General features: G+C 42.5%; 45 protein-coding genes (2 of these 45 only partly in view). 10 read left to right on the forward strand and 35 right to left on the reverse strand.

All coding sequences use genetic code 11. From position 1 onward, the window contains the following. The 24 genes from C2869_RS21420 to pilM all read right to left on the reverse strand — a co-directional run. Positions 1-183, reverse strand: the start of a protein-coding gene (locus C2869_RS21420) for a carbon-nitrogen hydrolase family protein (protein ID WP_108604853.1). 660 nt of this gene lie to the left of the window's left edge; only the first 183 of its 843 coding nucleotides appear in the window; the start codon lies at positions 181-183; its stop codon lies off the left edge, out of view. Beyond that, complete coding sequence (locus C2869_RS21425; protein ID WP_108604854.1) at positions 183-4211, reverse strand: YhdP family protein; 4029 nt, start codon at positions 4209-4211, stop codon at positions 183-185. The genes C2869_RS21420 and C2869_RS21425 overlap by 1 nt, the downstream gene beginning before the upstream one ends. 6 nt (positions 4212-4217) lie before the next feature. Beyond that, complete coding sequence (rng, locus tag C2869_RS21430) at positions 4218-5687, reverse strand: ribonuclease G (protein ID WP_108604855.1); 1470 nt, start codon at positions 5685-5687, stop codon at positions 4218-4220. Positions 5688-5740: 53 nt separating this feature from the next. Further along, positions 5741-6319 carry a Maf family protein gene (locus C2869_RS21435; protein ID WP_108604856.1) on the reverse strand — a complete coding sequence of 193 codons (579 nt, stop codon included), beginning with the start codon at positions 6317-6319 and terminating at the stop codon, positions 5741-5743. Next, entirely contained in the window at positions 6316-6792 is a 477-nt protein-coding gene (gene mreD, locus C2869_RS21440) for a rod shape-determining protein MreD (RefSeq protein ID WP_108604857.1), read from the reverse strand. The genes C2869_RS21435 and mreD overlap by 4 nt, the downstream gene beginning before the upstream one ends. Further along, positions 6792-7676 carry a rod shape-determining protein MreC gene (gene mreC / locus C2869_RS21445; RefSeq protein ID WP_108604858.1) on the reverse strand — a complete coding sequence of 295 codons (885 nt, stop codon included), beginning with the start codon at positions 7674-7676 and terminating at the stop codon, positions 6792-6794. The genes mreD and mreC overlap by 1 nt, the downstream gene beginning before the upstream one ends. Before the next feature lie 134 nt (positions 7677-7810). Then, the gene (locus tag C2869_RS21450) at positions 7811-8854 is read right to left on the reverse strand and encodes a rod shape-determining protein (protein WP_108604859.1); all 1044 of its coding nucleotides are present in this window, start codon (positions 8852-8854) and stop codon (positions 7811-7813) included. Positions 8855-9093: 239 nt separating this feature from the next. Continuing rightward, positions 9094-12555: a DUF6701 domain-containing protein gene (locus tag C2869_RS21455; protein WP_108604860.1), complete on the reverse strand. Its 3462-nt coding sequence runs from the start codon at positions 12553-12555 to the stop codon at positions 9094-9096. After that, positions 12548-13042 carry a hypothetical protein gene (locus C2869_RS21460; RefSeq protein WP_108604861.1) on the reverse strand — a complete coding sequence of 165 codons (495 nt, stop codon included), beginning with the start codon at positions 13040-13042 and terminating at the stop codon, positions 12548-12550. The genes C2869_RS21455 and C2869_RS21460 overlap by 8 nt, the downstream gene beginning before the upstream one ends. Next, the gene (locus C2869_RS21465) at positions 13032-13853 is read right to left on the reverse strand and encodes a PilW family protein (protein ID WP_108604862.1); all 822 of its coding nucleotides are present in this window, start codon (positions 13851-13853) and stop codon (positions 13032-13034) included. The genes C2869_RS21460 and C2869_RS21465 overlap by 11 nt, the downstream gene beginning before the upstream one ends. Beyond that, a complete protein-coding gene (locus C2869_RS21470) occupies positions 13853-14422 on the reverse strand; it encodes a type IV pilus modification PilV family protein (protein WP_108604863.1) in 570 nt (189 codons plus the stop codon). Before C2869_RS21470 ends, C2869_RS21465 begins: the two co-directional genes overlap by 1 nt. Next, entirely contained in the window at positions 14422-14970 is a 549-nt protein-coding gene (locus C2869_RS21475) for a type II secretion system protein (protein WP_159084271.1), read from the reverse strand. Before C2869_RS21475 ends, C2869_RS21470 begins: the two co-directional genes overlap by 1 nt. 59 nt (positions 14971-15029) lie before the next feature. Further along, a complete protein-coding gene (locus C2869_RS21480) occupies positions 15030-15590 on the reverse strand; it encodes a prepilin-type N-terminal cleavage/methylation domain-containing protein (protein ID WP_108604865.1) in 561 nt (186 codons plus the stop codon). A 50-nt stretch (positions 15591-15640) separates the two neighbouring features. Next, on the reverse strand, positions 15641-16225 hold the full coding sequence (locus tag C2869_RS21485) for a prepilin-type N-terminal cleavage/methylation domain-containing protein (protein WP_228710722.1): 585 nt from the start codon (positions 16223-16225) through the stop codon (positions 15641-15643). Between the two features lie 113 nt (positions 16226-16338). Beyond that, positions 16339-16836: a hypothetical protein gene (locus C2869_RS21490; protein WP_159084272.1), complete on the reverse strand. Its 498-nt coding sequence runs from the start codon at positions 16834-16836 to the stop codon at positions 16339-16341. Between the two features lie 7 nt (positions 16837-16843). Continuing rightward, the gene (locus tag C2869_RS21495; RefSeq protein ID WP_108604868.1) at positions 16844-18076 is read right to left on the reverse strand and encodes a type II secretion system F family protein; all 1233 of its coding nucleotides are present in this window, start codon (positions 18074-18076) and stop codon (positions 16844-16846) included. A 6-nt stretch (positions 18077-18082) separates the two neighbouring features. Beyond that, complete coding sequence (locus C2869_RS21500; protein ID WP_108604869.1) at positions 18083-19837, reverse strand: GspE/PulE family protein; 1755 nt, start codon at positions 19835-19837, stop codon at positions 18083-18085. Between the two features lie 350 nt (positions 19838-20187). Further along, entirely contained in the window at positions 20188-21339 is a 1152-nt protein-coding gene (locus tag C2869_RS21505) for a tetratricopeptide repeat protein (protein ID WP_108604870.1), read from the reverse strand. Beyond that, positions 21336-22241 carry an ExeA family protein gene (locus C2869_RS21510; protein ID WP_108604871.1) on the reverse strand — a complete coding sequence of 302 codons (906 nt, stop codon included), beginning with the start codon at positions 22239-22241 and terminating at the stop codon, positions 21336-21338. Before C2869_RS21510 ends, C2869_RS21505 begins: the two co-directional genes overlap by 4 nt. A 2-nt stretch (positions 22242-22243) precedes the next feature. Continuing rightward, positions 22244-23974, reverse strand: coding sequence for a pilus (MSHA type) biogenesis protein MshL (mshL, locus tag C2869_RS21515; RefSeq protein WP_228710723.1), 1731 nt, complete (start codon positions 23972-23974; stop codon positions 22244-22246). Next, on the reverse strand, positions 23943-24290 hold the full coding sequence (locus C2869_RS21520; RefSeq protein ID WP_108604872.1) for a hypothetical protein: 348 nt from the start codon (positions 24288-24290) through the stop codon (positions 23943-23945). Before C2869_RS21520 ends, mshL begins: the two co-directional genes overlap by 32 nt. Then, on the reverse strand, positions 24287-24937 hold the full coding sequence (gene gspM, locus C2869_RS21525; RefSeq protein WP_108604873.1) for a type II secretion system protein GspM: 651 nt from the start codon (positions 24935-24937) through the stop codon (positions 24287-24289). Before gspM ends, C2869_RS21520 begins: the two co-directional genes overlap by 4 nt. Before the next feature lie 8 nt (positions 24938-24945). Then, on the reverse strand, positions 24946-25587 hold the full coding sequence (locus C2869_RS21530; RefSeq protein ID WP_108604874.1) for a PilN domain-containing protein: 642 nt from the start codon (positions 25585-25587) through the stop codon (positions 24946-24948). Continuing rightward, positions 25571-26527: a type IV pilus biogenesis protein PilM gene (pilM, locus tag C2869_RS21535; RefSeq protein ID WP_108604875.1), complete on the reverse strand. Its 957-nt coding sequence runs from the start codon at positions 26525-26527 to the stop codon at positions 25571-25573. Before pilM ends, C2869_RS21530 begins: the two co-directional genes overlap by 17 nt. A gap of 173 nt (positions 26528-26700) precedes the next feature. On the opposite strand from pilM, the gene C2869_RS21540 reads away from it, so the two are divergent. Continuing rightward, positions 26701-27618, forward strand: coding sequence for a 1-aminocyclopropane-1-carboxylate deaminase/D-cysteine desulfhydrase (locus tag C2869_RS21540; RefSeq protein ID WP_108604876.1), 918 nt, complete (start codon positions 26701-26703; stop codon positions 27616-27618). A 19-nt stretch (positions 27619-27637) separates the two neighbouring features. Here the strand turns inward: C2869_RS21540 and C2869_RS21545 are convergent, their stop codons facing one another. From C2869_RS21545 to ilvG, 6 genes are all read right to left on the reverse strand, one after another. Then, a complete protein-coding gene (locus C2869_RS21545) occupies positions 27638-29578 on the reverse strand; it encodes an EAL domain-containing protein (protein ID WP_108604877.1) in 1941 nt (646 codons plus the stop codon). A 193-nt stretch (positions 29579-29771) separates the two neighbouring features. Further along, entirely contained in the window at positions 29772-31313 is a 1542-nt protein-coding gene (gene ilvA, locus C2869_RS21550) for a threonine ammonia-lyase, biosynthetic (protein WP_108604878.1), read from the reverse strand. 122 nt (positions 31314-31435) lie between these two features. Beyond that, positions 31436-33277 carry a dihydroxy-acid dehydratase gene (ilvD, locus tag C2869_RS21555; RefSeq protein WP_108604879.1) on the reverse strand — a complete coding sequence of 614 codons (1842 nt, stop codon included), beginning with the start codon at positions 33275-33277 and terminating at the stop codon, positions 31436-31438. Between the two features lie 200 nt (positions 33278-33477). Next, positions 33478-34404, reverse strand: coding sequence for a branched-chain amino acid transaminase (locus C2869_RS21560; protein ID WP_108604880.1), 927 nt, complete (start codon positions 34402-34404; stop codon positions 33478-33480). A gap of 14 nt (positions 34405-34418) precedes the next feature. Next, positions 34419-34682, reverse strand: coding sequence for an acetolactate synthase 2 small subunit (gene ilvM, locus C2869_RS21565; protein WP_108604881.1), 264 nt, complete (start codon positions 34680-34682; stop codon positions 34419-34421). Positions 34683-34686: 4 nt separating this feature from the next. After that, positions 34687-36327 (reverse strand): acetolactate synthase 2 catalytic subunit, encoded by a 1641-nt coding sequence (gene ilvG, locus C2869_RS21570; RefSeq protein WP_108604882.1) that lies wholly within the window; start codon positions 36325-36327, stop codon positions 34687-34689. A 631-nt stretch (positions 36328-36958) separates the two neighbouring features. Here ilvG and C2869_RS21575 point away from each other — a divergent pair. Then, a complete protein-coding gene (locus C2869_RS21575; protein ID WP_159084273.1) occupies positions 36959-37897 on the forward strand; it encodes an ABC transporter substrate-binding protein in 939 nt (312 codons plus the stop codon). Between the two features lie 7 nt (positions 37898-37904). Continuing rightward, the gene (locus C2869_RS21580; protein ID WP_108604884.1) at positions 37905-40640 is read left to right on the forward strand and encodes a hybrid sensor histidine kinase/response regulator; all 2736 of its coding nucleotides are present in this window, start codon (positions 37905-37907) and stop codon (positions 40638-40640) included. Positions 40641-40932: 292 nt separating this feature from the next. Here C2869_RS21580 and rho read toward each other — a convergent pair whose 3' ends face one another. Both rho and trxA read right to left on the reverse strand, forming a co-directional pair. Continuing rightward, the gene (gene rho / locus C2869_RS21585) at positions 40933-42201 is read right to left on the reverse strand and encodes a transcription termination factor Rho (RefSeq protein WP_108604885.1); all 1269 of its coding nucleotides are present in this window, start codon (positions 42199-42201) and stop codon (positions 40933-40935) included. A gap of 216 nt (positions 42202-42417) precedes the next feature. Further along, positions 42418-42744, reverse strand: a complete 327-nt coding sequence (gene trxA / locus C2869_RS21590) for a thioredoxin TrxA (RefSeq protein ID WP_108604886.1) — start codon at positions 42742-42744, stop codon at positions 42418-42420. 110 nt (positions 42745-42854) lie between these two features. On the opposite strand from trxA, the gene rhlB reads away from it, so the two are divergent. The 7 genes from rhlB (at position 42855) to C2869_RS21625 (ending at position 55317) form a co-directional block, all read left to right on the forward strand. Next, positions 42855-44135, forward strand: coding sequence for an ATP-dependent RNA helicase RhlB (gene rhlB, locus C2869_RS21595; RefSeq protein WP_108604887.1), 1281 nt, complete (start codon positions 42855-42857; stop codon positions 44133-44135). A 2-nt stretch (positions 44136-44137) separates the two neighbouring features. Next, entirely contained in the window at positions 44138-45628 is a 1491-nt protein-coding gene (gppA, locus tag C2869_RS21600) for a guanosine-5'-triphosphate,3'-diphosphate diphosphatase (RefSeq protein ID WP_108604888.1), read from the forward strand. A 217-nt stretch (positions 45629-45845) separates the two neighbouring features. Then, the gene (locus tag C2869_RS21605; protein WP_108604889.1) at positions 45846-48308 is read left to right on the forward strand and encodes a response regulator; all 2463 of its coding nucleotides are present in this window, start codon (positions 45846-45848) and stop codon (positions 48306-48308) included. Then, a complete protein-coding gene (locus C2869_RS21610; RefSeq protein WP_108604890.1) occupies positions 48305-50599 on the forward strand; it encodes an EAL domain-containing protein in 2295 nt (764 codons plus the stop codon). Before C2869_RS21605 ends, C2869_RS21610 begins: the two co-directional genes overlap by 4 nt. Positions 50600-50648: 49 nt before the next feature. Continuing rightward, the gene (locus C2869_RS21615) at positions 50649-53141 is read left to right on the forward strand and encodes an EAL domain-containing protein (protein WP_108604891.1); all 2493 of its coding nucleotides are present in this window, start codon (positions 50649-50651) and stop codon (positions 53139-53141) included. Between the two features lie 66 nt (positions 53142-53207). Continuing rightward, on the forward strand, positions 53208-54869 hold the full coding sequence (locus C2869_RS21620) for a hybrid sensor histidine kinase/response regulator (protein ID WP_108604892.1): 1662 nt from the start codon (positions 53208-53210) through the stop codon (positions 54867-54869). After that, positions 54817-55317: an Hpt domain-containing protein gene (locus tag C2869_RS21625; protein ID WP_159084274.1), complete on the forward strand. Its 501-nt coding sequence runs from the start codon at positions 54817-54819 to the stop codon at positions 55315-55317. The genes C2869_RS21620 and C2869_RS21625 overlap by 53 nt, the downstream gene beginning before the upstream one ends. Positions 55318-55493: 176 nt before the next feature. Here C2869_RS21625 and C2869_RS21630 read toward each other — a convergent pair whose 3' ends face one another. From C2869_RS21630 to hslV, 3 genes are all read right to left on the reverse strand, one after another. Then, entirely contained in the window at positions 55494-56003 is a 510-nt protein-coding gene (locus tag C2869_RS21630; protein ID WP_108602404.1) for a GNAT family N-acetyltransferase, read from the reverse strand. A 112-nt stretch (positions 56004-56115) separates the two neighbouring features. Next, the gene (gene hslU / locus C2869_RS21635) at positions 56116-57444 is read right to left on the reverse strand and encodes an HslU--HslV peptidase ATPase subunit (protein WP_108602405.1); all 1329 of its coding nucleotides are present in this window, start codon (positions 57442-57444) and stop codon (positions 56116-56118) included. Positions 57445-57503: 59 nt separating this feature from the next. After that, on the reverse strand, positions 57504-57671 hold the 3' end of the coding sequence (gene hslV / locus C2869_RS21640; RefSeq protein WP_108602406.1) for an ATP-dependent protease subunit HslV. Its footprint extends 351 nt past the window's final position; only the last 168 of its 519 coding nucleotides appear in the window; its start codon lies beyond the right edge, outside the window — the gene reads right to left on this strand; its stop codon occupies positions 57504-57506.

The raw sequence follows: 57671 nt of genomic DNA on the forward strand, positions 1-57671 counted from the left end.
GATCTCTGCGGTTTGCAACTGCAATTGTTCGTTACCACCAAAACACGCCCAACACTCGGGCAATACCACCAAGGTTGGCGTATCGCATAAAGTTAACTGACTTAGCAAAAACTCAACCTGCTGAATATTTTGTTCAACATCGGGACCCGATGTCATTTGCAAAGCAACTAAACGTAATTTCATTAGGCGGCCTCAGGGGTGAACTGGCTTGATTGGGCATCTTGCTTAGGTGTTGGCAAGTTTGGCTGATCTTCCGGTAACGGTACTTGCGGAGCGGATTCCATAACCGGCGCCTGCGGCTTAATATCGAGTGGGATATCAGATTCTGGCGCTGGTGCTTTACGTTTGTTATCGGGCTTCGCTTTCGGATTTTTACTTAAGCGGACTTCCCGACTACTGCGGCTAACTTCTTCCACTTTCGGCTTATCAAATGTACCTGTTACATTAAATTCAATATTCGATACGACTTGAGCGCTTTCCAATACCTGATCTAATGCCAATGCCGCAACACCGGTTACTGGGTTTACCATCCAAGCGACCAAAATAGGTAAGCTTGATGTCACCTTAGGCGTAAAAGTAATGCGATAATCCAAAGTATTGTCGGTTAAATCCGACGTGCCGACAATCAGCATATTACCTGGTACACCATCCATACGCGTGTCATTGGTAGAGCTTATACCATTGACCACGCTGACAGTACCCGACATTTTGTTAAAGAATAAGCCCTTGTTAAACACGTCCCGAAAGTCCAAGCGTAACTTGCGTACTAGCGAGTCCATACTCAATAACGAAAATAAGCGTGCGCCACCGTCAGATACTTCAGTAAAATAGCCTTCACCTAAATTCCAGTTTAGCTTACCGTTTAAACTTTTAGTGTCGTATAAATAAGGTGCATTATTCCAAGCTAACGAAAACTCAATCCCGGCACTGCTATCTCGCACCGGCGCGGCATAGTCGAAGTCACGCAGTAACAAGCCAACATTTTTTGAAGCCAATGAGCCAATAACATAAGTTTGATGCACGCCATTGGCAACATGCCAGTAACCAGATGCGTTAAATTGGTCACGTCCGCGGTTTATTTTAAGCTCATCTATTTTGATTTGCTGACCCACTCGACTTAAGCGTAAATCGACCGCCCCGAGTAAATCACCATTCCATTCACAGCGGCGACAATTAGCGACAATAGGGGGTAAGTTGTTAAAAACATCCGTCGCTTGTTCAAGCTCGTTTTGTTTCAGCCAAGCTAAAGCGTCTTCTGTCAGCTCCAATTCTGTCTGTTGCGACTGTTTGTCGATATTAAAATTGAAATATTCCGCGTCTATCTTAACGCCTTTACCATCCCAATCTTCTGAAATCGTAATGTCGCCTCTAAACTCACGCGCATTCAAGTTGGCAAGCCATAATTGCTGGGTAGATTCAATATCAAAGTAAGTGTCGTGCCATGTTTGATTAGCGACAATTAATTGCGCCACATCACCGCGGATCCGCTCAGGTTTACTTAATATGCCAGGGCCTTGTGAATCTTGCCGAGCAAGATCAGCCACTAAGCCATTCACAAAGCCAACATATTGCTGTAAGTCTATGCTGGGTAAATGGACTGCAATATTAAAACCTTGGCCTGGCACACCAAGTTGCTCTTCCCCCAAAACTAAATAAGCACGACTAAATTGACTGGTTTCATGCGGCAATACCCCTTCAAAACTCAGTAATTCATCAATATTGGCTTTGATGATACTGCTATCCTCATCACCCTCGGCAGATACCGCTAACAAACGCGCTTGCTCTGCCGTTTTGTAATAAGGCTCGGGTAATTCCAAGGCTAACTTGGTTAAATCAGCTGTTGCATCAAATTGATAAGAAAAACCTTGTTTGGGAAAATTAAGGCTTAATAAGCCTTGCCAATCAAAGCTTCCTTGATTCAAGGACGCTAAATAAGGGTAATTTAATTTATTAAATAATTGGCGCGGTTGCCACTCACCCGCCATTTCAAGGTTAACCGAATAACCTTCCTCAGCATCAGCACTCGTCAGATTGACGATATAAGGCGCATGACCCATTTCAAATTTTAGGCCTTGAGCTGATAAGTTTTCCATATCAAACTCTAAAACCCCGTTAACCTTGCTTAATTCAAAGCCTGTCGGTGTAACTAATACAATATTGTTATTTAATGTCACAGCGCCTTGCGCATGGGTACTATTGACATCATCTAACGGTACCTCAAGCTCAAAATGCGTATTGACGTTACCGGTTAGGTATAAAACATCCAGCACTTTACCAACAGATTGCGCTAAAGAGCTTTGTTGTAAAACTTGAGTTGCAGCCTGACCATCACCAGCTACATCAGCCGCTAAAGTAAACTTAGCCCCTTTTTGATAAACATTGTTAATTGCCGCATTTAAGTCAATCAACTTAACATCTAATAATCGCCCTTGCTGGCTTTTAAATAACAGGTCTTGATTCAAAAAGCTTAAGGTTAAATCAATAGCGCTAGCAGCGGGCCAATCTGGCTGAAACAAAAACTCAGCTTGGCGTATAGCTAAATCGGCATGAAAGATTCCCTGTTGTTGACGATAAGGGAAATCCTGAAAACTACCATGCCAAATAGCATGACCATATTCCGTATAGCCATCACGCACACCACGCGTTACAAAGTCATAGGCAAAGTCGCCCATTGCGTGTTTCGGTAAAAATGTCGGAATATCTTGCGACTCAACTCGGCCTAACTCCATAAACATTTGCATTTCAGGCTGTCCGCTAGCATCTGGCTGGAGCAGAATTTCACCTTGCAATGCGGCTTGCGGTAAAGTTAACTGAATATCATCTAAGCGCACTTGCCAACTTTGTTGCCAATTAGCATCTATGTTGATTGCGGCTTGCTCAAACTGCAATGGCGCTTCAAATAGCGTTGGCAACGTCACTTGACTTTGTTGGCCAGATAATACGCCACGCATTTTGTTTGCTTCTAAGGCTACGGCTAAATGCCAATTTTCTAAGCCAGGTAAAGCGCCATTCGCCTGCCAACTAATATTGTCCACACTCAGCATAGCTTGCCAATTAGCACCTATTGGCTGGTGAAAAAATGCCGACTCAATAACACTAGTTGCACTTAAACTTTGACTTAATGAGCGCAGTTGGTTGTCGGCACTAAATAACCGAGCAATTGACATTAACGGCTTAACTAATAAATCGTCAGTTTGTAAGCGCAATCCTTTAGGTCCATTGCGCGCCATTAAATTCAACTCACCTTGAATATTATCGCCTTCGCCAATCAACAAGTTATTGAGCTGCCACGTACTGCCAACAGGGTCAAACTTAGCGGTTAATTCACCTTGAGATAGGGTAATGCTTTGTTCTTGCTCCCCCTCCAACCAAGTAATTTGACTCGGATGCAGTTTAGCTACCATGTCAGTCGCTATACCAGAATCAATATTTAACCAAGCCTCAAAAGGCATTTGACTATTTAATTGACTAATATCGTCACGTAATTGCTCTTTGAAAAACTGCGCTAAATTCAAGCCTTGAGAATTAACGTAAAACTGCCCCGAAAGCCCTTGATCTTTATCATCGTATAAATCAATCACAAACTTAATGCCGCCACTTTCAAACGCAGCAATAGACAACTCACCGACACCTTGGTGGCGCGTATCTCGGTTGTTCCAAGTCAATTGCTCAATATTAACGTAGCGAATACTTTGGTTTTGCTTAACAATAGCCAGTTGGCTATTTTGTACATCAAAGCGCTTTAAGTGATTTAAAAAGATAGGTTGTAGGGTGTCGAGCAAGTTAGTTTGCTCTGTATCTTGTGCATCCTGTTTAGGTAATTTTGCCAAGTTTAGTTCGGCATAGATCCCTTCTAGCACAAAGTTGCTGGCAACAAACTCGCGTTTAACTATCGAGCGCCAAAAATCAACCTCAACGTGAATAGCATCAATACTTAGATCCAATGGCCCTTGTTGCTCTTGCTGAGCAAACTTAACATCAACTAACGTTAAACTAGGTCCGCTACCTTGCCAGCCAGCAGAAATATAGCCGAGCTTAACCGGTGCATTGAGCTCTTGGCTGACCGCAACCGCAATTTGATCTCGAAAATCATTAAGATAAGGCAGGGTTAATCTAAGCGTACTCAGTAAAACTGCGCACAGCACAATAGTGCTGGCCAATAACAACCAAAGCTTGCGAATAATTTTGCTTAACCAAGCACTGACATTCATTATTTTCTACATCATGACTACATCAAACTGCTCTTGGCCATACATGGCCTCAGCTTGAATTTTTACGTGTTTTCCAATAAACAACTCGAGTTCTGCCAAAGCATGCGATTCTTCAGACAGAATATATTCAGCAACCTGTTCAGCAGCGTACACCACAAATTTATCGGCATCATAGGCACGATTAACACGGACAATTTCACGCAGGATTTCATAACAAACGGTTTCAACCGTTTTAAGTGTGCCTCGGCCATGACAACTTGGACAATTAGAACAAAGAATATGTTCCAAACTTTCACGCGTGCGCTTACGGGTCATCTCGACCAAACCTAATGCCGAAAAGCCATTGATATTGTATTTGGCGTTATCTCTCGCTAATGCGGCTTCTAAACTATGTAAAACTCGGCGCTTGTGATCCTCGTCCACCATGTCGATAAAATCAATAATAATGATCCCGCCAAGGTTACGCAGGCGCAACTGCCTTGCTAACGCTTGAGTGGCCTCAATATTGGTATTGAAAATGGTTTCTTCTAAATTACGATGACCAACAAATGCCCCAGTATTGATATCAATTGTGGTCATGGCTTCGGTTTGATCAATGATCAAATAGCCGCCAGACTTTAATTCAACTTTACGCTCTAGCGCTTTTTGAATATCGTTTTCCACATTGAAAATATCAAATATGGGGCGCTCACCTGGGTAATACTCAAGCTTATTTAACAATTCAGGAATAAACTCTTGAGTAAATTCAGTTAGTTGATCAAAGGTCAGTCGCGAATCCACTCGAATGCGCTCAATTTCAGTACCCACCAAGTCTCGAAGTACACGGCAGGCAATATTCAAGTCTTGATATAAACAACTGTGTTTTTTACCGCGATTTTTGCGCTCTGAAACTTTACTCCACACGCGGCGCAAAAATTTAGCATCGTGACGTAACTCGTTTTCTTCGGCACCTTCTGCCGCGGTACGCACAATAAAGCTCGCGTCTTCGTCACAATATTCTGCCGTTATGCTTTTTAAACGCTCTCGCTCTTCTTGCCCATCAATGCGTTGTGATACCCCGACATGATTCGCCCCAGGCATAAAAACTAAATAGCGAGACGGAATGGTAATATCCGTGGTTAACCGAGCGCCCTTAGTGCCTAATGGATCTTTCACCACCTGCACCATGATTTTTTGGCCTTCTTTAACCAACTCGGTAATATCACGCACAGGTTTGGGTGCTAAATCAGATTCATCTTGAACTTCTTGGCTTACCGTAATATCCGATGCATGTAAAAACGCGGCTTTATCTAAACCTATATCGATGAATGCGGCCTGCATACCCGGCAAAACACGGCTAACCATGCCTAGGTAGATATTACCCACTAAGCCTTTTTTAGCTTGGCGTTCTATATGCACCTCTTGCAAGCTACCATTTTCAACAATAGCAACTCGGGTTTCACTAGGGGTGACATTAATTAATATTTCTGCACTCACGAGATATAAATTCCTTGCTAATCCGCTTGGTCTATCACTTTAAGATGGGGTTATCAGTTAACACTATCAATAGCTAGGTCCAGTAATTGTCGGGTCTCATATAAGGGTAGTCCGACAACCGCAGAATAACTACCTTGTAAATGATTAACATACTGACCAGCAAAACCTTGAATACCGTATGCGCCCGCTTTATCGTGCGGTTCACCCGTTTGCCAATAGGCAGCGATCATGTCCGCAGATAAATGGCAAAAGCTGACTTTGGTGATCACATTCTGACTCCAAACTTGCTGACGGGTCACCACTGCCAATGCTGTCATCACACTATGGGTGTTATTTGATAAGGCATTTAGCATGCGTTGGGCATCCGCAAAGTTTTGCGGTTTGCCAAAGATTTCCCCTTGCGGAGAAACAACTATGGTGTCTGAACCAATCACAACAGCTGACTCGTCTGATACTTGAGCCAAGCCTGCACGAGCTTTTTCCGTCGCTAAACGCACCACTAATTGTTCCGGTGACTCACCATTAAATGGCGTTTCATCAATACTGGCGTTGATAATATCGAATGTCACACCAATTTGTTGCAATAGCTCACGGCGGCGCGGTGATTGAGAAGCCAGATAAATCTGGGTCATGAGATCTTAAATCCTCGACGAATTTTACGTAACAACAAGAAAGCCCAAGGCCACATGACGGCGGTTGTCACCGTTGGCCACATTAAACTAGGGAAGAAATAGCTATCGGTTAATATAAATACCAACCAGTACTCGGTTAGATGATAAAACGCACTTAACATGCCGACGATAATAGCTTGCTGCCACACAGAAAAATTGCGAATACGCTTAAAATTAGAAGCAGCCACATAAGCAATAATGGTAAAAATCAGACCATTTACCCCCAAGACTGAACCCAATAATAAATCAAGCATCAGTCCGGTTATCCAAGCCGTTAATACGTTAACGCGATGAGGCAAGGCTATAGACCAATAGACAATAGCCATTAATGCCCAGTCCGGCCGATAAGGCGCCAAAACATCAGGCATGGGTGATATGGTTAGGATCAAAGCGAAAATAATAGTTAAATAAATCAACGACAAGCTACGCGTCATTACAGTAGCTCCTCGGCTTGTTCAACAATTTGCTCAATAGCTTCAAAAATGGGTTTCTGCTCAACATTAGGCGGCCAAAGTAACAACAAATAACGAATACGCTCTAATTTAGCCACAGGCTCAGCCACCACTTTGGCAAAGGGTAAACTCGGATTAGAATCAACTTGGCTGACTTTAGCCACTGGATAACCTTCAGGAAAACGCCCACCTAAACCTGAGGTCACCAAAAGATCGCCCATTTTAATGTCAGCACTATGCGGCACATGATTAAGCTCCATACGCTGCAAATAGCCTGCACCTGAAGCAATCGACCGCACAGAGTTACGAGCCACACGGATGGGAATGGAATGAGTAATATCTGAGATCAACAATACACGACTTGTCGTGGAGCCCACACTGATAACTTGCCCGACAATACCCTGATCATCTAATACAGGTTGGCCAAGGTAAACGCCATGCAACGAACCACGGTTGATCACCACTTGCTGCGAAGAGCGGTTGCTTTCAACCGACATCACCTCGGTAACCATTTTATCAACAACTTCACGCGCGGGTGATTTAAGTAAAGCGCGCAATCTTTGATTTTCTCGTTCGATAAAGGCCATGCGCTGCAAACGCTCGCTTAATATCAGGTGTTGCTCAGTTAAACGATCGTTTTCTTCTATTAATTGGCTACGAAAAGCGAGTGAAGTGGTGGTTAAATCCAGTAAGTTTTGTGGAATGTTAGCCGCATATTGCAACGGACTGACTAGCGAGTTAAGAAATACCCGCACTTGTTTAAAACCGTCGTGTTTATGGTCAACAAAAATCAGGACAATGGACAGGATAACTGCCAAGGTCATTCTGGTTTGTATGGATGGCCCTCTGCCAAATAAAGGGTTCATTTTTTCTCTGCTAACCGCTATTTAGTGTGTGATTACCGGTGAAAAATGGCAATCTAAGAATACGACAAAGCCGGGCTGGTCCCGGCTTAGTTAACTTCTTTGGTTTTTTACTGCACTGGCGTCATGTTATCTTCTTAGTCGTAAGAGAATAAATCGCCACCATGCATATCAATCATTTCAATCGCTTCGCCACCACCGCGTGCAACACAGGTCAATGGATCATCCGCGATAACCACGGGAATTCCGGTTTCTTCCATTAATAAACGGTCAAGGTCTTGCAGTAATGCGCCACCACCGGTTAATACCATACCGCGCTCACTAATATCAGATGCTAACTCAGGTGGACATTTTTCTAACGCCACCATAACCGCACTCACAATACCTTGTAATGGCTCTTGCAGCGCTTCTAGGATTTCATTGCTGTTGAGCGTGAAGCTACGAGGTACACCTTCAGCTACATTACGGCCGCGCACTTCAATTTCTTTCACTTCATCACCCGGATAAGCTGAGCCAATCTCATGTTTAATTCGCTCTGCGGTCGCTTCACCTATCGAGCTACCAAAATTACGACGAATATAAGAGATAATCGCTTCGTCGAATTTGTCACCACCGATACGTACTGATGACGAGTAAACCACACCGTTTAACGAGATAACCGCAACTTCGGTCGTACCACCACCGATATCGATTACCATTGAACCTGTCGCTTCAGATACTGGCATACCCGCACCAATTGCTGCCGCCATAGGCTCTTCAATCAAATAGACTTCACGCGCACCTGCGCCCATGGCCGATTCACGAATGGCACGTTTTTCCACTTGCGTTGCTCCGCAAGGTACACAAATCAAAACCCGTGGGCTCGGACGTAAAATGTTATTGTTGTGCACTTGCTTAATGAAGTGTTGTAACATTTTTTCAGTGACATAGAAGTCGGCAATAACACCGTCTTTCATTGGGCGTATGGCTTTAATGTTGCCTGGTGTACGACCTAACATTTGTTTTGCCGCTGTGCCCACTGCGGCAACTGACTTTTGTCCGCCAGCACGCTCTTGACGAATAGCGACAACCGAAGGTTCATTCAGGACAATACCCTGATCTTTGACATAGATAAGTGTGTTCGCCGTACCTAAATCGATGGATAGGTCGTTAGAAAACAAGCCGCGCAATTTCTTAAGCATGGAGGGGGCTTCCCGAGTACAGAATTAGAGGAAAATTTTTTGCGCTAACTTTACCAACCATGCCTAATTTCAGCAAGACTTGAGCTAAGGAAGTTTAATAATTAACGAGCTTTTTTGCACTCAGTAGCCAAAACAGGATAAATATAGGCAAAGGTGTAGATAAAGAGAGTACGCTTAAGCCGCAAGTTTCATGTTTGGTATGATACATGCCGAGTATTTATGCTTGTAACCCCATAACGCTAATTACTTTCACGCCAAGAAATAATACGTTCATTACCACGGCGATTACCAAATGCCACACGGGTCGCAGGTGGAACGGACAAACTATTACCATCCCAAGCAAAAAATAACCAACTCGGTAAAGAGCTTGCATCCCACTGTAAAATTAAACTACCACTACTTAGCGCAGTATCAGCGTGATCAAATTCAATATTAAATTGCCCAACACTAACCGGATCTGAATTACCGAAACGCCCTGTCGCAGTTACCAAACTGGTGTCACCATTGCTCGCGGTGACCGTAACAGTAAATGGGTCGCTATCAGCACTTTTTGCTGGCGTGGCATCAAAAGCATCCAGCGGCAAGATACTGGCATCGTCATCCGTGGTGGTTTGCCATTGAGTGCCGTTCCAATGCTGAATTTGCGCACGAATATCAGCTGCACCGCCAATGGTATCGGCCGCATCTTGCGCATAAAAACGCGCGTATCTTTGCTCTATATTCGTTGCATTTAGCGTGTAAGACGACTGATTAGAGCGCCCGTCGCTATCCGTAAAATCCCCAGCGGCAAATGTCATCTGAATATTCGACGTGGTTGGCGTCATTAGCGTAGTCGTTTTTGTATAACTAAAATTATCTGTGTTATTTAACGTATATAGATAACTACCGGCAACCGGTGAGCCACCGCTAGTTTCTTGAGCTAAAGAGCCGCCGGAAGTACTACCACTAAAACCCGATATAGCAGAGTCAGCTAAGGTCAATGTCGCTGTGTTAATGGATGTGGGCGCATAATTACTCATTAAACCATCATCCGCGTTATACGCGGTAACTCTAACTTGTGGGGCTACAGCGCTAGAGAAATCGTTATTCTCGGCATCTGCGCCTGAATAACCAAATTGCTTGCCAATATAATTAAAGGTCAAATCGTGGTATTCAAACGCAACGTTATCTAACCCTGTTTGATTTAAGGTTAAATAAGACGCGATAAAAGTCCCCAAGGTTACCGCACTTGACACATTTATCGCGGAACCATAATAGTTGCTATCACTTAGTGCCAAGCTAAAAGAACCGTATTCATCGTATTCAGCAACCGTAAAGCTAGTTGAGGTTAAACCCAATAAGTGCAAGGTTGAGCTACTCGTGACCGCAATAGAGGTGCCATTAGCAACCTTAAAGTTGGCATTTTCACTGCCAGTAACTAACGCAACAGTAAAGTCGAGTGAACCCGGTTGATAGTTAGGTGTGGCCGTGCCACCACTACAGAATCCGCCAATATTAATAGTAAAAGGTTCAGCGGCAATAAAATTACCGTCGCCGTCATTGTCAGTGACCGAGGTTACCGCCACATAACTGGGTACAGCCGTCATAGTGGTGGTTGCCGACGAAATACTCGAATTGGGATCACTCGCAACAACTGATAGCTGCCCCGCATCAGCATAAGTTAGGCGTACATTGTTGTCTGTACCCAAGTTAATACTTAATCGGGTGGTCCCTGCGGTATTAATGGTCGCACTACTGCTACCATTGCCCAAGGTTAATTGGCTTGCGCTGGTATTAGTGTTAGGCGCTGCATAACTAAAACTAAAGTCGACATTGGTATCGCCCGTGATCTCATTACAACTGTTATTGCCCGAGTCATAAACAAAAGCTTCAAGCGTTGCAGAAGTCTCGGTACAGGAAGTTGTCGTTATATTTTGCCAACTAAAAGCAGAAGTCCCAGTAAACTCTATTTGGCAATTAGCCAGTACATTGTTGGATGCATCTTTACAGGTGACTGTTGCAGTGGGCGATACCCCGTCAAGCCCATACAACACTGTACTAATTGCAGTCTCATTGACTGTAACCGACTTCGAACCAGTAAAATCATTGCTATCTAGGTTAGTTCGCACTGAATCGACTGTTTTATACAATGTACCCGAAACAGCCGCATCAGTATAAAAAGTAGAGCAGTCGGCATTTTCACAGGCTCTCGCCGTTACGGTTTGATTACTACAAACCGAAGAAGAAGTCGTGGATAAAATAATTTCGTAATGGTCTAGACTACTACTAGCACCATCGTTAGTTGAACCCGGTGTATCACCACAGTCTTGATCCCAAGTACTGGTATTAGAACTACCATCGGGGCGAGTGCAAACCCCTGAATTACCGCCGCCAGGCGGGTCTGTGATAGTCACATTATTCGGGTTTTCATCTTCGCATGATTGCCAAGTTGCACTATAACTGCCATTTTCATAACGTAGGTAGTGCACCATGTCGCCACTATTATCAAACAAAATCACTTCTTGGGTATTGTTGTGTAACGCCAAATCAGCATCAATAAACAAGTTTTGACCTTGCACTAAAACCGGCGAAGATCCTTGCGTAGCAGACAAAATACTACCGGAAAGCGATTTGGCAATAACAATAAAATCGCCTGTATTATAGGTTTGATTAGCGCAACCATCACTGCTTAAACAGGTGTAATCAACATCGGTACTTGAACCATTGCCGTCGCCATCTAACTCCCAATTGGCTAGACTTAAATTACTGCCATTAGTGACATATAGCTCAATCCAATCTTCATCTTTATTGATTTCATTAATAATGACATCGCCGACATCACTACTAACTGGACATTGTGGAGCCGTTGAAGGGGTGCAAACGTCCGTAATACTCGCACTGGTTAAATCACCGTTAACATCAATGTAAGCGTTACTCGTTAGTGTTAAATCTTTTGTCGATACATAACCTTTAATGTAAGCATCGTTATGTACAGTAATAGCTCCAGCACTAAACACAACCCCCGTTAAGTTTGCACTAGTAGACAACGCCATTGTACTGGAAGAGCCGCTTGCATAGATAACAAGATCACTGCTAGTGCCACCATTATTGATCGAGGCAGAGTTATAAATTGACAGGTTACCACTGACATGAATACGAACACTGCCTGTGCCCGAAGATGTATCAACCGTTGCAGTTGCATTGCTGGATAGTGTTAAAGAACCAAAATAATAATCACCGGGTTTAAATGCGATAGTTGCATCATTACTTAAACTTAAAGACTGAAAACGATAAGCCGAGTTAGCTTTTTTAAATGTAAAGGAGGCATTGGAATAACCAGAGGCATAATTAAAATCATTACTTTTCCAACCATTAGTTTGACCAATAACTACATTGCCACCTGTGCTAGGACTACTGCCACCACTACTCGCGGTAAAGGTAGGAAAAGTAATTGATGAAGCGCTACTACCGGTAATATTACAAGCTTGCGAAACACAACTCGTCGCACTAGTTGCTGTGCCACTAGCAAACGCGACATTTGGGTTATTAGTCAAATTACGCAGTTGAGCTGAGTTCTGCATATTTAAATAACCAGAAACAGATGAACTTGCCACCCCTCCCGAAAATACATCATCACAACTGGGGGTTGCGGCTTGCAATGGCAACACCAAGCTAAGAAGCAGCCCATAAAAGATAAGTGAAATTAAGCGGAGTTTATTCATAATTAAGCGCTTTCGCTTCAACCTGCACGGTACGCGAGGCTGACCAATCCGTCGCGTCGCAAGTTCCCGTACTAACAAATCGATAGTAGCGCACATTCTCGGCAGGCGCTGCATCCGCAACATCAATCACTCGATCTTGGCAAGTGACACTGAATGAACACCCCGCCAAGCCTAACGTGCTGCTTGTGGGTAGAGTCACATTAAGCGTGGTCGCCGATAAGTCACTACAGGCGTTTGAGGCAATAGCCCCAGTGTCAGTCGCGCTGGCATCGGTTGGGAAAATCAAAGACGACATATACTCAACTCCAGTTGTCGCCGCTTGTAATGCTCTAGCGCCATAAACTTCAACCGCGACTGACTCATTGGACGAGCTCAGCATTTTAATCAAGGCGCTAGCTAACAACGCCATTACAACAATAATAAAAACAGCAAGCGTTAATGCACTGCCTTGATGCTTTACCAAACCTGTGTATTGACTAGGCATCATTTTTAACTCTAACTTGATGATAATAGTTTAACGGCTCGTTGCCGCTATCACGGGCAAACAATAAAAATATTTGCACTGTGGTTTGCTCACTATCAGTAAAATCAAATACCCGCTCGCTACTGCTATTAACCAAACGTTCAGCCATAACCACACCGCTACTTAATGCTGATTCTGCTTGCTGACTGCCATAAACGGTAGAATATTCGTACCTTGTCAGCCTGTCTAAGCTTAAATTGGCACAAAAGCTCACTTGATTATTCACCATGTAGTAGCGATTAGCCTGATCCACCGCAAATTCATCAACTGTGGCATAAGTCACATTATTATCTAGTGTAATTACCGCCGTTATAATTTCTTCAGTTGTGGTTTCAAGCTCATAGTCTAGAGTATTTTCTCGCACCGTATTACCAACTGAATACAGACTGGCTGTGGTGCTCGCGGCAATAATTACATCGTCATTTTCACTGTAGTCTGCTGCATAATCATTGTCGGCGATAACTTCAATCTCGTTAGTCGCACTGCCAGCATTCAAGTCATAATAGCTGCCTGAACCTTGAATGGGGATAAACTCAATACATAACCCATCACTCGATATTCGTACACTATTGGGTACGGCATCGCGCAATTCTCGGGTTAGTCTTTCAAGGGCAAAGCGACTTTCCTCCATGACTCTTTGCCGCTCAGCACCGTCGACAAAAGCCAAGGTGCCCCACGAGATAAAACTCGTCGCGCCCAATAAAGTAATGCTTAGCAATAAAATAACCGCAATTAGCTCAATTAAAGTAAAACCTTTATTTTTGGCCGCTAGCATTAGTAATTAAACCTGTAGCTTGAAAAAGCAAATGTTTGTTGGTTTGGTGCCGTCACTGTCACCGTAACAAGTTTGGCATTTTCTGGCGAAGATGCAGTGGTGCCATCCATCCCTTGATCATACCCCACCAGCACAGCAACTTGAAAACCTTGATAAATAGATAACGGATCGCCGTCACCAGCCAAGATATTACTGCCTGATTGAGATAAGCAGTGGTAATCGTCAACATCATCATAATCTTCACGGTCAGTTTCTTCTGTTGCTGCTGTGGCTGTGCCAGGGGTTGTACAGCTAGGTATAGTGGTACAAGCCGCCGCACCTAACCCAGTTTCACCACAGCGGGCACTCCCCAACACCTTAGTACTTTGCTCATCAAATGATTTAGCAGAAATTTCTTCCAGTAAACCTTGCGCCAATTCAGTGGCGCGCACTTGCACTAAAGGATCAACACTACGTGTGGTTAACGGAGATAACACCGAAGTGACAATTGTGATAGCGATACTAAACACCACTATACCAATGACAATTTCAATTAAGGTAAAACCCAAAGTGGCTCGCGAATCAGTCATTAATAGCAAGCTCCTTCGTGTATATAGCCTTGACTTTCAATACACAGGGAATAAGTTTCTAAATCGCTAATAGTTACCAATACATCGCTTGTTGAACAACTGGCACCTGCGCTGCTGACAGGGCAACCAGAAGAATTAAAATAAATAGCATTAGTAAAACCCGCAGATAAACTAATACTGGCACTAGAATTACTAACATCACTGGCTGACAAACCATAATGGCTAACATTATACCCAGCACTCACTTGCGAATAATCATTCGGTAGTGACGTCTCTGTACAGTCTTCATTACCACTGCCATTAAATGTCACCCCAAAACGCGAACTGGTAAAAAACACCCGATGGCAATTGTGATCGGTTTGCTGCATCGCCTTAGTTTGCTGCAAACGTAATAAGCTGATGAGTTGTTGTTGAAATACCCGACCATCTACCCCTGAATTATCAAACGATTTAGGTAAAACAGTCGCCGCCAAAACGCCTAACACTAGTATGACAATCATTAACTCAAGAAGGGTAAACCCCACTTTAAAATTTAAAGGTTTCAACATTTCAAACTTTACAAACAAAAAAGCCCTCATAAGAGGGCTTTATAGTTATTAATTGAATATTAACAACCTGACGTTACTGACCCAATGAAAGGTTCATTTCCTGTAACAGTTTGGTCATAAATATAGTAAGCGTAACAATCGCTTGTATTAGTTGTGCCACTTGGATAAATAATTAGAGCGATAGTATTTGCATTGTTAGTACCTAACCCGCTTAGAGCAACACCATTATCATTAGTATCACCTGAAATATCTTCCGACTCATCTACACAAAACTCATTTGTGCAAGCGTTACCATTGGTTAATTCAGAAACACTAGCGTCAATTAATTCATCCCAAGAATCAGCCCAATCATGCTCTGGGTAACCGAAAGCTACGTCCACGTCTTGACCGTTATCTAAATCGATATCAGTTGAAGCCGTATTTTGCACACCTTCAATAAGCGCTTTAGCACGGATCATATCTGATGCTGTTTTCATAGAACCAGCTACAGCCTGAACTGTACTAGCCTGTGCATCACCTTGAATATCTAAAAACTTAGGTGCTGCTGTTACTGCCAAAATACCTAAAATTACAATTACGATAACCAATTCAATTAACGTAAAACCTTGTTGCTTTTTCATAAAAACCTCTAATGTGAAGTAGTCTTAAAATTGATAAAAATTATTCTTAACTAGTTGTTACTAAAAACCGATACTTGGCCAGACTCCGGTATATATTCAAATCCATTACCTTGGCTTGTAGTCGATGGTGCCGACGTTAAATTTTTCACTGTTTGTACTAAATAATATAAACAGCTATCGGGTGTACCTGTATTGGCAACCGTATAGTAATCATTCTCTTCAAAATTACTGGCGGTAAAGTCCGTCGTAATTTGCGGCGAGCTTTGTAATATCCGTATAAACACCTGCTGACAATCGGTTGATGTTAATGCTTCCGCGCCAGAATCACTATCCGCGTCATTACCACCATCATCATCACCTGCGCCTGTTGGGTATCCGGTATTTTCATCAACACCAACCGCTATAGTATCCATGCTAATGGTAACAACTGTACCCGTTGGCCGACCATCAATTTCCCACTGAGCTCGGACTAAACCGACACCTGTAGCAAAACCACCAGCAACCCCTTCGACCGTCGCATCCTCAGCATTTTCGGTATAACTAACTAATCGAGGTAACGCAGTCGCGGCCAGTAATCCAACAATGATGATAACAATGACCATCTCGACTAAGGTAAAGCCTTGAGTTTTTCTCATAACATTTGCTGTTTGCAAGTTATTACCCTGTATTTTCATTATATGCTCCACTTAAGAGAAGAGTATAGGGGATCTTTACGATAAATATCAATTTTGAGTATTAGCTAACAAATTTACTCATTTGAATATTTAACTTCCCCCGTGTTAATAAAATAACTAAACCCTGTTTTGTTTGGCATAGCAAAACGACAAACAGCTAGATGACTCTCATTATCACTAATATACCTAACCGAAATCGCTTGGTTAATTGACTTTGGCTCTGTTAATAAAATATCTAACCATAACTGTAAACAGCCTTGCTGGTTAAATGCTTGTGGCTGTGGCCAACCTTTACTATTGATAGCTACTTTCGCTTGCTTAATCCCTTCAACTCGACCTCGCATATTGGTCAGTGTCAAAAAATTAGGTCGTCCTGCCAATTGCCATTCCACGTGCAATTGTTGTACCGTTTCATTGAAGCGAAATGCTAATGCTTCAAAACCAACATCAGCGGCTACTTTCTCTGCATCTTGTGCAGAGCGCAAAAACATACCTATCAGCACAAAAATAATACATAAACTGAGTGCTAACATATAAATACCGCGCTCATTCCTTGATTCAAGTATTGCCATGTTATTACTACTTATATGCGTTCATCATATCCCACATAGGGGTAAATATACCTAGGGCTAACACGAGTACCATACCTGCCACAATGCTAATTAAAATCGGCTCTATTTTTGCAGTTAATGACTTCAAATCAAAATCAACTTCGCGCTCATAATACTCTGCGACTTCGGTTAGCATTTCGTCAATTTGCCCTGTTTCCTCTCCCACAGCCACCATCTGCAATACTAGCGGCGTAAACAACTGGCTGGCATTCGAAGTACGTAACAAACTGTCGCCTCGTTCAATTCCACGGCGCATTTCTAGGATTTTTTTAGCCATGTACGCGTTATCAACCGCTTCTGACACCAAACCTAAACCTTGAGTGATAGGCACACCTGATTTGAGCATCAAGCCAAATGAACGAGAATAGCGAGACAGAGTAGAGCGCTCAATAATGCTACCAACCGCGGGAATACGCATTTTTGCCCAGTCCCAATTCACTTTGCCGTTTGGCGTTGCAACATAGGAAGTAAACCCAACAATTGAACCAATCAACCCGGCTAACAACAACCACCAATAGTTGATAAAAAAGTTGGATGAGGCAATCAAGATTTTGGTCATGGTGGGTAGATCAGCACCCAGTTTTTTAAACATGCCGGCAAATGTCGGAACAACCACCATGTTCATAATGACAATGGCGACCATGATGGCCGCTAAAACAAAAATAGGATAACGCATAGCTGATGAAATGCTTTTGCGTGTTTCTTGCTCGCGCTCGTAATATAGCGCCAATTGCATAAAGGTCGCTTCTAATTGACCAGTATTTTCACCGACGTTAACTAATGAAATAAATAAACGTGAAAATATTTTAGGATGCTTGCTCAGCGCAGAAGATAAGGTGCGGCCTTTTTCTAATTCACTAACTATGTCCAACAAGGCAACACGTAATCGAGGTGAAGTAGTTGTTTCCGCCAGCCCAGTTATCGCGCGCATAATTGGAATACCGGCTTTTGTTAGCGCGTACATTTGCCGAGCAAACATAACTAAGTCATCCAACGTCACCTTAGGGGTAAATAGGTTTATACTTACGCTTTGCGTTTTACCCTTTGCCCCCTTAACTTTACTTTTTTTCGCCTCGGCAATTTTAATTGGCACTATTTGACGGCGCATTAAAGCTTCTGCGGCCAAGGCTTCAGAGCCAGCTTCTAATGTACCGCTGACTTCGCCGCCCGCTCCTTTACCTTTGTAGCTATAAAGTGCCATTTATCGTTAATGCTCCGCCAGTTGCAGCTTTTGTGCGGCTGTATCAAGATCGGCAATGTTTTCAACCAACTTCAATACTTCTTCAACCGAAGTTAACCCTTGTAACGCATAGTCCAGCGCGGCGGCGGCCAAGGGCTTATAATGTGGGCTGGCTTTGGCGTGCTCAGCAAAAGCCTCAGTATCATCGCGTTTTAATGCATTCATCATGGGCTCATCTAATTCCAGTAACTCAAATACCCCGATACGACCTTTATAACCGACATAATTACAACTCTGGCAGCCTTTGCCGACTTTAAATTCAGCATGGCTTAATTCAGTGCCGGCTAACCCAGATAACCATAAACGCTCATGCGGTTCCGGCTCATGGGTTTGTTTACAATTAGCACACAACTTGCGGATCAAACGCTGAGCAATAATGGCTCGCAACGAACTTGCCACCAAATAACCCGGTGCATTCATATCGATTAAACGGATCGCGCTGCTAATCGAGTCATTAGTATGCAAAGTTGATAACACTAAGTGACCGGTTAATGCGCCACGTAAGCCAATTTCGACCGTTTCTTGGTCACGCATCTCACCCACCATAATAATGTCTGGATCTTGACGTAATGCGGTTCTTAATACGCTGGAAAAAGTTAAATCGATTTTGGCGTTAATTTGCACCTGATTAATACGCGGTAAACGATATTCAACCGGATCTTCACAGGTGATAATTTTTTTAGACGACTGGTTCATTTCACTTAACGCGCCATACAAGGTGGTGGTTTTACCTGAGCCTGTAGGCCCTGTAACCAAAATCATGCCATGTGGACGTTTAATTATATTACGGAAGCGCTCTAATAGTTGGGCTGGCATACCGGTTTTATCCAAGCCCAGCACACCGCCACTTTGATCCAGTAAACGCATAACAACCGACTCACCATTTTGGATCGGCATGGTCGAGATACGCACATCTATACTTTTACCACGAACTTTGACATTACATCGGCCATCTTGTGGTAAACGTTTTTCTGAAATGTCCAAACCTGACATCAATTTTAGGCGTAAAACTAATGCCGCAGCAATGCGAGATTCATTGAGAATATTTTCTTGCAGTACGCCATCAACCCGCATTCTAATACGTAACTGGCGCTCATCGGGTTCAATGTGAATATCCGAAGCACGAGCTTGAACGGCATCTTCAAAAATCGTATTAAGTAACTTAGCAACGGTTGCTTCTTCTTCATCCGCACCACCAAAATCAATACCGCCAACATCAAAATCAGCCGTTGTGTCGTATTCTTCTTCCAATTGCGACGCAAAGGATTCTATATCAGCGGTACGACGATACATGGTATCGAATGCTTCAAGGATCTGACTTTCACGCACAGCAACCAGCTTAATTTCGCGTGGGGTTAATAGCGGGTATAAAGCATCTAACGCATTAATGTCAGCAGGATCACTCATGCCAACCGTAGCAGTATCGAGATCGGCCTCTATGACTAGCGCGCGAAAGCGCCGTGCTTGCACTTCGGGTAATAACTTGATGACTTCAGGATCAAGGCGCTTTTGGCTAATATCAACAAAAGGCACATTAAGCTGTTGCGCTAAAAACGTCAGTAGCTGTTGCTCAGTTATGCTGCCACTTTCGATAAGCGTGGCGCCTAACTTACGCCCTGTTTGTTTTTGCGCAGCTAAAGCGTCCATTAGTTGGCTTTCGCTAATAATTCTCTCGTCAACGAGCAAATCACCAAGGCGTTTTTTAAGCTTAGGACGGATCATGATTACCTGCCTTTATCCTTTGTTCTTGGTATTTATTCAGCTATTAAGCCGCGAAGCCTAACCAATTATAACTGCGTAGCATTTAGTCGCAGTGAATTGTGCGTAAAAGCTTGCAAGCATAAATGCTCGCCTACAATATATACCCATCGTCATTATTCTTCTGGGCTCTGCTGAGATAACACAGCTCTACTTTTGCTGGGCTTAGATGCGTGCAAGCATAAATGCTCGCATACAATATATACCCATCGTCATTATTCTTCTGGGCTCTGCTGAGATAACACAGCTCTACTTTTGCTGGGCTTAGATGCTTGCAAGCATAAATGCTCGCCTACAATATATAGCCATCGTCATTATTCTTCTGGGCTCTGCTGTGATAACACAGCCAGCTTTTGCTGAATATAAATTAAGCTAGCGTTACTTAAACCACCCACTTGCAAGGCTTGCTTATAATGTTTTTCAGCTTCGTTAAGCTTGTTTTGCTTTTCAAAAGCGATAGCAGCACCTAACAACCATTTACCCCGCGGGCGATTACTTAACAACAAGATTTGCCAATGCTCTAAAGCCAATTGCCATTGCTGATTTTGTTGAGCCAGCGCCGCGGTTAATTGATGATATTCGTTAACATTACTCAATGGCGAATGTCCCGTTAGGGAATGTAATGCTGCTGCCGATTGCCCGAGCTCTTGATAAATCCGCGCCAGTAACAAGCGATAACCTGTATGTTCAGGGTAGTTATCTATCGCTTGCTGTAACACACGAATAGCCTGCTGCTGATCAGCTTCACCATAGAGCAAGCTTACCCATTTAGCACGCGCATCATGTAAGTCAGGTTGTAGCTTTAAGGCTTTTTTGTACTCTGATTCGGCTTGAATAAATCGCCCTCGGCTTTGTGCCTCATCGCCACGCTGCAAGGCTTTAGCCGCTAAATCATAGTTAGATTTTTCAGTTGGTTTAATCACAAAACGTTGCTGACGAACGGGCGCAGTTTGAGGTTTTACTGGCGTTTCTGCTGAAACAACATCTTCTACTAACAGTTGCTTAGGTTTTGCTGGCGTCGTTGCCGCCAATTTCATCGCTACAGGTTTTGCGGGTTCAACCATCTTAATTGGCTTTTCAACCTGAGATTGTTCAACGCCAGCCTTCATCGCATCAGAAGCAGAGGTTTGGCTAGTAGCGGTTTCATCTTCTGCATTATCTATTTGCGTTGCTGACTCAGCTTGCTCCTCAAGCACGTTTGATTTAGGCTCAGCCTCTACAGAAAACGCTTTAACAAATGATTTTTGTGGTGCTGGTGAGCTTGTTTGAAAATAAGTTAAATATCCCCAAACACTCGCACCTAATACAAGCAAAACGAGTAAAGAAATAATAAAGCTTTTTGATAGTTTTGCTGGCGCGGGGGCAGGTATATCGATTTTTTGATAAGACAGCTCAGCTTCATCTTGCTGAGTAATATTGGTCTTTTGCTGGTCGATATCTTGTAATACTTTATTTATCACGCTCATAGCAAGTTAGCTCCAACAGCCACACCTAATAAACCAAGCAATACAACACCACTTGCCGCTAGCAGCATTTTCTTTTGTTGCCATATTGGTAGTTGCACATACTCGGTATCTGCGACGGCTTGTTTAACATGATTAACAGATACGCTTTGCTGGTTTTGCCCGTAACACAGCATTAAACATTTATGAGCTAGGGTATTAATAATTCTCGGTATTCCACCAGAGGCACTAAAAATACGTTTACTGGCTTTTTCATCAAATACTGGCATACCTGAATAACCAGCAATCGCCAGCCTATGGTTAATATAGGGCTGAACTTCGTTTTGATGTAACACGCGCAATTGATACGAAAAGGTAATTCGCTGTTTAACTTGACGTAAACTAGGTTTAGCTAAACGCTCATCAAGTTCAGGTTGGCCAAATAACACCACTTGCAGCAGTTTGCGACTTTCTGTTTCTAAATTAGTAAATAAGCGTAATGCTTCAATACTATCTTCCGGTAATGCCTGAGATTCATCCAGCAACAACACAACGGCTTTGCCTTGCTGGCTATACGCCATCACTTTGTCTTGAATAAGCTGGGTGATTTTTTGCTGGCTAATGCCCTCGCCTAACTCAACACCTAGCTCTTCAGCTACTGCTATGGTTAACTCTTGCGGTTGTAAATTAGGGTTGGGAATATAAGCGGTAACAAATCCGTCAGGCAACTCAGCCATTAACTTGCGACATAACAAGGTTTTGCCGGTTCCGACTTCTCCCGTCACCTTAATAAAACCTTCTCCAGTCTTTAAGGCAGTCAATAACACCTGTAATGCTTCATGATGCGAGGGTAATCCCAAAAAGAACTGAGTGTTGGGCGTTAAGGTAAAAGGTAGTTCTTTTAAGCCAAAGTGGTACAGATACATTGTTATTCCCCGTACCACGTTTGCAACAAGTCGCTAGAACGACGCAATTGCTCTTGCCAAGTTCCATCGCCGACTACCGTTGGCTTTATCATAATAACCAATTCTTTTTTACTGATTTTTTCGGCGCGCGAAGTAAAGGCCTCGCCCAACCAAGGAATATCACCCAACAAAGGCACTTTAGACTCAACATCGCGACTTTGCGTTTGCATCAAACCACCAATCACAACAATTTCCCCTGAGCGAGCGCGGATCACAGTGTCAGACTCTCGTACTGTGCTTTGCGCTAAAGGCAATTCAAAGCCTTGTTCATTTAAAGTGATAACTTTAGTTTGTTCCTGAGTTTCTATAACCGATGGGTGAACATGCAAGATAACACCGCCTTCCGCGTCAATTTGTGGCGTCACATCTAACGCTATACCCGAGAAAAACGGTTCAAGTTCAATACTAGGTGAAGAGGTAGTCGCTGATCCTGTCACTGTTGTTGTTGACACATCAGTGACAAAGTATTCATCAGTGCCTACTTTAATCACAGCCTTTTGGTTATTAGCCGCAGTTAGGCGCGGACTAGACAAGACTTGCACATCACCCTGAGTTTCCAGCAAGTTAATAACCCCACTAAAATCTTTGTTAGCAAAAGTTAAACTAGCCGCCCCACCGACTGTACTATTGATAATGTTGTTAAATGTGCCTCTTGACGTATTAAAAGTGAAGTCAGTACTACCGGTATGGCCCAACACAGACTGCCAGTTAATACCTTGTTGATACTCATCTTCCAGACTCACCTCAACTAATTTGGCTTCCAAAATAACTTGGCGTTGCAAGTGTTGCTCGGTTTGTTGCAAAAACTCTTTAACGTTGCGTAATTCGTCAGGATAAGCTCTTACGGTGACAAGGCCGGCATGAGGGTTAATGATAATAGTGCGATCACGGCTTGTACCAATTAAGCTTTTTAACGCATCCTCTAAGTCACTCCAAAAGTCATTTTCACTCTGGGTGATAATGGTTGTGCCTTTGCCTGCACCGCCTAGGCTACTCATACCACCACCGGCGCCAGGTTGACCTTGACCGCCAGCAGCTCCCGCGCCACCTAAACCTTGACTAGAGCGACCCATGCCACCGCCAACACCAGACGAACCACCACTAGCCCCAGAAGAACCACCGCCACCGGAACCGCCCGATTGACTACCATCACTCACCCCACCCGAGGTAATCGAGGTCATCGACACGCCCATACGCTGCATTGAAAGGTAATCGACGGCAAACGTTTCAGTGCGTACACCCGCAGGGTAAACTTGCAACATGCGGCCTTTGATCTTTATCTCGTAACCAAACATGTTACGCACCACATCTAAGGCTTCGATAAGGGTAACGCCCTTCAAGTTCAGGCTAATACTGCCCTCCACTTTTGGGTGAATAGCGGCACTTAACGGTGTGTTGGTCACAAGGCTTTTGAAAAAACTCGCAGCGGGGACGTCTTGCGCATCGATATCGAAACGATTGTCGGCAATAAACTCTCGATCTTTTTGGATCGGCGTAAACTGCGGCATTAATTCAAGGGTGATCTCATCTGGCACTTTGGCTTCATTCGCTGCCGTGCGCATATTTTTCTGCTCATATGCATTAGCAACGTCTTTGTTTAAGCCGTTAAGCGAGCTACATGAAGCTAGCCAGTTTGTCAGCAGTAGTAACAAGAATAGGCGACTAGGAACCTGCTGGTTTTTTAATATCTGCATTGTCTAAACTCAAAATTGTTCGACGACCGTTTTGGCGAATAACCACACGTCCGACTTCTATTCGTTCGACTACCGTTGTCTGACTAATTCGTTGTCCTTCTTGCACGACTTCACCATTAATTATGGCGTTACGCTGAAACTCTGAAAGGGTTATCGCTTGTAATTGCCAAGTTATATTGGCTGATTGACGATCTACCCCTTTTGCTGTTTTAACATCTGTCACCTTAGGCTGTGTTGGATCGGATTTGAGCGGTTTAATATTGGCACTAGCCCACGCACAAACTAACAACATCCCAAGGAGAACAATTAACTTCATAAGCCGATAAACCCTTGCTCTAAACTCATAGCATATACTTTAATCGTTAATTCTAGGTTAGGATGTTCTTTTACGACCAACTGAAAGTCTTCCCAACGAAACTGCCATTCCAATACCTCTGTTTTAGCTAAAAAAGTATAGAGATCGCGATAACTGCCTCGTAACGACAAAGCTACGCCGTGTTTGTATAAATTAAGATCTTTTAAGCCTGCGTCTGGTGACAGCATGGCTGTTGGTTCAAGAGTTTCAAATTTAACAACCTGAATACCATTCATTTGACTTAACATGTCACGAACAACGCGCGCCATGTTTTTCGCTTTCAATAAGCGCCCCGTACTCGTGGTTAATTCAGTATTAACCGCTTGTAGTTGGTTATTTAATTGTTCAATTTTTTGCGCTAACGAAATATTGGGGTCAGTTTGTAAATGACTTTCAAACTGCGCATTAACCGCCAATAAGCTATTTAATTCGCGCTCGTTACTTTTAACCGTTTGCGCAATTTTGTCTGACTTCAACCAGATAGGTTCAATAATATTAAAAAAGCCAACAAATAAAACCAATACTACGCCAGACGCCAGTGTCATGACTTTTTCACGCGTGCTCAGTTGCTGATATTTACCTTGAATTTGTTGCCACTGTTCAGTCATAGCCGACACTAGTTTTTCTCCGCTAGTTTTTGTTCTATGAGGCCAGTAGCGTCAATGGTTAATGCTCGGTCATTCGCCACTTCAAAAATACTATATTGGCCGTCTGCCTGACTGGATAATTCAACCTTGTTTAATGTTCGCCCGCGAAAGTGAGTTGACTGGCTAATATGGTCGATCCACAACGGCAAGGTTGCTGGCTTTTTTGTCGCTCCGCGAATTACCACATCTTGACGATTATAGGCGATGGCAGTGATCCATAAACTTTGATCACGAAAATCGGCTAAATCATACATTAAACCAGAAAAGCCCGATTGCCTTTCATCCAAGGTATCGCCTTTAATCGCTCTAATTAAACTGCGCTTATTTTTTATTTCACTTTCAAGCGTTTCAACCTTCTTGACCAACACTGGATCAAATCCATGAGCCGTGGCTTTTTGCTTGAGTGATTCGTTTTCTTGCTTTGTGCGGTTTAACGACTGGGAAAGTTCTTGCTGCTTGGCTAACAGACTCGTGTGCTGGTGATCAGCACAACCATACATTAAAGCCATACACAGTAATGCAGTTAGCCAACAATACAGTACGACTTTAAGGCTAAGTGGATCAGGCTTGGGTTTAAACTCTTCAAGGTAAAAGTTAACGCTTGTTTTCATTAACAACCTCAGTGTTTTGCATCTGCCTAACTGCCACTGCGCTGGCGACTAAAAAGCCATAGTGCTGAGTGTCACCGTTTAAATATTGCGCTAGCCAGTTTTTCAATGGTAATACGGGGATCGGAAAGTTAGCTCCCACCTTTTCAATAAGCATAGCTTCGTTAGCATTAGGTACAGCTAAATAAACTTTTTTAACTGGCGCTTGACGCAACTGACTTTCAAAGTAGTCTAGCGAGCGTTGGATCTCTAAACTTAAATTATCTGCCGCGCCATGGCTAATTTCTAGCTCGGCAAACTGATGCAGTTTATTGTAACCGCGAATGCGCCGGTAAAAATAAAGCTGGCCTTGTTTGACAATCTGTAACAGTAATTCTTCATTTTCCTGTTGGGTTATCAACATAACTGCATCATCAGATTGCCCAAAAGCCTCGCTATAAGCCAGCTCTTCAATGCCGATCTGATTGAGTATTATTTTTCGCTCTAAAACTAACTTGATCAAACTTTCAACTAATGGCCGCTTAGCGGCCACCAAATTAACTTTACTTTGTCCAAAAGGCTGAGCCGCTACATCAAAATAGTCGACTAGCATGTCTTCCAAGTTACCGGGAATATAATCTTTGGCTGAATATTTTAATGCCGACGCCAAATCCTCTTCAGCAACATCAGGCTTGTCGACCGCAATAACATTGTATTGATGACCACCTAAGACAATATCCAAAGACGTGGTTTCGAGCTTATGACGCGATAATAACTCTTTAACGCTGGATTCGATTTGTTGAGCATCCGCAATTTCGATCCAATCCGCTAAAAATACATCGTCTTGCTGCCAAGCGTAACTAACTAAAAAAGCGGCTTGGCTAGATATAAACAAAGCACCAGCATATTCAGGCTGAACCTGTTTATTGAATTTTGCAATAATACGCTCAATTAATGGATGCATGGATGTCTATTCTACTTATTTTTGCAAACCGAAATGAAAATAACACAAAGCAATAAGAAACTCGGATTGCGATGCGTTGCTAATCGAACAACCGACAAGATCTAGCAACTTTGAGTGTTTTATAGCATTATTGACCAAATCCGCTATTTTTCCAAGCCTTTCCTAGTCTTAGCATGTTTAATTTGCCTAGTCCGTTACAACAAATTAATAGCCCATTACTCAAGCAATCCGCTGTTAATTTGTGGTTAAAACGAGATGATTTAATCCACTCTCAAATCTCTGGTAATAAACTCCGTAAATTAACCGGCTATTTGCAGCAAAAGCCACAACACATTATTAGTTTTGGTGGGGCATTTAGTAATCACTTACATGCGTTAGCCGCTGCATGTCAAAACCAACAAATAAAATTAACCGCAATCGTACGTGGTGAAGCAAGCCAGCAACACAACGCCACTTTAACCGCGCTGCATAATATCGGCGCAAACCTACACTTTGTCGACCGGCAAACCTACAAATTGCGCAATAATGCGGATTATTTGGCACAACTACAGGCAAATAACCCCAAGGCGACAATAATTCCCGAAGGCGGTTACGGTCACTTAGGGTTGCATGGCTTAGCCACATTATTAAATGAAGTGCGCCAACAATTAAAGGCTGACTATTTTGTCTGCCCAGTCGGATCTGGCACCACGTTGGCTGGATTGTGTAAGCATAAAAAACACCATGAAAAACTACTTGGTATCTGCGCGATTAAAGGCGGTGAATATTTGGCACAAGAAGTAGCGCAGCTAGCACAACGTGCAACGGATGACTTTAGCCTGAACTGCGATTTTCATTTTGGCGGTTTTGCCAAAATTAAGCCTGAACTCATCGATTTTTGTATTGAATTTTATCAGCAACACAATGTGCTGCTTGATCCTGTATATACCAGTAAAGCTATGTACGCAGTCTATCAGCTGATTGCCCAAGGGCATTTTACCAAGCAGAGCAACATAGTTTTTATTCATACTGGCGGCTTACAAGGTTGGCAAGGCATGATTGAGCGACAGCTGCTCAGTAACTTGCAAATAAACGCTTTAGGATTAAATTAATCCTAAATTTAGGGCGCAATTAAATAAACTCGTTCAGCGCTTGATTAAAATAACTACCTTGTCCGCCGTGTATATTTAGCGCTTTTAACTGTGACCATTCTTCTTCACTTTCAATACCATAGCCAAACACCCGTACTCCGCCAGCACAGTTAGCCAATAAGCTGCGAATAAACAATTGGTTTTCGGGGTGCTGATCTATGTTACGAATAATACTGGAGTGCAGTTTTATGTAAGCGATAGGATGTTGTTTAACATAACTCGAATTGATTACATATTGCCCGACTTGCTCGACAAGTAAACGTATACCCTTGTCACATAATTGCTGCAACACGTCGGTTAGTTTGTCACTATGTTGATACAAATTGTATTCAGTTAAACTAATGATCAGGCGATCATTGGCCGTTTCATGCTCTTGTAAAAATGCGAACAGCCATTGACAAAATTCAGCATCGAGCAATGAATCGACACTGATATTGATACAACTACTTTGCGTACTTGAAGCATCTTGGTTAAATAAATCAAATAATTTACGCAGGGCTAGCTTTTCAATCTCACTCTGTAATCCACATTTATGCGCCATCGGCATAAACACCCCAGCTTGCAACATTTTGCCTTCACTATCGCGAACTTTAAGCGTGGCCTCTTGATGATGGATAGCTTGATCACGCACCGACAATATTGGCTGGAAATACAACACAAAACTTTCTTGCTGCAAAGCACGTTCTATAAAAGTACGCCACTTTAATGAGCCCATCGCAATTTCACGTGGTTTATCTTCATCTTCATACATAAACCAGCCGACATGGCCTTCTAACTGTGCGCGACGCAAGGCCATATCAGCCTCAGATAGAATTTTAAATGCCTTATCTTGATTGGTGAATCGTGCGATACCAATGTGGAAAAAACAATCTGGGTTAACTGAATTAGGCAAGTCTAAACGCTGTAATCGACGCACCAAGTTATCAGCATGCTTCATAAGATCTCGCTCTGCAATACCCAGCATAAGTACGGCTATTTCAGCGTAGGCACGGCGGGCAAGTAAAGGTTCTGGCGATAATCTAAATGTTTGATTAAGTATACTAACGGTACTGCTTAGTATTTGGTGGGCTTGTTCAACCCCGTATTCGTTTTCTATGCGGTCGAGTTCCTGCAAATGCAGCAACAGCACAGCTCCGCCTAAACTATTAGAATCATCGGCGAGAGCGGCATCGAACCTATGATCAAAAAACAAACGGTTACCTATGCCAAGTTCAGGATCAAGAAAAGTTTGACTGCGGATAAATTTATCAACTCGATTTTGCTCTTTGCGCGTCCAAGCTAGCTCATCTAGCAAAGAATCAACCAAGCGAATGACAGAGCGATATTTAATCTGTTCCGAGCGTCGTTTAGCGATACCCAATTTACGCGCTTTACGCTCTAATTTACGAAACTTACCTTCAACCACATCTGCCAGTAAATAAACTATGCTGGCCAGTAATAAAATTAATATAAAGCCACAAGCAATACTGGTTAGCAAGAAACGCGTTGAAATTAACGTATAAACAAATTCGAGCTTAGCATCAGCGGTTTGAATAGTGTGTGACGCCTGCCAACTTAAAACCTGTTCTTTGTGGAACCTGAATACACGAGGTATTGACTGTTTGTTTAAATCAAGCTGTTTTGGTTCAAGCTCTTTTGATTCCAGCTCTTTTGACTCAAGAACGCGGGGAAAAACATGAATAGCATCAAATTGTTGTGACCAAGCCAAGGATGTTAATTGGCTATATGTAATGGTTTGCCAACTGACTTGCTCAACCGGTAAGTCGGCAAATTTAGCTTGGTAGTGCTGACTATTCTCAGCACTATGAATTAAATTAAAAACCACACAGATCAATATCAACACTTGCGCGAGTGCAGCAATAATATAATTACGCCATAATCTGACCGCCCTAACGGACGTTTTTAACGGCAGTTTATTCATCCCTAATTAGCCTGTCTTTGTATATACAGCTTAAAGTTAGTTGAATTTCGACAACGCAGCAACCATTAAACTCGATATTTATCCCAAGCAAATTCAACTAAGGTAATTCAGTAATGGATGTTATGAAGGCTGCCGTTAATTGCAGAGGAACAATAAAGAGTGGAAGGCGCACCTTCCACATAAGAAGTAATACTTAGGCTTTTAAAAAATATTGATAAGCTGGGTTCTCTGTCTCATCCGAGAAGTTATAACCTAAGGTAGATAAATGATTTTGTAAATCATTGACTTCATTTTCAGGCACATCAAAACCAACCAGCACCATAGCCTCTGCCGCATCATGATTACGATAGTGAAATAAGGTAATATTCCACAATCCACCTAATGTGTGTAAGAAGCTAGGTAACGCACCTGGTAGTTGTGGAAACACGAAACTATACAAGCGCTCATTTGGTAAGTTTTCAACTCGGCCACCTATCATATAACGCACATGCAACTTGGCGACTTCATTATCACTTAAATCAACCCAGTCTATACCTTCATTGGTTAAATCAGCCAACACTTCTTTAAGCTCATCTTCACCACGACGTAAACGCACCCCGACAAATACATTGGCCGACTGGTCTGGCGTATATCGATAGTTAAACTCGGTAATTGTGCGACTACCTAATACATCACAAAATTCACGGAAGGCGCCTTTAACCTCAGGAATAGTTGCGGCAATTACGGCTTCACGCCCTTCACCTAGTTCACAACGCTCAGACACATAACGCAAAGTATGGAAGTTAATATTAGAACCACACAAAATAGCTGCAAATTGTTGCTTGTTGTCCAGATCTTTATCAACTAACCATTTCTTAATGCCAGCAACTGACAAAGCGCCCGCCGGTTCGGCGATCACTCGGGTATCATCAAAAATATCTTTGATCGCAGCGCAGATCTCATCCGTTGATACAGTAATCACTTCGTCTATATACTGTCGACATAACCGAAACGTTTCCGCACCGATAGTACGCACAGCAACACCGTCAGCAAAAATACCAACAGTGTCTAACGTTGTTTGCTTGCCCTGCTCTAATGCATCTTTTAAACAAGCCGATTCTTGCGCTTCAACTGCAACAATACGAATTTTAGGGTTAAGCTGCTTAAGGTAAACGGCAATACCAGCGGCTAAACCACCGCCACCAACTGCAATAAAAATAGTATCGATATCGCGTTTTGCATCAAATAATTCTTTAGCAATAGTGCCTTGCCCCGCGATCACATCAGGATCGTCAAACGGGTGGATCATAGTTAAACCATGATGCTGAGATAAGCGTAAGGCTTCTGCGCTGGCTGCATCGAAGTTTTTACCATGTAAAACGACATTAACCCAATCGCCACCAAAACTGCGCACCGCGCTAACTTTGATCTCTGGCGTGGTTTCCGGCATAACGATAGTCGCTTTGGTTTGCATACGGTTAGCTGAGTAAGCTAATCCTTGCGCATGATTACCGGCTGAGGCAGCAATAACACCACGATCGCGCTGATCGTCGCTTAACGAAGCTAGCTTATTGTAAGCGCCACGTAACTTGAACGATTTAACCGGTTGTTGATCTTCACGTTTGAGCCAAATATCGTGACCCAATCGCTCAGATAATTTACTCATGAAATTGAGATCGGTATTTTTTGCCACATCATAAACCGGCGCTAATAAGATCTTACGTAAATATTCTTCAGGGCTGATAGGGTCAGACATCTTTTTAAAATCCGTTACTTGAATGGAACAATTGTTTTTAAACAACAAAGCCGCTGCAAGAGCGACTTTGGTAGTATTTCGAGATTAACTTATCTTACAAGCTTTTTGGCATAAACCAAAAATCACTTGAACATTGATTTATCGCGCACCGCACCTTTATCGGCGGAAGTGGCAAACATACCAAACGTCTTAAGTGCAAATGACACTTTACGTGGGCGCTCTTTCTCTGGCTGCCAACCTAACTGGTCACGTTCAACACGACGCTCGGCAAGCTCTTCTTCCGATAAACGCAGTGAGATTGAACGCTTAGGAATGTCGATATCAATTATATCGCCATTCTTAACTAACCCGATTGCGCCACCACTTGCTGCTTCTGGTGAAATATGACCGATAGATAAACCCGATGTACCGCCAGAGAATCGACCATCAGTGATCAATGCACACGCTTTACCTAAACCTTTTGATTTAAGGAAAGTCGTAGGATAAAGCATCTCCTGCATACCCGGACCACCTTTCGGGCCTTCATAGCGGATAACAACCACTTCACCGGCTTTAACTTCGTCACCTAAAATGCCTTTAACCGCATCGTCTTGGCTTTCATATACAATCGCAGGGCCAGAGAAAGTTAAGCATTCTTCATCAACACCCGCGGTTTTTACGATACAACCATCAACCGCGATATTACCGTCTAATACGGCTAAGCCACCTTCCTGTGAATAAGCGTGTTCAACACTGCGAATACAACCATTTTCACGGTCGTCATCTAAGGTCGGGTAGCGACAGTTTTGTGAAAACGCTTGAGTAGTACGAATACCAGCTGGACCGGCTTTGTAGAACTCCTTAACCGCTTCATCTTCCGTAGTGATCACATCCCACTTAGCTAATACCTCTTTTAATGTACCGCCTGCAACATGGGTCACATCAGTATTTAACAAACCACCACGATCAAGTTCAGCTAATAATCCCAGAACACCACCCGCTCTATGCACGTCTTCCATATGGTACTTATTACCCGCTGGCGCAACACGACTTAAGTGCGGAATGCGACGCGACATCGCATCGATATCCGTCATAGTGAAATCAACTTCACCTTCTTGTGCAGCCGCCAATAAGTGCAAGATAGTATTGGTTGAGCCGCCCATGGAAATATCCAATGCCATGGCATTTTCAAACGCTTTACGGTTAGCAATACTGCGAGGCAATACTGACTCATCGTCATTCTTATAATATTGCTCGCACAGCTCTACGATGCGGCTACCGGCTTGTTTAAATAAACCTTCACGATCAGCGTGAGTGGCTAATAATGAACCGTTACCCGGTAAAGATAAGCCAAGCGCTTCGGTTAAACAGTTCATTGAGTTGGCGGTAAACATACCTGAACAAGAACCACAGGTTGGGCAAGCTGAGCGTTCAATCTTATCACTCTCTTCATCAGACACATCAGGGTTAGCACCGGCGATCATGGCGTCAACTAAGTCTAAGTGAATGATTTGGTCAGAAAGCTTGGTTTTACCGGCTTCCATTGGCCCACCTGATACAAAGATCACTGGAATATTTAAACGCATAGAAGCGTTTAACATGCCCGGTGTGATTTTGTCACAGTTAGAAATACAAACGATGGCATCGGCACAATGTGCATTAACCATGTATTCCACAGAATCAGCAATCAAATCACGCGAAGGTAAGCTGTAAAGCATACCGTCATGTCCCATGGCGATACCATCATCAACGGCTATGGTGTTAAATTCTTTGGCCACACCACCCGCAGCTTCAATGCTACGCGCAACTAATTGCCCCATATCTTTTAAATGCACATGGCCTGGTACAAACTGAGTGAAAGAGTTAGCGACAGCAATAATCGGCTTACCGAAATCACCATCATTCATACCTGTTGCACGCCATAATGCACGTGCACCTGCCATATTACGGCCTTGAGTCGAGGTTGCAGATCTTAACTTTGGCATAACTTGTCCTGCCTTTTTTTGAACTGTTTATTTGCTAAAAAAGTCGGCGTAGTTCCGACTTTTATCATAATTTGAGTATGCGTAAGTGCGTTACACATATAATTGTAGGCGAGCATTTATGCTTGCGATTTTGGCAGTAAACCAAAGAAGTAAGACTACCAAAAGTAAGGGCTTATAAGCCAAGGCCCACCTACACAAGATTAGTCAATATAGGTTAACCAGCCATGCTTATCTTCAGTCACACCTTTTACAGTATCGAAGTAAGCTTTCTGTAACTTTTCAGTGATTGGGCCGCGCTTGCCGTCACCTACAGTGATCTGGTCAACGCTGCGCACAGGTACCACTTCAGCGGCACTACCACACATAAAGACTTCATCCGCTAAATATAGAGCTTCACGTGGCAATGCTTGCTCACGAATTTCATAACCCATTTCTTCAGCTAGGGTAATGATAGTGCTACGTGTAATACCTGGTAAAATGCCTGCAGTTAAAGGAGGTGTGCTGATCACGCCATCTCGAATAACAAACAAGTTTTCACCTGCACCTTCAGAAACCGTACCATTGTGATCTAAGCCAATACCTTCTACATAACCATGACGCTTAGCTTCAGTGGTAATTAAAATTGAAGATAAGTAGTTACCACCAGCTTTGGCACCGGTTGGCATGGTATTAGGCGCTAAGCGATTCCAAGAAGTGATCGCAGCATCAACTCCATTTTCTAAGCTTTCTTCACCCAGGTATGAACCCCACTCTAACGCGATAACAGATACGTCTAGCGGAACTTTAGGTGGGTTAAGACCTAAGCCATGGGCGCCCATAAAACCAAACGGACGAAGGTAAGCATCTTTAAAGCCATTAGCCTTAATAATATCGATACAAGCTTGGTTTATCTCTTCTTGGCTATAGCCCATATCGAAACGATAAATTTTAGCGGAGTCAAATAAGCGGCGCGTATGTTCCTTCAAACGGAAAATCGCAGGGCCTTTAGGTGTGTTATAACAACGTACACCTTCAAAAACCGATGAGCCATAGTGAATTGCGTGACAAACCACGTGAACTTGGGCTTCTTGCCAAGGTTTAACTTCACCGTTGAACCAAATTAGCTCTGGAAAATTAGTATTACTCATGGATCTGTTCCTAATTAAGCGCGAATACCCGCGCTTTGCGCGTCAGCATTAGCTGGGATTAACTCTAAATGGGCGATATCATACAGTTTATCTAACTGTGTTTGTAAGGTCGCAATTGGACGTTCGCCAGTAACGGTTAATTCTATTGCAACTTGCTCGCTATCGGAAGCCGAAACGTTAAAAGTTTGCAATGCAAAGCCTCGATGACGGACGACTCGAAGGACGCGCTCTAACGTTGCAGGTTTATGATTGGCTACAATATTAAAACTGTGTTTCATAGGATTATCCTTCTATCATTTCATGGTTGGCTTTGCCTGGCGCAACTAGCGGCCAAACATTGGCTTTTTCGTCAATAACAACATGTAGTAAAAATGGCCCATCAGTATTGATCATTTGATCAATCGCATCGGACACTTCAAAACGACTGTGGATCGTTTTTGCTTTTAGCCCAAACGCCCTTGCCAATGCAACAAAGTCTGGGTTATCACTTAAATCAGTTTCGGAATAACGTTCTTCAAAAAATAGCTCTTGCCACTGCTTAACCATACCTAAACGCTGGTTATCAAGTAGAACTATTTTAAGCGGTAATTGAAAACGCTTGATGGTACCAAGTTCTTGTACATTCATCATAAATGAACCGTCACCTGTCACCACAACCGACATAGTATCTGGTCGCGCTATTTGTGCGCCTACCGCTGATGGCAAACCAAAGCCCATAGTGCCAGCGCCACCGCTTGATAAATGATTTGTCGGCGATGTAAATTGCATATGTTGTGCAACCCACATCTGGTGCTGACCAACATCACAGCTCACCACATGATCGTGAGGTAATTTTTGGCTTAGCTCATTCAATAACGCAGGAGCATAAATCCCCTCACCTGGCGCATCATAACGCCACGCATGTTCGGCTTTTAAATCACTGACTTGTTGTTGCCATTCACCAATATCAACCACAGTTTTCATTTGTGGAATAAGCTTTTTAAAATCACCGCGGATCGCAACATCAGGTTTGCGTAATTTACCAAATTCGGCTTTATCTATATCAAGGTGGATCACTTTTGCTTTCTGGGCAAAGGTGTCTAGTTTACCGGTAACACGGTCATCAAAACGCGCACCAATACAAATAAGCAAATCACATTCTTGCACCGCTAAATTAGACGCCTTAGTGCCATGCATACCAATCATCCCTAGGTAGTAGGGGTATGTTGGGTCAACTGCGCCCAAACCTTTCAGTGTCGCAACCGCTGGTATTTTAGTGGTCGTTAAAAAGTCATTTAACTCATCAACCGCATCTGCCATACCAACACCACCACCAACATAAGCAACAGGGTGCTTGGCATGCGAAATTAAGCTACGCGCCGCTTCAACCTGCTCAAGGCTAAATTCAGGTAATTCAGGTTTAGGGATAGGATAAGGTTCAAAATCAACCTGCCCTATTTGAATATCCTTTGGTATATCAACTAATACCGGTCCCGGTCGACCCGACTGAGCTAACTCAAAAGCATCATGCAATACACGCGCGAGATCATTAATATCTTCAACAATAAAGCTATGTTTAGTCACAGCTAAACTCATGCCTAAAACGTCAACCTCTTGGAAAGCATCGGTTCCCATCAAAGAACTAAAAACTTGTCCAGTAATCGCTACCACAGGAATTGAATCTAGCAAAGCATCGGCTAAACCAGTGACTAAGTTAGTCGCACCTGGCCCTGACGTTGCCATGCAAACACCCACTTGGTTAGTCGAACGAGCATAGCCTATGGCTGAAAACACTGCGCCTTGTTCATGGCGGCATAAAAAGTGGTCTAACTCTGAATCATAAAAAGCATCATATATTGGCATAATGGCACCGCCAGGGTAGCCAAATACGTGCTTAACGCCATGCTGTTGTAGTACTTTTAGCACCAGCTGTGCGCCTGTCATTCTGTCACCTTTCTCGCTGCTCACGAATTAAAATCCCTAAGCATAAATTTTTTGAAACAATAATAAAAAGCCCCCCGAACCTTCCGGTGCGGGGGGCTGTCATTCGAAGCGTTTTTCTTTAGTTCGAACCAATCCCCCGCGATGGCACAATAATGACCACCACGCTGATAAGGATTACGACTAAAGAAAGTAATTTCATAAAACCCAAAGAATACTTGTTAAAAATTGAACATCTTGGTTTAGTGCCGCTATAGATACCACAATACCTGATTTAGATCAAAATCTTTCTTAGACCAAAAAAATTACCTTCAACACTTTTACATAAAAATAAACTATGCTGCTTAGGGGCATTCTTAGCAAACGCTATTTCGTTTACTGAGTTATACGGCTATAATTTAACCACTAGCCTATTCATTTTGCCAAGCAGTTTTCAAATATAGTCAAAGCGATCAGGTTTTAGGGGCAGGTTTCTGGTTCCAGACGAAACCTAAGTACCTACATCCATGTAGGCAAAGCCGTCAAGCTTCGAGGTCCCATGAGCATATGCTCTATTATGTGATTGGGGCGAGTAAGCGCAGACAATGAACCATAAGGCCTGAGCGAGAAGACTATAAACTTAAGGATGGTTACTTTGAATCTTACACGCTCTGCAATTGCACTATTCATTATTTTATTGAGCATGTTATTGAGCGCCTGCTCTCAAGCCCCGCAATCCATACGTATAGCCATCAACCCTTGGCCAGGTTATGAATTTATCTACCTCGCCGAACAGCAAGGCTATTTTAAGCAGCAAGGACTGAACATAGAATTAGTGCAGATCGCCTCGCTGGCTGATGGATTACGCGCATTTAAAGCCGGGCAAGTTGACGGCATGGCCAGCACTACGGTTGAGGTTGTTCATGCGGCAGCGTCTTCTCACCGGCAAATCACACCAATTTTAGTCGCGGACGCTTCATTTGGTGGCGACATAATAGTGGCGCAATCCGACATAAAACACGTACGCGAGTTAACGGGGAAACGAGTCGGCCTCGAGCTGAACTCGCTTGGCGTGCTAGTTTTGTCTTTAGCGTTAGCGCAACACGATTTAAGTTTACATGATGTACAATTAATCAATATAGAACAACTTGATGGCGAACAAGCGTTAGATAACAAACACATAGATGCATTTGTAACTTACCCACCTATCGCCACTCGCTTAACGTCTAAATACAATACTATTTTCACCAGCAAGCAAACGCCCAATCAAATATTGGATGTTGTCACTGTCGACGCCAGCAAAATACCTAACCTAGCTGAGTTTACACAAAAGTTTCACGCGGCTTGGCAACTCGCCCTAGACTTTACTTTGGCGAATAAAAACGTGGCGTATCAAATTATGGCGCAGCGCCAAAACATCAGTATCGCTGATTTTCAACAAACGGTAGAAAACGACTTAACCATTTACAATCAAAGCCAGCAGGCTAACGCATTAGCTCTGGTCAAAGAAAACATAAACTTTGTTTGCCTGAGCCTAGCTGAGAGTCAACAAGTTAACCTACCTTGCTCGCAAGTAATCAATAACATTAAGTGATGTTGCTATGCCATTAAACAGATTGTCGATCAAACTCGTCTTACCTATCTGTATTATTTTATTGATGTTTGCCGTTGCTATGGGGTTTAGTTCTTACAGAGCGACTCAAAGCCAAGTAGAACTCTATTTAGAACAACGCCAACAAAATATATTTGATACCGCTAATTTTGCGCTCGACTCCAATCAGTCCTTGGCACAACAACACAAAGTATTAAATTTATTGGCCGCGGCGCGAGACGTAAAATATATATTTTTAATTGAGCCGGAAACACAATTAATAACCGTTGCTAATGTTTATCAACTCATTGGTAAACCTGTCACGCAAATTGACAACATGCCTTTACTTGAAAAGCGCCCTAGTTTTCAATCACTACAGCTCAACCCGCATCAATCTCAGCTTGCTGACAACTATCAACATTATTCATGGCATGCCTTACCTTTACTCAACGCCAAAGGCAATGCTTACCAAACCTATTTATTAGCCATACATCTGGACGCAAAACAAAGTGCGTCAAGTGTCACACAGGGATTGGTTGATTTATCTATCTTATTTTTAGCCAGTATCGTATTAGTAGCTATTGTTAGTGTGTTATTGCTCTATCAATTTGTATTAACTCCGTTGCGCATTCTTGGCGAATCCATTCAAAAAAATCAAACCGCAGCAACACCTCAGTTATTACAAGAAGATTTTGCCGATGATTTTAACTTTCTAGCTAAGGCTTATAACAAGCTGCTACTGACTAAAAACCAGCAAAATGCCGAGTTAATAAAATCTGCACGCGCAGCCGACCGCGCTAATGCCGCGAAAAGTCAATTTCTAGCAACGATGAGCCATGAAATACGCACCCCAATCAATGGCATTATGGGGATGTTAAATTTGTGCTTAGAGACGCAGTTAAATGACAAGCAACAACACTTTGTTAAAGGCGCATTGCAATCATCTGAGTCATTACTGCATATCATTAACGATATTTTAGATTACTCAAAAGTGGAATCAGGCCGCTTAGAGTTAGAAAAAATTGAATTTGGCCTGGACGACATTATTGAACGCTTAAAAATACAAGTCATCAATCAAGCTCGACAAAAATCAATCGACTTATATTTTGCTATTCCGCCTGAAATAGCAGAGATGACTTATCGCGGCGACCCACACCGTATTGGCCAAGTGTTACTCAACTTAACCAGTAATGCCATCAAATTTACCAAACAAGGCTCAGTCACTGTCAGGGCTGTATGCAGTGCGAATGGGCTTTTATTATCCGTACAGGATACTGGCATAGGTTTAACACCAGAACAAAAAGAAAACTTATTTACACCTTTCACCCAAGCGGATAGCTCAACCACTCGAGAATATGGCGGAACCGGTTTAGGTTTAGCGATTTGCAAAAATATTGTCGAGCAAATGTGTGGCGGCATAGAAATCCACTCTCGCTATAAATTGGGCAGTACATTTAATGTGTTTTTACCCTTAATGCCAGAGAAACCCATTACCAAGCCACAAGGTATTGCTACTGGCCGAGCACTATTGTTTGAACCGAACGAACAGTTAAAAAACGCGTTGCGCGACCAACTAAACTATTTAGATTTAGATGTTGTCGATACCGAATCGCCCTTAGTACTCAATACCTTGCTAAGTGAAAAAATCAGTTACCAACTGCTATTCATCAACTTAGCATGTATCGAACAATGTCGAGAGGCCTTGCTAAACTACCAACAACAGCAGAACAGCCGGCTGATTTTCATACACAATCAAGCGACGACCCAACTTAGTGAACAAGAGTGGCCAGAAGAACATTCACTATTAGATTTACCTTGTTCGTTAAGCCAGGTAAAACAACTATTACATCAGACAACGGAAACGCATACTCAAGCAAAAGTCAGCTTCGCCAATAAAAACATTCTCTTAGTTGAAGATAATGCTATCAACGCTGAGATCGCCAAACAGATTTTACTCAATATGGGCTTTAGTGTTGATTGGGCGGAAAATGGCTTAGTCGCTTGTCAAAAAATCAATTCACAACACGATCTCGTGCTTATGGATATTCAAATGCCAATCATGGATGGTTTAGAAGCCACAGCGGAAATTCGCAAAAAAGGCTATAGCGCGCTCCCCATTTTAGCAATGACCGCCAATGCCATGCAGGGCGATCGTCAAAAATGCATTGATGCTGGTATGGATGATTACCTAACGAAACCCATTGATATGGCTAAGTTACGTATGATGCTTCAGCAATGGCTGAAAGTGGAGCAAATCAATGAACAAGCCACTAAGCATACTCGTTCTACCTTGGATAAAACACCAACGCAAAACAGCTTAACGCACACAGCTTCTACACAAACGCATTCAGCACAGGTGAATCCACCACAAGCTAATTCAACACAAAGCTTGATCTTTGATTGTGCAACGGCGTTAGAAAGACTAAGCGGCAACAGTGATTTATTAAAACTATTAGTACAAAAATTTAGCGAGGAGTTTAGTAAAGCTGGGACTACACTTGCTGATTTGCTGCACAATTCAAATAATGCAGATAACCTAAAACAAGCGCAAATTCTGAATCATACCTTAAAAGGTACAGCCGCGAATTTGGGCTTCGATCGCCTAAGTGAAGCTTGCAAAAAAATAGATATGAAATTTAAACAAGAGCAAGCCGTTGCAACTGAAGATTTAGAACAATTTAACACAGCCTTGGCTTTGTCGATGCAACATGCGCAACAATATATAGCACAAACCGAGCAAGCTTAAAGTCCTGCAAAGGCATATAGCCTTCTCGCTCAGGTCTTATGGTTCATTGTCTGCGCTTACTCACCCCAATCACATAATAGAGCATATGCTCATGGGGATTCGAAGCTTGCCTGCATGGATGCAGGTAAGGGGCGAGAGCAGGACGCGGTAGCTTTGACGGCTTCCCCTAAAACCTGATCGCTTTGACTATATAAAGTAAGGTCATAAAACGAGATCATAAAGCAGGATCAAAAAAGGTGAGCTAAGCTCACCTTTTTGACTAAAGCCATAAGACCTGAGCAAGAAGACTATACTACTGACTTCTTTGACGCTTCATAGCTTCAAAAAACTCGTCATTAGTTTTAGTCATGGATAACTTGTCGATCATAAATTCCATCGCATCGATTTCTGTCATTTCATGAACGATCTTACGTAGAATCCACATTTTCTGCAGCTCTTCAGAAGAGGTTAACAACTCTTCACGACGTGTACCTGAACGGTTAATATCAATAGCAGGGAAAACACGTTTTTCAGCAATCTTACGATTTAAGTGGATTTCAGAGTTACCGGTTCCTTTAAACTCTTCATAGATAACTTCATCCATTTTAGAGCCGGTATCAATAAGCGCAGTTGCAATAATAGTTAAACTACCACCTTCTTCTACGTTACGAGCAGCACCAAAGAAACGCTTAGGTTTATGTAATGCATTGGCATCAACACCACCGGTTAATACCTTACCTGAAGAAGGAATAACCGTGTTATAAGCACGAGCTAAACGGGTAATAGAGTCAAGTAAAATAACCACGTCTTTTTTATGCTCAACTAAACGCTTGGCTTTTTCTATAACCATTTCAGCTACCTGAACGTGACGGCTAGCAGGCTCATCAAATGTTGACGCTACCACTTCACCACGTACCAAACGTTGCATTTCAGTCACTTCTTCCGGACGCTCGTCAATCAATAACACCATTAATTGACATTCAGGGTGGTTAGCGGCAATCGATTGAGCAATATTTTGCAATAACATGGTTTTACCGGCCTTCGGCGGTGCAACCAATAAGGCACGCTGACCTTTACCAATGGGTGAAGCTAAATCAAGTACTCGAGCGGTAATATCTTCTTTTGAACCGTTACCGCGTTCCATAATCATACGATCAGTCGCATGTAATGGCGTTAAGTTTTCAAAAAGAATTTTATTGCGTGAATTTTCTGGGCGATCAAAATTAACTTGGTTAATTTTTAATAATGCAAAATAACGCTCGCCGTCTTTCGGTGGGCGAATTTTGCCAGATAAAGTATCACCTGTACGTAAGTTAAAACGGCGGATTTGCGAAGGTGATACATAAATGTCGTCTGGACCAGCTAAGTATGATGAGTCAGCTGATCTTAAAAAACCAAAACCATCTTGCAGAATCTCTAATACGCCATCTCCAAAAATATCTTCACCACTTTTTGCGTGGTTTTTAAGAATGGCAAAAATAATGTCCTGCTTGCGTAAACGAGCCATGTTTTCCAGTCCCATAGACTCGGCTAACTGTACAAGCTCACTAATAGGTTTTTGTTTGAGTTCTGTTAAGTTCATAACGGTGGGTTCTTTAGATGATTATTTTGCTCAATTAATAATTGAGGGTTGATCCAATTAAATGAAAGTTAATGAATTTTAATATTGGAGTTGTTACTCGGAACAGTGCGTCGGTAAGACAGAGATAAAGGTAGCAGTAATGATCAAATAGATCCAGAAAAAAATCAGCTTCATTCAGAACATGAAGCTGATTTTCGCTCTAAGATGCGTTAACAATTAAGCGTGTTGGCTAACAAAATCAACAAGTTGTGATTTTGAGATTGCACCTACTTTGTTATCAACAACAGCGCCATTTTTAAACATTAATAAAGTAGGGATACCACGAATATTGAATTTAGCAGCCACTTCATTGGCTTCATCAACATTCAATTTACCTACTTTTACTTTACCTGCGAACTCAGTCGCAACTTCATCAATAACAGGAGCAATCATTTTACAAGGACCGCACCACTCTGCCCAAAAGTCGACTAAAACAGGTGTTTCAGCATTAATTACTTCTTGGTCGAAGTTGTCATTTGTTAGTTCGATAGTAGCGTCACTCATCGCTATCTCCAATTAAAAAGCTACATTATGCGCGTAGAAATACATATACTGGGCTTTTTTAAACGATTGTGTTTCTTATTGCAAGTTTATACTGATATGCTTACGGAATGATGAATAGCAAAAAACACTTAACAGAAACCAAGTTTAGTGATCTAAACCTAGATCCTCGCATCCAACAAGCCTTGGATGACGCACAATTTGTCTACTGTACGCCAATCCAAGAGAAGAGCTTGCCTTTAGCTATTAAAGGTCAAGATATCGCAGGCCAAGCACAAACAGGTACGGGTAAAACCATGGCCTTCCTGCTGGCTACTTTTAATTATTTAATTACTCACCCTCGTGAAGACGAAGCTGATAAACGTCCGCGTGCGCTGATTTTAGCGCCAACTCGTGAACTAGCGGTGCAAATTCATAAAGATGCTGCATTACTAGCCAAGCATACGGGATTTTCACTTGCGTTGATCTACGGTGGTGAAGGATACGATGAGCAACGCGCCCAATTAGAGTCTGGGGCTGATATTATTGTCGGCACGACAGGACGCATTATTGATTACTATAAGCAGGGCGAAATAAATCTGTCTGGTATTCAAGTGGTTGTACTGGATGAAGCAGATCGTATGTTTGATCTTGGTTTTATCAAAGACATCCGCTTTTTATTCCGCAAAATGCCAGAGCCTACTCAACGTCTCAATTTGGTTTTTTCAGCTACCTTATCCCATAAAGTTAAAGAGTTGGCTTATGAACATATGGGTGAACCGGTTGATGTCTATGTTGAGCCGGAAAAAATGCTATCAGGGCGCATCAGTGAAGAAATATTCTTCCCTGCCCAACCTGACAAAATGCTGTTGTTATTAACCCTGATGGAAGAAGAATGGCCAGAAAAAGCCATTGTTTTTTGTAACACTAAACATGATTGCGAAGACGTTGCAAACTGGCTTAAAGCCGACAAGCACCGTGTAGGATTACTCACTGGCGATGTCAGCCAGAAAAAGCGCCTAAGTATTTTAAATCACTTTACTAAAGGCAACTTGGATATATTAGTCGCAACCGATGTAGCTGCGCGAGGGTTGCATATTTCAGATGTCAGTCATGTATTTAATTATGACTTGCCTGATGATTACGAAGATTATGTACATCGCATAGGCCGTACAGGTCGCGCGGGTAAAACGGGGACAGCCATTAGTTTTGCGTGTGAAAAGTATGTATACAACCTACCGGCCATCGAAGAATATATCGGCCACGCGATCCCTGTTGCGCAATATAACGCTGATGCATTGTTAGACGACGTTATTCCGCCAGCCCCTGTGGCTCGCAAACCTTATCGTGGCAACAGACCTAACGGAAGTCGTCCGAATAAGGCTAATCGCGGCAATAGGAACTACAATAGATAAATATGACGACGAATAACCCTGTATACGCTGCTATTGATTTAGGCTCCAACAGCTTTCACATGCTGCTGGTGCGTAGTGTTGGCGGCAGTGTACAAACGATTGGCAAAATAAAGCGCAAAGTCCGCTTAGCTTCAGGTTTAGATGAAAATAATAATCTAAGCCACGAAGCCATGGCGCGTGGCTGGGATTGCCTATCTTTATTTGCCGAGCGTTTACAGGATATTCCCGCCAGCCAAGTCCGCATAGTCGGCACGGCAACTTTACGCTTAGCGAAAAACGTGGATGTATTTCTCGCTAAAGCACAGGCCATCTTGGGTCACCCCATTAATATCATTAGCGGTGAAGATGAAGCTAAACTGATTTATATCGGCGTTGCCCATACCTCAGGTTCAGCAAAAACTAAACTTGTTGTTGATATTGGCGGAGCCAGTACCGAGCTCGTTGTTGGGCAAAATTTCGAACCCAAAGTGGTTAGCAGTTTAGATATCGGCTGTGTCACCTTTTTAAAACGCTTTTTTGCCGATGAGCAGATCACTCGTCAACAGTTTGATAGCGCCATCAATCATGCTCAACAACTCATTGCACCATTAGCGCAAGCCTACATTGATCACGGTTGGCGAGCTTGCTTAGGTGCCTCGGGTACACCACAAGCCATTCAAGAATGTTTAATTGCCCAAGGTGACAGCGAACTTATCACCTTAGAAAAGATGGAAGCACTTATGATGCAAGCCATCCAATGCGGGACAATAGATAAACTCAACATCAATGGCCTAGCAGAAGAACGGCGACTGGTATTTGTTAGTGGCCTGTCCATTTTGATTGCCATATTCCGCAGCCTAAATATTAACTATTTAGTTTTAGCGGGAGGCGCGTTACGCGAAGGGTTAATATATGGCATGTTACCCTGTCAGCAAAACTTAAATATTCGCCAGCGTACTACCAATAGCTTTATTGAGCGCTATCAGCTCGACCCTGATCAAGCGCGACGGGTTAAAGAAAGTGCATTAGCTTTATTTGATCAAACTCGACTGGTGTGGAATTTAGCCCAGCACGACGCCAGAGCCGTGTTAACCATAGCCGCTCAAGTACAAGAAATAGGCTTTGCTATCGACTTTAAAAAAGCTAACAAGCATAGCGCCTATATTTTGAGTAACACCGCCATTCCAGGATTTAGCTTAGCGCAACGTAAATTAATCATCGCATTAGTCAGTAACTGCCGGGCTGACATTGAAGAGCTAGAGATTAAGTCGCAAACTATGACTAGTCCGGTATTGGCTGCACAGTTAACTGTACTTTTACGCTTAGCCGTACTCATTACCATGCGTCGTAAAGATGAAGTATTACCTCACGTGCAAGCTCATGCCATTGATGATGCGAGTCTAGTGCTTAATTTTGCGCCCAATTGGTTAGCCGAACATCCACTAATGGCAGCAGAACTCGAACAAGAAGTTCAACACTTAAAACGTTTGGGTTTTTCACTAAAATTTTCATAAACCTAACTCTAATTTTTAAAACGAACTTGTCATTCCCCTCGCCCCCTAACAGAACGATATCATTGCTACTTATCATCCTATCGTCACACCAATCACGTTAAATCACTAAATCACTGTTACACAACTAACTAAATTACTCAGTAATGCGCTAGCACAAACCAATTAATTTCGACTATGCTTAAATAATAAAAAAGCAAGGAGGCTAACTCGTCCCGATATGGATACTCAGACTGCTTACCAAGTACTGCGTAGCATCACCCAAGCGCAGGAGACTTTTTTACAAACAGAATCAGCAGTTCAAGCATTTTCACATTTACTCGATAGCATGATGACCTTAAGTGAGAGTCGATATGGCTTTATTGGCAGAGTAAGTATTCGCAATGAAGAAGCAAAAATACAGTTATTAGCCGAATTGCATGCTGGGTTAACCAATGAAATTAAATCGTCTGAATGCTTAGATCAATTACAGGTTAATTTAGATTTTGGCTGTATTCTGGCTGAAACTTTAAAACAACAAGAGTTTCAATCTCAAGAACAACCGCAAACCACCATTCATACTCAAGTATTCCCTGACGACGCACCACCCATAGAAAGATTATTAGTTTTCCCGATTATTGCTAAAAATAAAGCACTCGGCTTACTGGTGTTAACCAATAGCCCAACCCCCTATTCTTCGCACTTTATAAATGCCTTACAAGATCATCAAAATAGTATTGCTCATTTGTTGTATGTCGCCAAACTGACTAATTTGCATGGAGCAACCCAAGCCCAATTAAATATTACAGAGCTACGACTACGCCAATCACAAAAAATAGCCAAAGTAGGAAGCTGGGAAAGAGATATTGATCATGAGCGTGTCATTTGGTCGGATGAACTCTATCGCATTTATGATTACTCACCAGATAAAGTCAAAGCGAGCTTTGTCGCTGAGTTAAATCGCCTGCATCCAACCGATAAAGAGCTGTACATAACCGCTTACAGAGAAGCACTTAATGGTGCTGGCTTAGATATTTATTATCGAATTAAATCCAGCACAGGCCAAATCAAAACTCTGCATAATATTGCTGAATTTCAAATAGATAAAACAACAGGACAAAAAAAATTACTGGGATTAGTTCAGGATGTCACAGGTCAAGTTGCCGTGCAAACCCAGCTCAGCCATAGCCAAATCAACTTTCGTTCTATTATTGAAACCATTCCCGTGCCTATTGTTGCTTTGGATGCCAGTTTAAATATCCGCCTGTTTAACCACGCGGCTGAGCACAGCTTTGCTTATCAGCAAAATCATGTGGTGGGTAAATCTATTCAATCATTATTAACGGATGACAGTTTCGAGATCCTAGCCAGTGTCGCCACAGACTTTATTAACAAAGGCAATAAAACCCAAAGCTACGAATTAGAAGGACTAAGCAGCGATGGTAATTTAATTCCGATAAAAGCCACGCTAGCACCAGTAAAGCGCTTAGACAAAGCCAACGCAAGTGATTTGGTTTTTATTGGTATTTTTTACGATTTAACTGAAATGCGCATTGCCGAGCAAATTTTACATCGCAGTTCAAAAATGGATGCGCTTGGCCATATGGCTGGCGGTATTGCCCATGACTTTAATAACATTCTCAATATTGTTTCTGGTCACCTTGAAATATTAGAAATGCAGCAAGCAGATAATGAAAAGGTGACCAAACGAGTCTCTTCGGCCTTAAAAGGTATTGAGCGAGGCAATCAGTTAACCGCCAAACTCTCAAGACTTTCGCGAATTGATCATAACGACAATCAACCCACGCGCCTCAGCAAAGAAATTAATGACATCAAGGATCTATTAACAGAGTCAGTGCATCGCAAAGTGGCACTTAAATTTAATTTACAATCCAATCAATGGATTAATCTCGACATTGGTAATTTTACCGATGTGTTAATCAACCTCTGCATCAACGCCAATGACGCCATGTCAGAGGGTGGCGAAATCACCATTTCAACCGAAGATATCCAAATAACCGAAGACAGCCAATTTGATACTTCCATGCCATTGGGTTCGTATATACTTTTGCAAATCCAAGACAATGGCTGTGGCATGCCTGACGATGTCAAGGAGCACATTTTCGACCCTTTTTTCACCACTAAAGCCAAATCCAAGGGTACTGGGCTTGGTCTCAGCCTGACCTATAATTTCGTAAAAAGTAGCAATGGCTTTATTTTTGTTACGTCGACTCCTGATATTGGCAGTACGTTTTCTTTGTATTTTCCGATTATCCAACTCAATCAACAACATACCAGCAACCAACTCAATAACGAAGACAACGCCTGTCATGGAAAAAAAGTACTTTTAGTTGATGATGAGACCGCCATCACTAAACTATTGAGCACATTTATGCAACACTATGGCCTAGATGTGCACGCCGTGCACAGTGGCGAGGAGGCATTAATTGAGCTAGACCAAAATAGCTACGATTTAATGCTAAGCGATATTACGATGCCGGGTGAGATAGATGGCATAAATTTAACCATTAAAACCCGACAAAATTTACCAAAGTTGCCTATTATTCTAATGAGCGGCAATTTAAATGACAGCCGGCTGGAACAAGCCGAACTGGCATCGGTACCTCTGTTAGGCAAGCCTTTTAAGAAAAAGGAATTGCTTGAAATCATAAACAGAGTTTTTAGGGCAAGGGAAATAGGATGAGAAAAATACTGCTAATAGATGATGATGATTTGTTTGCAGAGTTCGTTACGGATGCAGCTGAGCTTGTTGGCGCAGCAGTAACAACCATAGTAAATGGTCAAGAAATTGAGCAACAGAATTGTCATGACTATGACGATATTATCGTCGATTTAAGCATACCCGGTTATGACGGCGTGCAACTTTTGCGCTGGTTAAAAGATCATAAATGCAATGCTCGTATTGTTATTGCCTCAGGCTGCGAAACCGCAGTAATCAATTCAGCCAAACAATTAGCAGAAACTTATCGCTTAAACTTAGCTGGCACACTGAATAAACCCTTTACTCTCGAGTCATTTCTTAACTTGCTGCGCAGCGATCAAGACATGACTATGCCTTTAGCCAAACCCAGTGAAGAAGATGAGCTTAGCGATGAAGAAATCGTTTTAGCTTTGCATGAAGGTATTAAAAACGACGAGATAGAAGTTTATTACCAACCCAAATTTGATTTAGCCACCAACAAACTTGCAGGGTTTGAAGGTCTTGCTCGCTGGAAATATAAAGGCAACACCATTCCGCCATCTATTTTTATCCCACTTGCTGAGCAATTTGATTTAATAGACGACATTACCTTTAGCGTTGTCAAACAATGTTTGCCGCAAATAGCTCGCTGGTCAAACACCGAGTCATTACTTAAAATCGCAATCAATTTTTCAGCACGCTCGCTTAGTCAATTAGACTTTCCTGATATATTAAGTCGCCAAGTTGAAGAGAATGGCCTACTACCACAGCAAGTCATTATAGAATTAACTGAAAGTGCTTTAGCTGATGATCAGGCCTCATCGTTAGAAATTTTAACCCGCCTACGCATGAAAGGCTTTGGTTTATCCATTGATGACTTTGGAACCGGCTACTCTTCAGTACAACAATTACAAAATATCCCTTTTACTGAATTAAAAATAGATCGCTCATTTGTCGGTAACTTTTTAAGTAGCCCACAATCACAAGCCATTGTTAATTCAACTGTAGAAATGGCACACAAATTAGGCATTAAAGTGGTTGCCGAAGGTATCGAAGATGCTGATACCAAAAATGCCCTAACTGAACTAGGAGTTGATGTCGGGCAAGGGTTTTATTACGCCAAACCCTTATCTCCTGCGGCCATGGAAAAATGGTTTAAAACCAATAGCCACTTTTTAAGCAACAGTGATGTTAAACAAAGTGATTTAAAAATATGCTTAGTTGACGATGATATTGATTTTATCGCCATGCTCAACGACGTATTTAAAGATGAGTTTCAGTTTTACACTTTTTCGTCATCAATGCAGTTTTTAGATGAAGTAGAAAGCATACGTCCAGACATAGTGCTGTTAGACATAAACCTACCTATCATCAATGGCTTCGATGCTTGTCGCCAAGTGAAAAAACTCAATTTCCCCGTTTCAATATTCTTTATTTCAGGTTCAGATAGCAAAGAGCAAAGACTTAAAGCCTATGCCGCCGGAGGGGATGACTTTATTGCCAAGCCAATAGCCTTAGGTGAGCTGCTTGCTAAGTTACGCACTTTAAAACGCTTCCAAAAAGAACAACAAGACCTAGCAGAACAAGAAGAGTTTGCCCGCGACATGGCCTTCAAGTCCATGACTGAGGCATCACAATACGGGACGATATTACGCTTATTTAAAGATTCATTTTCATGCCGCTCGCATACCCAACTGGCCGAATTGTTTTTTGCTTATATGAGTGAATTACAACTGACTGCCTGCATTCAATTTCGCTCCCCTGCGGCAACTTATAGCTTACGCTCTCCGACCCAACGTTGTAGCCCCATGGAAGAAAACCTCTTCGAAATGCTCAACGATGCCGGACGCCTTTATCACTTTAAAAACCGGACCATGGTTAACGATGACCATGTTTCATTTTTAATTAAAAACATGCCAACCGAAAATGACGATGTGTACGGTCGTTATAACGATTTAATCGCCGCGCTAGTGGAAGGTTTAGAAGCCAAATGGACTGATTTATTAAGAGAGAAATCAACTAACGAGCTAGTGGTTAATATTGATGAAGTATTAGATGCGGTGCGTGGCAAGTTTGATAGTTTTGAAAAAGATACCCACGAAATTATCGATATGTTGATTTTAGACGTGCGTTCCTCCATACATGTGCTAGACCTAACAGAGGAACAAGAAAATTACTTACTCAACACCATTGAAAATGGCGTAGAAAAAGTCATGGATTTAAGTGATGCCGGACGCGAAATAGAACAGGACTTCAGTAAGATTATTGAACAATACAAAGCGATGCGTGGCTAGCCAATCCTTTAGTAAGTGGGTTAATGCTACCTGTATATTACGGTAAACAATGACAAATACACTCAAGGCGAGCTGGCTATTGCTGTTTATATGTTTAAGCAGCTTTACACAGGCAAACACAATTCAGTTTGATATTAGCCAGCCATCGCAAGCGATTGGTGAGCAGTTGGGTTTTATTTACGATCCAGACCAATACCTCACCCCAACGGAAGCGCTAGCGCTAATTGCCGAGCAGAACAACAATAGCCAAGAGTTTCTCAACTTTGTTGAGGCTGGCAAAACGATTTGGTTTAGTGCCAATATCCAGCTGCGCAACAGTCAAGCGCAATTAGCTTTTATCGAGCTGCAAAACAACAAAAGTCCGCAAATCGACTTTTATTTATATAAAGAAAATCAACTAATTAAAAGCCAGCAATACCCAAGTCAAGACAAGCGTCAGGGCCATTTTTACCAAAAGCCCAACTTTGAATTTGAATTACATCCCAATGAAACAGTCACCTTATTGTATCGCGTCAAGTACGCTACCAATGGCCTAAGACCCGTACTCTGGGATAAAGCAAGTTACAACACAAGTCTAATGCTACGCATTCCTCTGATTACCACTTTTTTAGGCATTTTAGCCGGACTGGCGATCTATAATTTAATTTTATTCTTTTCCCTAAAACAAAACGTCTTCTTTTGCTATTTTGCCTATGTTAGCGCCACACTCGGTTGGCGCTTTTTATTTAGTGATCATAGTTCAGCGTTTTTACCTGCCAACCTCAACCTATGGACATTACAAGCCGCTTCAACATTGGTGATGATTGCCATCCTAAGCGCAGCTCTTTTTTGCTACTACTTTTTTGAAAAAAATAACATTGAGCCTAAAGCGCAAATGACACTGAAAGGCGCCATGCTATTAACAACCCTGTGCGCCTTCACTTCTTTATTTACAACGGCTCAATTCGACTTAGTCATGATTGGCTTAACAACTGTCATTGTGGCTGCAACATGCCTTTGGGTTGCCATTACAGCTTGGTATAAAGGCCAGTCTACGGCCAAATACTACATAATAAGTTGGTTTCCATTGGTTGTTGCAGGTATCTACACTCAACTGAGCCTGTGGCACCTAGTTCCTAATTTCGATAACCGTGCTCTGTTAATTGATATTGCCATCTTACTTGAAGCCATCCTGCTGACTTTAGCTTTATCCGACAAGCTCAAACGCGCAGAATTAGAAGCAACCTACTACTCAAGTTTTGATCCGGTAACCCAATTACCGAATCACAACAGCGTTATTGCTAGCTTAGCCAAATATCAAGAGCACACCAGTTTTACCTTATTGCTTATCGACATCCAACGGATCCGCCTGATTCAGCACACCCTAGGGTTAAATGCTGGCAATCAAGTATTAACCATTTTGGCCCGTCGCCTCAATGACTGGAGCCAAACACAAAGCCAATTACTCAACTTTGATAGCCCACATGCCAACAAGCGAAAAGTGGGGCAGCTAGAGCGCGGCTATATGGTGTTGGCATACCAAGGTAACCTTAAAAACCTTGATACAATCATTGGTGATATACGCTTGTTAATTCAGCAACCTATCGACTATCAATCCTTACATTTAGAGTGTGATAGTCATATTGGCGTGTTGTTTTCGGACTATTACCAAGATTGCCATATTGAAAACCTAATTCAAAACGTCAGCATTGCCGCCAATATCGCTACCAGCAAACAATTGCCCTACATTCTCTATTCTGATGAAAAAAACTTGTTCAGCGAACGACGTCTCGCACTGATGGGCGAACTTAAAAAAGCCTTACACAATCAAACCGAGCTGCATTTAGTATTACAACCGCAAATTCGATTAAGCGATAAACAGGTACACGGAGCTGAAGCGCTTTTACGTTGGCGTCATAAAGAGCATGGTTTAATTGCGCCTAGCGAATTTATCCCGCTAGCTGAAGAAGCAGGCATAATCACAGATATCAGCTTATGGGTTATTGAAGAAGCTCTGCAACTAAACCACTTAATCTGTAATACTAATCCAGACCACGTAATTTCCGTTAATATATCAGCGCAAGATCTAGAACAACCCAACTTTGTTGCCAAGCTCACGCAATTAGTTAATAACAGCCCAGTAGCCAATCATCAGTTGTTATTAGAAGTAACCGAATCAGCCATGATGAATAATCCAGGTGATGCCCACTTAGCACTCGCACAAATTAATCAACTCGGCGTCAAAACCAGCATTGATGATTTTGGCACCGGCTATTCATCCTTATCCTACTTAAGTTTATTGCCAGTTAACGAATTAAAAATAGATAAACGCTTTGTGTTAGATATCAGTGCTAAAACCCAAAATTACACCATTACTGAAACCATTTTAAACTTAAGTCAAAATCTCGGCTTACAATCCGTAGCCGAAGGTATTGAAGATGCAGATGCCCTATATACTCTCAGAGATTTAGGGTGTGATTACGGCCAAGGTTATTACATCAGTAAACCGTTAAGTTTACCTGATTACCTAAATTGGCTTGCAAATCACTTAGCGAGAATCTAATAATAGCCGAGTAAATAGTTTGAATTCACCTTTCTTTCATCGACAACTAAACGAGCAACAATAGGCGTGAAAAAGCAAAGCTACCTGACTGCCCCAACCTTTGCCCCCGAACTAGAAGATAAATTCAGTGGGTTTACTGAAAAACGCGCGCGTCCTGTTGTTGCATTCATCTATTGGATAGGTGGCATACTGCCACTTGTTTTTATGCTCAGCGACTATTTTAACGACGCTTACCGTTTTGATGAGTTACTACTGACTCGCTCAATATACATGGTATTTTGGGCAACCATCACCTTCGCGACCTTATCTAAATGGCGTTTACTAACGCTAACCCAATCCATGCTACTGTATGTTGCTGTCGGCATGTGTTATGTCCCCTATCTCAATATGATAGTCGGCGAGCGCTATGTTCAAGTGGTGCCAACAGCCTTATTTTATTTGTTTGGTATCGTTATCAGCCAACTCGGTGCCAAAATGGCATTAAAAGCAGGGCTAATCAGTTGCGTAATGCCAACCCTATTATTACTCGCTTTTGACAAATTCAATCAAGCTGAGCGTAATATTGTCTTTTTAATGTTCGTTTGGGGCATAGCCACTTGGGTCGCGAGTTTAATTTTAGAAAAAATAAATCGCCGATTGTTTTTATACGAACACGATTTAGATCAAGCCAACCGCCATAACCAAGAGTTACGCGAAAAAGAAGCGCAAGCCAACCGCTTTAAAAGTGACTTTTTAGCGCAAATGAGTCACGAAATTCGCACGCCACTGACCGCCATTTTAGGTTATGCCGAAAGTTATTTTAGTGAAGGTTTAAGCCGTGAAACCAAAGACGGCACCGTACGTACCATACGGCAAAATGGCGAACACATTCTTACCCTAGTTAACGACATTCTGGACTTATCAAAAATTGAAGCCGGTAAACTGCAAATTGAAAAACTCAATACCAACTGGTTAAATGTCATTGAACAAGTGCAACAAATGCAAGCCGAGCAAGCCTACAAAAAAGGCCTGGAGTTCAATTTAGATTATCACTACCCACTGCCAACAGAAATAATCACAGATCCAACTCGGCTCAAGCAAATTTTAATCAACCTAACCTCTAACGCCATTAAGTTCACAGCACACGGCAGCGTAAACTTAGCCGTCAGCTACAGCCGAGAGCAAAACACCCTACTATTTATTTTAAAAGATTCCGGCATTGGCATGTCGAACACCATGTTAACCGGCTTGTTTAAACCTTATCATCAAGGCGACATTAGCGTACGGCGCAATTATGGTGGCACAGGTTTAGGACTCTATATATGCAAGCAACTGGTTGAAAAACTCGGCGGCGAAATTAAAGTGCGTAGTACTGAAGGCCAAGGTTCAACCTTCACTTTTTCCATTAAAGCCGAGCAAACTGCCAGCAGTGAACTAATATATCAATCAGAAGGACAAAGCCAGAAACCAAACCACGAGGCCTCTATGGGTTTAAAAGTGCAACTAGCAGGTCATGTATTAATAGCAGAAGACAACACAGACAACCGTAAGCTAATAACGCTAAAACTTGAACAGCTCGGTTTGCAAGTCACTCAAGCAGAGCATGGCGAACAAGCGGTTGAAAAAGCCCTACTGAATGATTTTGATTTAATCCTCATGGATATTCAAATGCCTGTCATGAGCGGGGAAGAAGCGATTGAAATTATTCGCGCCAGTGATGGTGACATTCCCTGTCGCATTAACCGCTAATGCCATGACTCAAGACATTCAGCACTATTTAAAAATAGGCTTTAATGCCCATGTTGCTAAACCCATAGACCACGACAGTTTTGTAGAAACCATTAGTCAATATTGCCCACAGGCAAATAGCCAAGCTGACGAAAACGACGATGACGACAGTTTATTCTCAATGGACAACGCCGCATTTCGTCAGTTGGTAAAGGAATATGTCGAAAGCCTACCTTGTGAGATAGAAATGCTAAAACACGCAAAGTCGGCTCACGATTGGCAAAAACTAGCCAAGGTTTCACACAGCATTAAAGGCTCAGCCGGTAATTTTGGCTTTAAAAAAGTATCGGAAATAGCAGGAGAGTTAGAACAATTACTCAAAGCACAGCGCTATGGTGAAGTCGATACCGTGTTTAGCCAACTCATCGAACAACTGAATGATGCCTTATATTCAGGTGAAAGGATTTAGCCACAGACATACTATAGTTCGAGCGATTGGGGTTTAAGCGGCTGGTTTCTATTTCCAGACGATACCTAATAACTTGTACCCATTACTAATACCGTTAATTTAATATAGTGAATGAATAAGCTAAGCAGCCGGTATAACCCAACTGCTTAAGTGAGAAGGTAGATCAAATGAATGGGCTAACCAACCGCTTGAAACAAATTTCGCTCGCGTTTGTATTGTTTAAAGCCGCGTTTTTTATAATTGCGTTTGGCTGTCGGGTGCTCGAGTAGATCATTCGATTTAACCCACACTCGGCTAGCTTGCCATGCCCATGCTTGCTCAACAGCCGCTGTTAGTAATGCACCGCCAGCGCCTTTACCTATGTATTCAGGCATTAAACCTAAGTACATAATTTCAACTTCACCATCGGCATTTTTCTCAAGTTCAAAATAGCCAACAATAGAGCCTTGTTCCAAAGCTAACCAAGTACGCATGTTGTCGCGTTCAACATAGGATTGCCAAACTTGTGACGACCAAGGGCGCTTTTCAGTCCACTGCCACGACTCACCTACCGTCGCATATAAAAATTGATTAAGTTGTGCCTGTGGTTTCACACATTCTTTAATGGCTAACCAGTCAGGGCACAGTTTGGCATTCAATTGCTCAGGTTCCAACATTTCCAAGTAATAGGTCGTGTTTTGAGACATACTTTATTTTCCAAAGCAAACTTACCCTAATTGTAGCGCTAGAATAAAAAAAGGCCGCATTTGCGACCTTTTTATTTGAACTAGTTAGCTATTGGATAAAGAGCATAAAGCGTTACAGCACGAAACGGCTTAAATCTTCATCTTCAACCAATTCATCTAAGTACTTATTAACATATTCGGCGTTAACCGTAATAGTATCGCCTGAACGCTCTGAGGCATCGTACGAGATCTCTTCCATCAAACGTTCCATCACAGTGTGTAAACGCCGCGCACCGATGTTTTCCGTTTTTTCGTTAACCTGCCAAGCTGCATTAGCAATACGCTCTATGCCGTCTTGCGTAAATTCAACATTAACACCTTCTGTCGCCAATAAAGCCGTGTATTGTTCAGTTAACGACGCATTAGGCTCGGTTAATATACGCACAAAGTCTTCTGCGGTTAGCGCTTCTAACTCAACGCGGATCGGTAAACGGCCTTGTAATTCAGGGATCAAATCCGACGGTTTCGCCATTTGAAAAGCGCCAGAGGCAATAAACAAAATGTGGTCGGTTTTAACCATACCGTGTTTAGTGGTTACTGTACTGCCTTCAACTAAAGGTAGTAAGTCACGCTGCACCCCTTCACGCGAAACGTCTGGACCAGAGGTATCGCCGCGCTTACAAATTTTGTCGATTTCATCAATAAACACAATGCCATTTTGTTCAACTGCGTTGATGGCAGCTTCTTTCAAATCTTCAGGATTAACTAGGCGCTGTGCTTCTTCTTCAATCAAAATCTTCAAAGCATCTTTTACTTTAAGCTTGCGTGACTTTTTGTCTTTGCCGCCTAAATTTTGAAACATACTTTGCAGCTGATTAGTCATTTCTTCCATGCCTGGCGGCGCCATGATCTCAACTCCGACTTGCGGGGCTGCAACATCGATTTCAATTTCTTTGTCGTCTAACTGACCTTCGCGCAGTTTTTTACGAAAGATTTGACGGGTATTGGAATCGTCAACCTGCTCAGTTTCACCAAATGTATTAGTTGGGCGTGGTAATAATGCATCTAAAATACGCTCTTCAGCTGATTCTTCTGCGCGGTGTTTTACCTTTGCGGTTTCTAATTCTCTGGTTAACTTAACTGAAATATCCGCTAAATCACGAATAATAGTTTCGACTTCTTTACCTACATAGCCGACTTCAGTAAATTTGGTTGCTTCGACTTTTATGAACGGTGCGTTGGCGAGTTTAGCCAAGCGGCGAGCGATCTCGGTTTTACCAACCCCCGTTGGGCCAATCATTAAAATATTTTTCGGTGTAACTTCTTGACGTAGCTCTTCATTTAACTGCATACGACGCCAGCGATTACGTAAAGCGATTGCCACGGCTTTTTTAGCCGATTGCTGGCCGACAATATGGCTATTTAGTTCGTGAACAATTTCTCTTGGAGTCATTTCTGACATAGTTAAATCTCTTACTTCCAGCGCATGGGCTTAAGTTTAGCCCATCGCAAACAAATGGGTTAAAGTTCTTCTATGGTTTGATTGGTGTTGGTATACACACAAATATTGCCAGCAATCGTTAAACTTTTTTCAACGATGTCTTTGGCGCCTAGCTCTGAATTTTCGAGCAAGGCAGTCGCGGCAGCTTGAGCAAAAGGCCCACCAGATCCAATCGCAATCAAATCATG

This window comes from Saccharobesus litoralis (assembly GCF_003063625.1).
GTDB classification, from domain to species: domain Bacteria; phylum Pseudomonadota; class Gammaproteobacteria; order Enterobacterales; family Alteromonadaceae; genus Saccharobesus; species Saccharobesus litoralis.

Excerpts from the sequence above, each read along its gene's own strand:
- C2869_RS21425 (WP_108604854.1), bottom strand. The coding sequence starts at position 4,211 with ATGAATGTCAGTGCTTGGTTAAGCAAAATTATTCGCAAGCTTTGGTTG.
- C2869_RS21435 (WP_108604856.1), bottom strand. The coding sequence starts at position 6,319 with ATGACCCAGATTTATCTGGCTTCTCAATCACCGCGCCGCCGTGAGCTA.
- mreD (WP_108604857.1), bottom strand. The coding sequence starts at position 6,792 with ATGACGCGTAGCTTGTCGTTGATTTATTTAACTATTATTTTCGCTTTG.
- mreC (WP_108604858.1), bottom strand. The coding sequence starts at position 7,676 with ATGAACCCTTTATTTGGCAGAGGGCCATCCATACAAACCAGAATGACC.
- C2869_RS21450 (WP_108604859.1), bottom strand. The coding sequence starts at position 8,854 with ATGCTTAAGAAATTGCGCGGCTTGTTTTCTAACGACCTATCCATCGAT.
- C2869_RS21455 (WP_108604860.1), bottom strand. The coding sequence starts at position 12,555 with ATGAATAAACTCCGCTTAATTTCACTTATCTTTTATGGGCTGCTTCTT.
- C2869_RS21460 (WP_108604861.1), bottom strand. The coding sequence starts at position 13,042 with ATGATGCCTAGTCAATACACAGGTTTGGTAAAGCATCAAGGCAGTGCA.
- C2869_RS21465 (WP_108604862.1), bottom strand. The coding sequence starts at position 13,853 with ATGCTAGCGGCCAAAAATAAAGGTTTTACTTTAATTGAGCTAATTGCG.
- C2869_RS21470 (WP_108604863.1), bottom strand. The coding sequence starts at position 14,422 with ATGACTGATTCGCGAGCCACTTTGGGTTTTACCTTAATTGAAATTGTC.
- C2869_RS21475 (WP_159084271.1), bottom strand. The coding sequence starts at position 14,970 with ATGTTGAAACCTTTAAATTTTAAAGTGGGGTTTACCCTTCTTGAGTTA.
- C2869_RS21480 (WP_108604865.1), bottom strand. The coding sequence starts at position 15,590 with ATGAAAAAGCAACAAGGTTTTACGTTAATTGAATTGGTTATCGTAATT.
- C2869_RS21485 (WP_228710722.1), bottom strand. The coding sequence starts at position 16,225 with ATGAGAAAAACTCAAGGCTTTACCTTAGTCGAGATGGTCATTGTTATC.
- C2869_RS21490 (WP_159084272.1), bottom strand. The coding sequence starts at position 16,836 with ATGGCAATACTTGAATCAAGGAATGAGCGCGGTATTTATATGTTAGCA.
- C2869_RS21495 (WP_108604868.1), bottom strand. The coding sequence starts at position 18,076 with ATGGCACTTTATAGCTACAAAGGTAAAGGAGCGGGCGGCGAAGTCAGC.
- C2869_RS21500 (WP_108604869.1), bottom strand. The coding sequence starts at position 19,837 with ATGATCCGTCCTAAGCTTAAAAAACGCCTTGGTGATTTGCTCGTTGAC.
- C2869_RS21505 (WP_108604870.1), bottom strand. The coding sequence starts at position 21,339 with ATGAGCGTGATAAATAAAGTATTACAAGATATCGACCAGCAAAAGACC.
- C2869_RS21510 (WP_108604871.1), bottom strand. The coding sequence starts at position 22,241 with ATGTATCTGTACCACTTTGGCTTAAAAGAACTACCTTTTACCTTAACG.
- mshL (WP_228710723.1), bottom strand. The coding sequence starts at position 23,974 with ATGCAGATATTAAAAAACCAGCAGGTTCCTAGTCGCCTATTCTTGTTA.
- C2869_RS21520 (WP_108604872.1), bottom strand. The coding sequence starts at position 24,290 with ATGAAGTTAATTGTTCTCCTTGGGATGTTGTTAGTTTGTGCGTGGGCT.
- gspM (WP_108604873.1), bottom strand. The coding sequence starts at position 24,937 with ATGACTGAACAGTGGCAACAAATTCAAGGTAAATATCAGCAACTGAGC.
- C2869_RS21530 (WP_108604874.1), bottom strand. The coding sequence starts at position 25,587 with ATGAAAACAAGCGTTAACTTTTACCTTGAAGAGTTTAAACCCAAGCCT.
- pilM (WP_108604875.1), bottom strand. The coding sequence starts at position 26,527 with ATGCATCCATTAATTGAGCGTATTATTGCAAAATTCAATAAACAGGTT.
- C2869_RS21540 (WP_108604876.1), top strand. The coding sequence starts at position 26,701 with ATGTTTAATTTGCCTAGTCCGTTACAACAAATTAATAGCCCATTACTC.
- C2869_RS21545 (WP_108604877.1), bottom strand. The coding sequence starts at position 29,578 with ATGAATAAACTGCCGTTAAAAACGTCCGTTAGGGCGGTCAGATTATGG.
- ilvA (WP_108604878.1), bottom strand. The coding sequence starts at position 31,313 with ATGTCTGACCCTATCAGCCCTGAAGAATATTTACGTAAGATCTTATTA.
- ilvD (WP_108604879.1), bottom strand. The coding sequence starts at position 33,277 with ATGCCAAAGTTAAGATCTGCAACCTCGACTCAAGGCCGTAATATGGCA.
- C2869_RS21560 (WP_108604880.1), bottom strand. The coding sequence starts at position 34,404 with ATGAGTAATACTAATTTTCCAGAGCTAATTTGGTTCAACGGTGAAGTT.
- ilvM (WP_108604881.1), bottom strand. The coding sequence starts at position 34,682 with ATGAAACACAGTTTTAATATTGTAGCCAATCATAAACCTGCAACGTTA.
- ilvG (WP_108604882.1), bottom strand. The coding sequence starts at position 36,327 with ATGACAGGCGCACAGCTGGTGCTAAAAGTACTACAACAGCATGGCGTT.
- C2869_RS21580 (WP_108604884.1), top strand. The coding sequence starts at position 37,905 with ATGCCATTAAACAGATTGTCGATCAAACTCGTCTTACCTATCTGTATT.
- rho (WP_108604885.1), bottom strand. The coding sequence starts at position 42,201 with ATGAACTTAACAGAACTCAAACAAAAACCTATTAGTGAGCTTGTACAG.
- trxA (WP_108604886.1), bottom strand. The coding sequence starts at position 42,744 with ATGAGTGACGCTACTATCGAACTAACAAATGACAACTTCGACCAAGAA.
- rhlB (WP_108604887.1), top strand. The coding sequence starts at position 42,855 with ATGAATAGCAAAAAACACTTAACAGAAACCAAGTTTAGTGATCTAAAC.
- gppA (WP_108604888.1), top strand. The coding sequence starts at position 44,138 with ATGACGACGAATAACCCTGTATACGCTGCTATTGATTTAGGCTCCAAC.
- C2869_RS21605 (WP_108604889.1), top strand. The coding sequence starts at position 45,846 with ATGGATACTCAGACTGCTTACCAAGTACTGCGTAGCATCACCCAAGCG.
- C2869_RS21610 (WP_108604890.1), top strand. The coding sequence starts at position 48,305 with ATGAGAAAAATACTGCTAATAGATGATGATGATTTGTTTGCAGAGTTC.
- C2869_RS21615 (WP_108604891.1), top strand. The coding sequence starts at position 50,649 with ATGACAAATACACTCAAGGCGAGCTGGCTATTGCTGTTTATATGTTTA.
- C2869_RS21630 (WP_108602404.1), bottom strand. The coding sequence starts at position 56,003 with ATGTCTCAAAACACGACCTATTACTTGGAAATGTTGGAACCTGAGCAA.
- hslU (WP_108602405.1), bottom strand. The coding sequence starts at position 57,444 with ATGTCAGAAATGACTCCAAGAGAAATTGTTCACGAACTAAATAGCCAT.